Origin of the sequence: Inquilinus sp. YAF38, from assembly GCF_052113205.1 — a bacterium.
Lineage (GTDB): Bacteria > Pseudomonadota > Alphaproteobacteria > DSM-16000 > Inquilinaceae > Inquilinus.
The window spans coordinates 1-40,524 of sequence record NZ_JBFRCU010000073.1; the positions used below are offsets into that span (position 1 = coordinate 1).

At 69.6% G+C, this 40,524-nt stretch carries 39 protein-coding genes; 18 read left to right on the plus strand and 21 right to left on the minus strand.

Annotated features, from left to right (window positions below):
* From AB4Z01_RS26315 to AB4Z01_RS26340, 6 genes are all read left to right on the plus strand, one after another.
* The coding region (locus tag AB4Z01_RS26315; protein WP_441698827.1) for a hypothetical protein at positions 1–801 on the plus strand (801 nt) is incomplete at its 5' end.
* A gap of 135 nt (positions 802–936) precedes the next feature.
* A complete protein-coding gene (locus AB4Z01_RS26320) occupies positions 937–1,485 on the plus strand; it encodes a LysR substrate-binding domain-containing protein (protein WP_441698828.1) in 549 nt (182 codons plus the stop codon).
* A gap of 278 nt (positions 1,486–1,763) precedes the next feature.
* A complete protein-coding gene (locus AB4Z01_RS26325) occupies positions 1,764–2,498 on the plus strand; it encodes a response regulator transcription factor (RefSeq protein ID WP_441698829.1) in 735 nt (244 codons plus the stop codon).
* Entirely contained in the window at positions 2,495–3,811 is a 1,317-nt protein-coding gene (locus AB4Z01_RS26330) for an ATP-binding protein (RefSeq protein ID WP_441698830.1), read from the plus strand. The genes AB4Z01_RS26325 and AB4Z01_RS26330 overlap by 4 nt, the downstream gene beginning before the upstream one ends.
* Before the next feature lie 90 nt (positions 3,812–3,901).
* On the plus strand, positions 3,902–4,576 hold the full coding sequence (locus AB4Z01_RS26335; protein ID WP_441698831.1) for a carbonic anhydrase: 675 nt from the start codon (positions 3,902–3,904) through the stop codon (positions 4,574–4,576).
* 5 nt (positions 4,577–4,581) lie between these two features.
* Positions 4,582–6,105 (plus strand): SulP family inorganic anion transporter, encoded by a 1,524-nt coding sequence (locus tag AB4Z01_RS26340; protein WP_441698832.1) that lies wholly within the window; start codon positions 4,582–4,584, stop codon positions 6,103–6,105.
* Positions 6,106–6,110: 5 nt separating this feature from the next.
* Here the strand turns inward: AB4Z01_RS26340 and AB4Z01_RS26345 are convergent, their stop codons facing one another.
* The 3 genes from AB4Z01_RS26345 to AB4Z01_RS26355 form a co-directional block, all read right to left on the minus strand.
* A complete protein-coding gene (locus tag AB4Z01_RS26345; protein ID WP_429230612.1) occupies positions 6,111–6,479 on the minus strand; it encodes a response regulator in 369 nt (122 codons plus the stop codon).
* Positions 6,480–6,582: 103 nt separating this feature from the next.
* Complete coding sequence (locus AB4Z01_RS26350) at positions 6,583–7,365, minus strand: SDR family oxidoreductase (RefSeq protein ID WP_441698833.1); 783 nt, start codon at positions 7,363–7,365, stop codon at positions 6,583–6,585.
* Positions 7,366–7,392: 27 nt separating this feature from the next.
* Complete coding sequence (locus AB4Z01_RS26355) at positions 7,393–8,367, minus strand: sugar-binding transcriptional regulator (protein WP_441698834.1); 975 nt, start codon at positions 8,365–8,367, stop codon at positions 7,393–7,395.
* 261 nt (positions 8,368–8,628) lie between these two features.
* On the opposite strand from AB4Z01_RS26355, the gene AB4Z01_RS26360 reads away from it, so the two are divergent.
* The 7 genes from AB4Z01_RS26360 to AB4Z01_RS26390 are packed head-to-tail and all read left to right on the plus strand — an operon-like array spanning position 8,629 to position 16,275.
* The gene (locus tag AB4Z01_RS26360; protein WP_441698835.1) at positions 8,629–9,528 is read left to right on the plus strand and encodes a transketolase; all 900 of its coding nucleotides are present in this window, start codon (positions 8,629–8,631) and stop codon (positions 9,526–9,528) included.
* Positions 9,525–10,475 (plus strand): transketolase family protein, encoded by a 951-nt coding sequence (locus AB4Z01_RS26365; RefSeq protein WP_441698836.1) that lies wholly within the window; start codon positions 9,525–9,527, stop codon positions 10,473–10,475. Before AB4Z01_RS26360 ends, AB4Z01_RS26365 begins: the two co-directional genes overlap by 4 nt.
* Positions 10,476–10,477: 2 nt before the next feature.
* Positions 10,478–11,950: an FGGY-family carbohydrate kinase gene (locus tag AB4Z01_RS26370; RefSeq protein WP_441698837.1), complete on the plus strand. Its 1,473-nt coding sequence runs from the start codon at positions 10,478–10,480 to the stop codon at positions 11,948–11,950.
* Positions 11,951–11,987: 37 nt separating this feature from the next.
* Positions 11,988–12,968 carry an ABC transporter permease gene (locus tag AB4Z01_RS26375; protein WP_441698838.1) on the plus strand — a complete coding sequence of 327 codons (981 nt, stop codon included), beginning with the start codon at positions 11,988–11,990 and terminating at the stop codon, positions 12,966–12,968.
* A 49-nt stretch (positions 12,969–13,017) separates the two neighbouring features.
* Positions 13,018–13,947, plus strand: a complete 930-nt coding sequence (locus tag AB4Z01_RS26380; RefSeq protein ID WP_441698839.1) for a sugar ABC transporter substrate-binding protein — start codon at positions 13,018–13,020, stop codon at positions 13,945–13,947.
* A complete protein-coding gene (locus tag AB4Z01_RS26385) occupies positions 13,947–15,464 on the plus strand; it encodes a sugar ABC transporter ATP-binding protein (RefSeq protein ID WP_441698840.1) in 1,518 nt (505 codons plus the stop codon). Before AB4Z01_RS26380 ends, AB4Z01_RS26385 begins: the two co-directional genes overlap by 1 nt.
* A gap of 43 nt (positions 15,465–15,507) precedes the next feature.
* Positions 15,508–16,275: an SDR family oxidoreductase gene (locus tag AB4Z01_RS26390; protein WP_441698841.1), complete on the plus strand. Its 768-nt coding sequence runs from the start codon at positions 15,508–15,510 to the stop codon at positions 16,273–16,275.
* Between the two features lie 239 nt (positions 16,276–16,514).
* Here the strand turns inward: AB4Z01_RS26390 and AB4Z01_RS26395 are convergent, their stop codons facing one another.
* From AB4Z01_RS26395 to AB4Z01_RS26405, 3 genes are all read right to left on the minus strand, one after another.
* Entirely contained in the window at positions 16,515–17,408 is an 894-nt protein-coding gene (locus tag AB4Z01_RS26395; protein ID WP_441698842.1) for a carbohydrate ABC transporter permease, read from the minus strand.
* Positions 17,405–18,529 carry a carbohydrate ABC transporter permease gene (locus AB4Z01_RS26400; protein ID WP_441698843.1) on the minus strand — a complete coding sequence of 375 codons (1,125 nt, stop codon included), beginning with the start codon at positions 18,527–18,529 and terminating at the stop codon, positions 17,405–17,407. Before AB4Z01_RS26400 ends, AB4Z01_RS26395 begins: the two co-directional genes overlap by 4 nt.
* A gap of 295 nt (positions 18,530–18,824) precedes the next feature.
* A complete protein-coding gene (locus AB4Z01_RS26405) occupies positions 18,825–20,486 on the minus strand; it encodes a hypothetical protein (protein WP_441698844.1) in 1,662 nt (553 codons plus the stop codon).
* Positions 20,487–20,723: 237 nt separating this feature from the next.
* Here AB4Z01_RS26405 and AB4Z01_RS26410 point away from each other — a divergent pair, with 237 nt between their 5' ends.
* From AB4Z01_RS26410 to AB4Z01_RS26420, 3 genes are read left to right on the plus strand one after another with little or no spacing between them, the layout of a single operon-like run.
* On the plus strand, positions 20,724–21,539 hold the full coding sequence (locus tag AB4Z01_RS26410; RefSeq protein ID WP_441698845.1) for a BtpA/SgcQ family protein: 816 nt from the start codon (positions 20,724–20,726) through the stop codon (positions 21,537–21,539).
* Between the two features lie 5 nt (positions 21,540–21,544).
* Positions 21,545–22,678 (plus strand): M42 family metallopeptidase, encoded by a 1,134-nt coding sequence (locus AB4Z01_RS26415; RefSeq protein WP_441698846.1) that lies wholly within the window; start codon positions 21,545–21,547, stop codon positions 22,676–22,678.
* On the plus strand, positions 22,675–24,171 hold the full coding sequence (locus AB4Z01_RS26420; protein ID WP_441698847.1) for an FGGY-family carbohydrate kinase: 1,497 nt from the start codon (positions 22,675–22,677) through the stop codon (positions 24,169–24,171). The genes AB4Z01_RS26415 and AB4Z01_RS26420 overlap by 4 nt, the downstream gene beginning before the upstream one ends.
* 387 nt (positions 24,172–24,558) lie before the next feature.
* On the opposite strand, the gene AB4Z01_RS26425 is transcribed toward AB4Z01_RS26420, so the two are convergent.
* Together AB4Z01_RS26425 and AB4Z01_RS26430 are read right to left on the minus strand one after the other, a co-directional pair.
* The gene (locus tag AB4Z01_RS26425; RefSeq protein ID WP_441698848.1) at positions 24,559–25,752 is read right to left on the minus strand and encodes an efflux RND transporter periplasmic adaptor subunit; all 1,194 of its coding nucleotides are present in this window, start codon (positions 25,750–25,752) and stop codon (positions 24,559–24,561) included.
* Positions 25,753–25,768: 16 nt separating this feature from the next.
* Positions 25,769–28,933 carry an efflux RND transporter permease subunit gene (locus AB4Z01_RS26430; RefSeq protein WP_441698849.1) on the minus strand — a complete coding sequence of 1,055 codons (3,165 nt, stop codon included), beginning with the start codon at positions 28,931–28,933 and terminating at the stop codon, positions 25,769–25,771.
* A gap of 234 nt (positions 28,934–29,167) precedes the next feature.
* Here AB4Z01_RS26430 and AB4Z01_RS26435 point away from each other — a divergent pair, with 234 nt between their 5' ends.
* Positions 29,168–29,833: a TetR/AcrR family transcriptional regulator gene (locus tag AB4Z01_RS26435; protein ID WP_441698850.1), complete on the plus strand. Its 666-nt coding sequence runs from the start codon at positions 29,168–29,170 to the stop codon at positions 29,831–29,833.
* A gap of 12 nt (positions 29,834–29,845) precedes the next feature.
* Here AB4Z01_RS26435 and AB4Z01_RS26440 read toward each other — a convergent pair whose 3' ends face one another.
* From AB4Z01_RS26440 to AB4Z01_RS26500, 13 genes are all read right to left on the minus strand, one after another.
* Positions 29,846–30,262 (minus strand): DOPA 4,5-dioxygenase family protein, encoded by a 417-nt coding sequence (locus AB4Z01_RS26440; protein ID WP_441698851.1) that lies wholly within the window; start codon positions 30,260–30,262, stop codon positions 29,846–29,848.
* Positions 30,263–30,319: 57 nt separating this feature from the next.
* Positions 30,320–31,330 (minus strand): EscU/YscU/HrcU family type III secretion system export apparatus switch protein, encoded by a 1,011-nt coding sequence (locus AB4Z01_RS26445; RefSeq protein ID WP_441698852.1) that lies wholly within the window; start codon positions 31,328–31,330, stop codon positions 30,320–30,322.
* Positions 31,327–32,130 carry a type III secretion system export apparatus subunit SctT gene (gene sctT, locus AB4Z01_RS26450; RefSeq protein WP_441698853.1) on the minus strand — a complete coding sequence of 268 codons (804 nt, stop codon included), beginning with the start codon at positions 32,128–32,130 and terminating at the stop codon, positions 31,327–31,329. The genes AB4Z01_RS26445 and sctT overlap by 4 nt, the downstream gene beginning before the upstream one ends.
* Positions 32,127–32,429, minus strand: a complete 303-nt coding sequence (gene sctS / locus AB4Z01_RS26455) for a type III secretion system export apparatus subunit SctS (RefSeq protein ID WP_441698854.1) — start codon at positions 32,427–32,429, stop codon at positions 32,127–32,129. The genes sctT and sctS overlap by 4 nt, the downstream gene beginning before the upstream one ends.
* A 168-nt stretch (positions 32,430–32,597) precedes the next feature.
* Positions 32,598–33,254 carry a type III secretion system export apparatus subunit SctR gene (gene sctR, locus AB4Z01_RS26460; protein ID WP_441698855.1) on the minus strand — a complete coding sequence of 219 codons (657 nt, stop codon included), beginning with the start codon at positions 33,252–33,254 and terminating at the stop codon, positions 32,598–32,600.
* A complete protein-coding gene (sctQ, locus tag AB4Z01_RS26465; protein WP_441698856.1) occupies positions 33,247–34,302 on the minus strand; it encodes a type III secretion system cytoplasmic ring protein SctQ in 1,056 nt (351 codons plus the stop codon). Before sctQ ends, sctR begins: the two co-directional genes overlap by 8 nt.
* Entirely contained in the window at positions 34,299–34,796 is a 498-nt protein-coding gene (gene sctO / locus AB4Z01_RS26470; protein WP_441698857.1) for a type III secretion system stalk subunit SctO, read from the minus strand. The genes sctQ and sctO overlap by 4 nt, the downstream gene beginning before the upstream one ends.
* Positions 34,793–36,154, minus strand: a complete 1,362-nt coding sequence (locus tag AB4Z01_RS26475; RefSeq protein WP_441698858.1) for a FliI/YscN family ATPase — start codon at positions 36,152–36,154, stop codon at positions 34,793–34,795. Before AB4Z01_RS26475 ends, sctO begins: the two co-directional genes overlap by 4 nt.
* Positions 36,151–36,756, minus strand: a complete 606-nt coding sequence (sctL, locus tag AB4Z01_RS26480; RefSeq protein ID WP_441698859.1) for a type III secretion system stator protein SctL — start codon at positions 36,754–36,756, stop codon at positions 36,151–36,153. Before sctL ends, AB4Z01_RS26475 begins: the two co-directional genes overlap by 4 nt.
* Positions 36,749–37,372, minus strand: coding sequence for a SctK family type III secretion system sorting platform protein (locus AB4Z01_RS26485; protein ID WP_441698860.1), 624 nt, complete (start codon positions 37,370–37,372; stop codon positions 36,749–36,751). Before AB4Z01_RS26485 ends, sctL begins: the two co-directional genes overlap by 8 nt.
* Complete coding sequence (gene sctJ, locus AB4Z01_RS26490; protein WP_441698861.1) at positions 37,369–38,118, minus strand: type III secretion system inner membrane ring lipoprotein SctJ; 750 nt, start codon at positions 38,116–38,118, stop codon at positions 37,369–37,371. The genes AB4Z01_RS26485 and sctJ overlap by 4 nt, the downstream gene beginning before the upstream one ends.
* A 51-nt stretch (positions 38,119–38,169) precedes the next feature.
* A complete protein-coding gene (locus tag AB4Z01_RS26495; protein WP_441698862.1) occupies positions 38,170–38,688 on the minus strand; it encodes a hypothetical protein in 519 nt (172 codons plus the stop codon).
* Between the two features lie 57 nt (positions 38,689–38,745).
* Positions 38,746–39,303 (minus strand): secretin N-terminal domain-containing protein, encoded by a 558-nt coding sequence (locus tag AB4Z01_RS26500; RefSeq protein WP_441698863.1) that lies wholly within the window; start codon positions 39,301–39,303, stop codon positions 38,746–38,748.
* An 899-nt stretch (positions 39,304–40,202) separates the two neighbouring features.
* Between AB4Z01_RS26500 and AB4Z01_RS26505 the strand changes: the two genes are divergently transcribed.
* Positions 40,203–40,524 (plus strand): FHA domain-containing protein (locus AB4Z01_RS26505; RefSeq protein ID WP_441698864.1); only part of this gene is annotated, 322 nt, incomplete at its 3' end.

A 40,524-nucleotide genomic window follows, 5' to 3' on the forward strand; every position in this document is an offset into this window, starting at 1 on the left:
GCCGGCAAGGCCGAAGCCCGCTTCAGCACCCTCTTCCTCGCCATCCGCCGCGCCGTCGCGCTCAAGCTGCGCCGGCGGCGGGAGGATGCCGTAGCGTGGCCGGGCGCGATCGAGGCCGACGCCGCGATGCTGTCCGAGCTGATGGAGCTCGCGGAGGCGCTGGCCCGCGGCTTTCACGCCCAAGCCCTCGCCGCCCTTGCGGTCGGCGATCTCGGCCGCGCCGGGGATGCGGAGACCCGCTTCAGCAGCCTGTTCCTAGGCATCCGCCGTGCCATCGCGCTCAAGGCCAGGTTGCGGCAGCAGCGGGAGCAGGCACAGCGCGACGCCGAGATCCGGCGCAAGGCCCGGCAGGACGAGAAGGACGGCCGGCGCCAGGCCGTGGCCCAGGGCGTCGCCGCCGCCATCGCCGCGGTTCCCGATGCCGAGGCCCAGGAGCGGCTGACCGCCGAGCTCCGGGAAAAGCTGACCGAGGACGAGCGCATCGACGTCGACCTCGCCGACACCGCCTTGCCGATCGAGGCCCTGATCGCCAGCCTGTGCCGGGCCCTCGGCCTGCCGCCCCCCGGCACTCCTCCGGCCGGCGGGCCTGCTGCCGGCGGCCCCACCGGCACGGTGAGATCCGGGGCCGATGATCCAGGCGCCGGCTCGAAGGGCGAGCGCCGCATGCACAACCTCGCCACCGGCGAGTCTTCAACCGGAACCGGGAGCCTGTCTCGGCGCCGCCCGGAGACGACCGGCCGGCGTGTGCCACCGGGCCGACAGCCGCGCCCGATCCCGCTCCGCCCCCGCGGCCCGCCCTGACCGGCCGACGCGGACGGGCCGAACACCGCCGCCAGGACAACGAGCGCAACGCCTGGTAGACCACCTGCAGATGCTCGCCCACATCCACCGGCACGGCCGACCGGAAGACCGGTCGCCGTGGCCGGAGCCATGCGCGTGGTGTTCCCCGCGTGCCAGATCGCGGTCGACGACGCCACGGTCGACCTCACCGCCCGCGGCTACGACGCCGGCATCCGCATCGGCGAGTACGTGGAACTCGACATGGCGGCGGTGCGGCTGACCCGCGACATCGCCTGGTCGGTGGTCGGCAGCCCGGCTTATCTCGATGCTTGGGGCCGGCCCGAGCACCCGGAGGACCTGACCCGGCACGAGGCGATCCGCTACCGCTTCCCGGCCTCCGGCGCGATCTATCGCTGGGAGTTCGAGCGCGACGGGCGTGCGCTGACGGTCGACCCGCCCGGCAGCCTGATCGTCAACGATGGCGGGCTGCTGTCCTCCTTCGCCCTGGCCGGTCTCGGGCTCTCCTACATCGCCGACATCGCCGTCGCGGCGGAACTCGCCTCCGGGGAGTTGGAACAGGTGCTGCAGCCGTTCCTGCCGCGGACTCCCGGTCTGTTCCTGTATTTCCCGCGGCGGGCCCAGGACCAGCCGAAGCTGCGCGCCTTCATCGACGTGGCGCGCGCGGTGCTGAAGCCGGGGCGCTGATACGAAGCGGGCCGCACCGCTTCGTTTCGTCGTCATCGTTTCGTCTCCGGCTCGACTGATCGTGAATAGTTTAAATTGCTCTTTGTTTCTACGATGGATGCGACCTTATTGCAGTTGAGATCTATGAATAAATCCTCTATCGCCGATCGGACTATGCTTGCTGTCTCTTCTGGGTCTTTGTCGAATATTTTAACGAAAATAGCGCCGATCGCTGGTGTTCGCGGTCGACAGGGAGGAGGCGTTCCGGTTTCCACTGTCAAAGGACCCTTGGATCCGCGATGAACGAGTCCAGCCCCCTGCGTTCCGACCATGTGCTGGTGGTCGAGGACGATCCCGGCACCCGATCCCTGATCGTGCGCATCCTGCGCGAGAACGGGCTGCGCGCCACCGGCGTCGGCGACGGCCGCGAGATGTGGGATTCGATCGAGGCGGCGCCGGTCGACCTGCTGATCCTTGATGTCATGCTGCCGGGCGCTGACGGACTCGACCTCTGTCGGGCCTTCCGGGCCCAAAGCCCGGTGCCGATCATCATGGTCAGCGCCCGTGGCGAGGAGATGGACCGGGTGGTCGGCCTCGAGGTCGGGGCCGACGACTATATCAGCAAGCCCTTCGGCCGGCGCGAGCTGCTGGCCCGGGTGCGCGCGGCGCTGCGCCGAGGCGCGGCGCTGGAGCCGTTCCCCGGCCGCTCCGCCCGCGAGGTGCTGCGCTTCGCCGGATGGGTCCTCGACCGGCGCCGCCACCGGCTGGTCGACCCCGGCGGAGCGGAGGTCGAGCTGTCCGGCGCCGAGCATGACCTGCTGGTCAGCTTCCTGGAGCATTCGCAGCGCGTGATCGGGCGCGAGCGGCTGCTGGAGCTGTCGCGCTCGCGCTTCGGCAGCCCGTCGGACCGCAGCGTCGACGTGCTGGTCAGCCGGCTACGCCGCAAGCTCGGCTCCGGCGGCACGGAGGGCGCCCTGATCCGCACCATCCGCGGCGTCGGCTACATGTTCACGGCGGATGTGGAGCACCGGTGATCGGGGTCTGGCCGCGCGGCCTGCTGGGCCGCCTCACCTTGCTCGTCCTGTCTGCCGTGTTGCTGCAGTTCCTCGGCGCCGCGGTGCTGCAGGAACTGGCCGAGCGGTACAAGGCCGGCAACATCCAGGCCGACCATCTGGCCGATCGGCTCGCCATCGGCGAGCGGGCGCTGTCCAGCGTGCCGCCCGGGCAGCGGCCGCGGCTGGCCGAGGCGCTGTCCACCGCCGACCTCGCCCTCAGCTGGTCGGAGCGTCCGGCCGGAGGCGAGGAAGGCGTCGCATCACCCTGGCTGCGCGACCTGGAGATGCGGCTGCAGAAGCGCGATTCCGGCCTTGCCGGGCGGGGCCTGATCCTGGATCGGGGAAGCGGGGAGGGGGAGCCGCACCGGGTCCGGGGCGAGCTCCGCCTCGTCGACGGCTCCGTCCTCGGCTTCGACGTGACCCGGCTGCAGCACGGCCTGCCCGACCTGCTGCGCAGCCTGCTCTCCACCGCGCTGCTGGCCAGCTGCCTGCTGATCGCGGCGCCGCTGCTGGTCCGCGCGCTCGGGGCGCCGCTGCGCCAGCTGGTGCGGGCGGCGGATGCGATCGGCCGCGGCCGGCCGGTCCCGGTCGCGGTCGAAGGGCCGCTGGAGGTGCGGCGCCTGGCACGCGCCCTCAACGCCATGCAGGACCGGCTGGCCCGGCTGATCGCCGACCAGACCCAGGCCCTGGCCGCCGTGTCGCACGACCTGCGCACGCCGATCGGCCGGCTGCGCCTGCGCACCGACCTGCTGGAGGGCCGGCCGGTCCAGGCCGAGATGCAGGCCGATCTCGACGAGATGGAGCAGATGGTCGGCTCGGTGCTGGCCTATCTCAAGGGCGACGCCGACCCGGAGCCGCCGCGCGCGGTCGACCTTGTGGCATTGCTGACCACGCTGGTCGACGCCGCCGCGGATGCCGGGCAGGACGTCATCTATCAAGGGCCGGATCGCGCCGTGCTGCACGCCCGGCCGGTGGGGCTGAAGCGCGCCTTCGCCAACCTGATCGACAATGCGGTCACCTATGGTGGCTCGGCGCGAGTCGCTTTGCATTGCAGCGAAACCGGCATGGCAATCGCCGTCTCGGATGACGGGCCGGGCATTCCAGAGGCCGAGCTGGGACGGGTGCTGGAGCCGTTCCAGCGCATCGAAGGATCGCGCAGCCGCGCGACCGGCGGTGTCGGACTCGGCCTGGCCATTGCCGTTCAGGCGGTGGAGCGCGAGGGCGGGCGGCTGGCGCTGATCAACCGGCCGGGGGGCGGGCTGACCGCGGAGGTCACCCTGCCGAGGCGCTGAAACACTTTGTCACGAACCGTTCGCACATGCGAAAAACAGGAATCCCATCCTCTCAGTGCACGACCCTCGCTCATGCATCGGAGGCCAAGGATGGACGACCTCTTCCTCGGGATGGCGCGGTTCCGCGCCGAGATCTTCCCGCAGCAGCAGCCGCTCTACCAAAAGCTCGCGACCGACGGCCAGCAGCCCCAGGCGCTGGTGATCTCCTGCGCCGATTCCCGGGTGGTGCCGGAGCTGATCACCCAGAGCGGCCCGGGCCAGATCTTCTGCTGCCGCAATRCCGGCAACATCGTGCCGCCCTTCTCCCAGGCCAATGGCGGCGTGTCCTCGGCGATCGAATACGCGGTGGTGGCGCTCGGCGTCCGTGACATCGTCGTCTGCGGCCATTCCGACTGCGGTGCGATGAAGGCCCTGCTGCACCCCGAGGTGCTGCAGGACATGCCGAACGTCGCCGCCTGGCTGCGCCACAGCCACGCCGCCCACCGGGTGGTGTGCGAGGCCTATCCGCCGGATCGCGGCGAGCCGGAGACGCTGCGCGCGCTGGCGCTGGAGAACGTGGTGGCGCAGCTGAACCACCTGCGCACCCACCCCGCGGTCGCGGCCAGGATCGCCCAGGGGCGGCTGCGCCTGCACGGCTGGTTCTTCGAGCTCGAAACCGGCGAAACCCTGGCCTATGACGGCGCCGCCGGCCGCTTCGGCCGTCTCGACGATGTCGGCGGCCTGCCGGTCGCGCTGCCGCCGATGCCGCGCCTGGCGGCGGAGTAGGCGGCATGGCGCGTTTCCTTCCATCCTCGCTGGCGCGCGACCTGCCGGCCTCGATCGTCGTCGTCCTGGTCGCCCTGCCGCTGTGCATGGGCATCGCCGTCGCCTCCGGGGTGCCGGCGGAGAAAGGCCTGGTGACCGGCATCATCGGCGGCCTCGTCGTCGGCCTGCTGGCCGGCTCGCCGCTGCAGGTCAGCGGCCCGGCCGCCGGCCTCGCCGTGATCGTGTTCCAGCTGGTGCAGGATTTCGGCCTCGCGATGCTGGGCCCGATCCTGGTGCTGGCCGGGCTGCTGCAGCTCGGCGCCGGCGTGCTGCGCCTGGGCAAGTGGTTCCGCGCCATCTCGCCCGCCGTGGTGCATGGCATGCTGGCCGGCATCGGCGTGCTGATCGTGGCGGCGCAGCTGCAGGTGCTGTTCGGCCGGACGCCGCTGCCGGACGGGCTGCAGAACCTGGCGGCGATCCCGGCGGCCCTTCTCGGCCTGCTGCCGCTGCAATGGTCGTTCGCAACCGCGGCGGTTCTGGCCGGCGGCGCCACCATCCTGGCAATGGTGCTGTGGGAGAGGCTGCGGCCACAATCRCTCCGTCTCATCCCCGGTGCCCTGGTCGGCGTCGTCGCCGGGACCGCCCTCACCGTGGCTCTGTCACTGCCGGTCCAGCGGGTGGACGTGCCCGATGCGATCCTGTCCGCCGTCTCGGTCCCGACCATGGCCGATCTGTCGCGGCTGGGCGAAAGCGGCATCCTGGCTGCGGCGCTGGTCATCGCCGTGATCGCGAGTGCCGAGACGCTGCTCTCCGCCGCCGCGGTCGACCGGATGCATGACGGCGTGCGCACGAACTACGACCGCGAGCTGTCGGCCCAGGGCGTCGGCAACCTGCTGTGCGGACTGGCCGGTGCCCTGCCGATGACCGGCGTGATCGTGCGCAGCTCGGCCAATGTCCAGGCCGGCGCCGCCACGCGGCTGTCGACGATCCTGCATGGCGCCTGGATCCTGGCCGCCGTCGCCCTGCTGCCCTGGCTGTTGCGCGAGGTGCCGATGGCGTCGCTGGCCGGCGTGCTGGTGGTCACCGGCTGGCGGCTGGTCAGCCTGAAGCATGTGCGTGAGCTGCTGCATCGGCACGGCGTGCTACCGGCGGCGATCTGGGCGGCCACTGTGGTCATGGTGGTGGCGACCGACCTCCTGACCGGCGTCCTGGTCGGGCTGGCGCTGTCGTTCCTAGAGGTGCTGCCGCATCTTCGCCGCATGCCGCTGCGCATCAAGCGCCAGGACCTGCCCTCGGGTGGCGTGGAGCTGCGGCTGGAGGGGGCGGCCACCTTCCTGCAACTGCCGGCACTGCTGCGCGCCCTGGAAGCGCTGCCGCCGGGCGCAACCGTGCAGCTCGATGCCGGCGGTCTGGCCCAGATCGACCACACCAGCATGGAGATGCTCGCCGATTGGGCGGAACGCCGGGCTGCCTCCGGCTCTCCGGTCGAGCTGCACCGGCCTCCGGCCTTGCCGCATGGCGAGCGCCTGGCGGCGGCGCTCGGAGCCTGAGGCTCTTACCGTCGCGCGATGAGGTCCTTCAGCCCGTTGGCGATCTGCTGCTGCAGGAACGGCTTGGTCCATACCGGTCGGCCGCGATGCAGCAGCTCGATCTCCGACTCCGACCGGCCGGTGACGAAGGCGAAGGGGATGCCGCGCTCATCGAGGACGTCGGCGGCGGCATAGACTTCCGTGCGGCCGAGGCCGATGTCGAGGATCGCTGCATCCAGCCGCTCCGAACTGGCGATCCGGACCGCCTCGCGCAGCGTGCTGACCGGCCCGACGACCTCGAGTCCGGCGGACAGTGCGATGTCCTCGAGCATCGCTGCGATCCAGGTGTCGTCCTCGACGATCAGCACCCGGGGCGGGGGCTCACGGCTCTCCATGTCACCTCCACTGGCCTGTGGTTTTCATCTCATCAACAGCAGATGATGAGAAACATATCCACAGGATGGACGTCAGACGAGCCCGAGGCCGGTTTTCCGCCGGTCACGACATGATCAGGCCGCCATCGACATTGATGGTCTGTCCGGTGATGTAGGCGGCGTCGTCGCTGGCCAGGAAGGCGACCAGGCCGGCCACGTCCTCGCCGCTGCCGGCCCGGCCCATCGGGATGCCGCGGACCCATTCGGCCATCAGCTCGCCCGGCTTGTAGTTGCCCAGCAGCTTGCCCCAGGCGGCGTCATTGTAGGCCCACATATCGGTGTCGATGATGCCGGGGCAGAAGGCGTTCACGGTGATGCCCTCCTTCGCCACCTCCTTGGCCAGGCTCTGGGTCACGCCGACCACGCCGAACTTCGAGGCGGCGTAGTGTGGCGTGAAGACGAAGCCCTGGCGCGCCTGGCCGGAGGCGGTGTTGATCAGCCGGCCGCCGCTCCCGTGCTTGCGGATCCGGCGGATCGCCTCCTGACAGCACAGGAAGACGCCCTTGGTGTTGACCGCCAGCACCTTGTCCCACTCCGCCTCGGTCATGTCCTCGATCCGGGCGATGGTGATGACGCCGGCGTTCTGGATCGAGATGTCGACCTTGCCGAACTGCCGCTCCGCCTCGTCATAGAGGGCGGCGACCTGGGCTGGGTCGGTGACGTCGGCGACGAAGGACGCGGTGCGGCCGCCCTCGGCCGCGATCCGGGCCGCGGCGTCGGCGACGCTCGGCTCGTTGGCCACCAGCAGCACGGCGGCGCCCTCGGCGGCGAAGCGGCGGGCGATGGCGGCGCCGATGCCGCGGCTGGCGCCGGTGATGACAACGGTCTTGTCGGTGAAGCGGGGCATGGGTCTCTCCCGGATGTGTCTTTTGCGTCAGCGGGCGAAGTCGCTGTCGGACTGGGCCAGCAGCTTCTCCGCCGTGAAGCGGTCGGTGATCAGGGTGTTGATGTGGCGGCCCAGCAGGGCGCCGCGGATCGCCGCCACCTTGCGGGCCCCGCCGGCGACGCCGACGATGCGGGGAATGGTGCCGATCTCGTCGAGCGACATCGAGATCACCCGATCGTCCAGCGGCGTCTGGACCGGGGCGCCATAGGCGCCGAAGAAGCGCAGGCAGATGTCGCCGACGCCGCCGGCCTGGGCCACCGCCTCCAGCTCCTCGCCGGTGAAGACGTTGCCGCTGTTGGCCAGCATCTTCGACGGCTCGACCGCGCCGATGCCGACCAGCGCCAGGGTGAGGCGCCGCCACTGCTCGATCGTCGCCCGGACATAGGGGTCGGCCAGCAGGGCGCGCTTGGCCGAGGCCGATCCGGCGACGCCGGGGGCGGGGAGGAGCTGGGGCTGCGACCCGGTCAGCTGGGCCAGGCGGGTGGTCAGGTGGGTGGCGTGGCCCTGCACCGCGGGGTTGCCCATGCCGCCCAGCATCTGCACCACCCGCTCGGCCGCCACCCGCTTCAGCGGGTTGATCGCGTCGACCATGCGCAGCAGCGACGCGCTCCAGGACGAGATGCCGATCACCTCGCCCGGGTCCAGCGTCGTCTCCAGGAAATGCGCCGCGGCGTCGCCGATGCCGGCCAGGATCGATTCCTCGCGGTCCTCGCCGCATTCGGCGACGATCGCCTCGGTCAGGCCGAAGCGCTCGCGCAAGGCCGTCTCCAGGTCGACATAGGTGCCGCGCGGCGCGTTGATGGTGATGCGGACGATGGATTCATCCTCGGCCCGCTTCAGCAGGCGCGAGATCGTGGCCTGCGAGATGTGCAGCCGCTGCGAGATGTCGGACTGCTTCAGCCGGTCGACATAGTACATCTGCGCCACCCGGGTGATCAGGCGAAGCTCGTTGACGCGGCTCATCGGAAGGCAGCCTCGACGGTAAGGTGCCCGGTCGGCGGGTTCGAAAGTTTATGCATCACAGCCTGATTATTCAGACGCGCGCCGCGTGTCGGTCAAGCAGAAGCTGCGCATGCTCGTCGCCCATTCCCGCGAATTTTCTCCTAATTGTCCTCCCATCGTTCTTTGGACGAAGGCGAGGACCGAGTGGCTTGACGCAGTTTCGACTCGCAGATAGCATGAATTTAAATCTGATGATGAATAATTATTCAATCCGGAGGAGCGGTGCTCGACCCCAAGCCCCCATTCGTTTTCGACACGGTCTTCGACGTGGCCCGCATCGCCGCGGCGGACGGGGCCGGGCGGGCGAGCCTCCTGGCCGGAGCGGCGGCGGAGATCCGCGGCTCCGTGCTGCGCATGATCGGGCAAGCTGGCCTCGGCCATGTCGGCGGCGACCTGTCGGTGACCGACATCCTGGCGACGCTGTTCTTCGGCGTGCTCGACCTCGATCCCGCTAACCCGGCCCGGCCCGACCGCGACCGCTTCATCCTCAGCAAGGGCCATTGCGCCGCCGCGCTGTACAGCACTTTGGCGCTGCGCGGCTTCATCCCGGCGGATCTGCTCGGCAGCTTCATGGCGCCGCTCTCGGTGCTGAACGGCCACCCGAACCGGCGCAAGGTGCCGGGGGTGGAGGCGAACACCGGCCCACTTGGCCATGGCCTGCCGATCGGCGTCGGCAGCGCCATCGCGGCGCGGCTGAGCGATACTCCGTGGCGCACCTTCGTCGTGCTCGGCGACGGCGAGCTGCAGGAGGGCAGCAACTGGGAGGCGGCGATGTCCGCCGGCCATCGCGGGCTGGACAACCTCACTGCCATCGTCGATCGCAACCGGCTGCAGCAGGGCGCCCGCACCGAGGACACCAACCGGCTGGAGCCGCTGGCCGACAAGTGGCGCGCCTTCGGCTGGGAGACGGTCGAGCTGGACGGCCACGACCACGCGGCGCTGTGGGCCGCCTTCACCGCCGCGCCGGCCGGCAGGCCGCGCTGCGTCATCGCCCGCACGATCAAGGGGAAGGGCGTGTCCTTCATGGAAGACCGGGTGGAGTGGCACCACAAGGTGCCGTCGCCGGCGCAGATCGAGCAGGCCCTGGCGGAGGTTGCACCTCTGGCCGAGGTGGCCCGATGAGCGCCGATGTCGTCGCCAAGGCCGGCACCTTCGACTGCCGCAAGGCCTTCGCCGAGACCCTGACCGAGCTGGCGCGGACCGACCGGCGCATCGTCGCCGTGTGCAACGACTCCGTCGGCTCCAGCAACCTGACCGCCTTCGCGGCCGAGTTTCCCGACCGGCTGGTCAATGTCGGCATCGCCGAGCAGGCCATGGTCGGGGTCGCCGCCGGCCTGGCCAATGGCGGCTTCGTCCCCTTCGTCTGCGCCGCCTCGCCCTTCCTGACCGGCCGGGCGCTGGAGCAGATCAAGGCCGACGCGGCCTACAGCTACCACCCTATCGTGCTGTGCGGCATGAGCCCGGGCATGGCCTATGGCGAGCTGGGGCCGACCCATCATTCGATCGAGGACCTGGCCTGGACCCGGGCGATCCCGGACCTGACCGTGATGGTGCCGGCCGACCCGACCCAGACCCGCGCGGCGGTGCGCTGGGCCGCGGATGCCGGCCGCCCGGTGTTCCTGCGCATCGGCCGCTTCCCGGTGCCGGAAGTGACGCCGGCCGGGTCCAGCTTCGACGGCGGCGCGACGCAGCAGCTGCGCGACGGCGACGACGTCACGCTGGTGGCGACCGGGACCATGGTGTCGCGGGCGCTGGAGGCGGCGGAGCTTCTGGCCGGCGAAGGGGTTCAAGCCCGTGTGCTGAACGTCGCCACCCTCAAGCCGCTCGACCCCGAGCCGCTGCTGCGCGCCGCGGCCGAGACCGGCCGCATAGTCACCGTCGAGGAGGCGGTGGTGCAGGGCGGGCTGGGCGGCGCCGTGGCCGAGATCGTGGTGCAGGGCCGGCCGGTGCCGATGCGCATCCTCGGCGTCACCGGCTTCGCCCCGACTGGCAACGCGGCCTTCCTGCTGGACCATTTCGGGCTGAACGCGGCCGGCATCGCCGCCGCCGCCCGCGAGCTGGTGGCCTGACCATGCCGTTCGTCCTCGCCATCGACCAGGGCACCAGCTCCACCAAGGCGCTGCTGGTCGATGCCGCGGGCGCGGTGGTGGCGCGGGGTGCAGCGCCGCTGGGCGAGACACATCCTAAGCCGGGCTGGGTCGAGCAGGACCCGATGGCGATCTGGGACAGCGTGCGCGCCGCCGTGGCCGCTTGCCTGCAGGGGCAAGACCCGCGCTCGGTCGCGGCGGTCGGCTTCAGCACCCAGCGCGAATCCCTGCTGATGTGGGACCGCCGCACTGGTGCGGCGCTGTCGCCGCTGATCAGCTGGCAGGACCAGCGCACCGGTGTGCTGTGCGAGGCACTGCGCTCGCCCGACACCGAACGGCTGGCGCGCGAACGCAGCGGCCTGCCGCTCGACCCGATGTTCTCGGCCGCCAAGGCGAAGTGGCTGCTCGACACGCTCGACCCCGACCGAATCCGGGCGAAATCGGGCGAGATCTGCCTCGGCACGGTCGATGCCTGGCTGCTCAGCCGCTTCGGCGGCGAGGCGGTGACGGAGGCCGGCAATGCCTCGCGCACCCAGCTGCTGGATGTCCGCCGCGCCGCCTGGGATCCCGATCTGATGGACCTGTTCGGCCTGCCGGAGGCGGCGCTGCCGCGCGTGGTGTCGTCGACCGGGCCGTTCCCCGCCATCCGCGGCCTCGACCCGCTGCCGGACGGCGTGCCGGTCGCGGCGGTGCTGGGCGACTCCCATGCGGCACTGTTCGCCCATGGCGCCTTCGCCCCGGGCCAGATCAAGGCGACGATGGGCACCGGCTCCTCTGTCATGGGGCTGATCGACCGGGYCGATGCGCTGGACCCCGGGCTGTGCCTGACCATCGCCTGGTCGGTCGACGGCCCGGCGCTGGCGGCGGAAGGCAACATCCGCTCGGCCGGGTCGACCTTGCGTTGGGTGGCCGAGCTGCTGGGCCTGTCGACCCAGGACCTGGCCGATCTGGCGGCCGACGCCGCCAGCGACGGCGTCTATCTGGTGCCCGGCTTCAACGGGCTCGGCGCGCCGTGGTGGGACCTGAACGCAGTCGGCCTGCTGGCCGGCTTCACCCTCGGCAGCGGCCGGGCCGCGATCGCCCGCGCGGCGCTGGAATCGATCCCGCACCAGATCGCCGATGTGGTCGAGGCGATCGACCGCAGCGTCGGGCAGGTCCGGGCGCTGCATGTCGATGGCGGGCCGACCCGCAATCCGGTGCTGATGCAGGCGCTGGCCGACCTCGCCGGCTGCGAGGTGCTGCGGTCGGACACGGCCGAGCTGTCGGCGCTCGGCGCGGCGCATCTGGCCGGGCTCGGCGCCGGGATCTGGGGCTGGGACAGCCTCGCGGCGCTGCCGCGCGAGCGCCACGGCTTCACCCCGGCGATGCCGGCGGATCGGCGCCGGGGCGAGCGGGACGGCTGGCGGCGGGCGGTGCGGCGCGCCTCAGGTAAGCCGCCGGAGACGGCGGAGCGCTGAGCTGCCCCGCCGGGTGACACGAAAAGGGATGTAGGGAATGGAAGCGCGCATCGACCGACCGGCCACCAGGGCGATCCTGCCGAGGATCAGCCTGACCAGCGGCGCCCAGGGTCCGCTGATCGGCCTGATCCTGCTCTGCGTGATCTTCTCCTTCACCTCCGACCATTTCCTGTCGGTCCGCAACGGCCTCAACGTGCTCGACCAGGTCACCGTGCTCGGCATCCTCGCCATCGGCATGACGGCGGTGATCGTGATCGGCGGCATCGACCTGTCGGTCGGCTCGGTCCTGGCACTGTCGATGATGGTGATGGGCTGGCTGGCGCGCGACATGGAGCTGCCGATGGCGCTGGCCATCCTGCTCGGCATCGGCGCCGGCGCGGTCTGCGGCCTGGCGTCCGGCCTGCTGATCACCATGGCAAGGCTGCCGGCCTTCATCGCCACGCTGACCATGATGTCGGTGGCCCGCGGCCTGGCGAACATCCTGACCGACGGCACCCAGATCGTCGGCTATCCCGACTGGTTCACCGCGCTCGCCACCGTGCGCAACTTCGGCTTCCTGTCGCTGACCGTGGCGCTGTTCCTGGTGCTGGTCGTCATCAGCTGGCTGTACCTGACCTTCCGGCCCAGCGGCCGCAACCTCTACGCCATCGGCGGCAGCCGCGAGGTGGCGCGGCTGGCCGGCATCCATGTCGGCCGGGTGACGATCGCGGTCTATGCCGCGGCCGGGGCGCTGGCCGGAATCGCCGGCATGGCGCTGGCCTCGCGCCTCGACTCCTCGCAGCCCAGCGCCGGGCTCGGCTACGAGCTCGACACCATCGCCGCGGTCGTGATCGGCGGCGCCAGCCTGTCGGGCGGCGTCGGCAGCATCGGCGGCACGGTGGTCGGGGTCCTGATCATCGGCGTGCTGCGCAACGGGCTGAACCTGCTCGGCGTCTCGCCCTTCGTGCAGCAGGTGGTGATCGGCCTCGTGATCGCCGCTGCCGTCACCTTCGACACCCTCGGCCGGCGCAACCGCTGACCGGGACCACAAAGACGGAAAGACCGTCGCAACAGGAGAGGATCGACCCATGAAGACCCGTATCGCCATCGCCGCGCTGGCGCTGTTGGCCGGCACCGCCCTCGGCTCCCCCGTCTGGGCCAAGGACAAGGTGATCGGCCTGGCCGTCGCCAACCTGCAGGCCGACTTCTTCAACCAGATCAAGCAGGCCGTCGAGGCCTCGGCCAAAGAGCAGGGGATCAAGGTCGTCACCGTCGACGCCAAGGGCGATTCCGCCACCCAGGTCAGCCAGATCCAGGATCTGATCACGCAGCAGATCGACGCGCTGATCTACATCCCGGCCGGCGCCACCGCGGCCAGCGTCCCGGTGAAGGCGGCCAAGGCGGCCGGCATCCCGGTGATCGCGGTCGACCGCAACCCGGCCGACGCGCCGGGCGACACCTTCATCGCCACGGACAGCGTCGCCGCGGCCCGCACGCTGGGCGACTATGTCTGCAAGGTCACCGGCGGCAAGGGCAATGTCGCCGTCATCCAGGGCCAGATCGGCACCACGCCGGAGCAGGACCGCGACAAGGGCTTCACCGAGGCGCTGGCGAAATGCCCGGGCCTGACGGTCAGCGCCAAGCAGGCCAGCACCGCCTGGATGCAGGACGAAGGCTTCAACATCGCCCAGGACATGCTGCAGCGCGACCCCACCATCTCGGTGTTCTTCGGCCGGGCCGACGCGCTGGCGCTGGGGGCGGCCCAGGCGGTGAAGGTGGCCAATCTCGACCACAAGACCTGGATCTTCGGCTTCGACGGCGACGTCGCCGGGCTGAAGGCGGTGCAGGCCGGCACGCTGGAGGCGACCATGACCCAGACCACCCAGCAGATGGGCCGGCTGGCGCTGCAATCGGCGCTGGAGCTGGCGGATGGCAAGAAAGTCCCGGCCGAGCAGTTGCAGGCGGCGACGCTGACGACCAAGGACAACGTCGCCGGCTTCATCGAGAAGCATCCGTAATGGCGAACCCGGCGACCGTTCGCGCCGCCGCGGCGGAGGGCCCCCAGGGGCTCTCCATCCGCGGCATCGGCAAGGCCTATGGCGGCATCACTGTGCTGGAGGGCGTCGACCTCGACATCCGTCCGGGCGAGGTGCTGGCGCTGCTGGGCGAGAACGGCGCCGGCAAGTCGACCCTATCCTCGGTCATCTCCGGCCTGGTGCCGCCCAGCACGGGCCACATGACCTGGCAGGGCGAGCCCTACGCTCCGACGCGGCCGGGGGAGGCGATCGCCGCCGGCATCGGCCTGATCCATCAGGAGATGAAGCTGCTGCCGGACCTGACGATCGCGGAGAACGTCTTCGTCGGCCGGCTGCCCACCAAGGGCGGCCGGATCGACCGGGCGGAGATGAACCGCCGCGCCGGTGAGCAGCTGCAGCGCCTGGGCCTTGATATCGCCCCGACCAAGCTGGTGCGCGAGCTGCGGGTGGCGGCGCAGCAGCAGGTCGAGATCGCCAAAGCCCTGACCCTGAACTCGCGCCTCCTGATCCTGGACGAGCCGACCGCGGCGCTGGGCGGCGAGGAGACCGAGCGGCTGTTCCAGCAGATCGACCGGCTGAAGCGCGACGGCGTCTCCTTCATCTATATCAGCCACCGGCTGGACGAGATCGCCCGCATCGCCGACCGGGTCGCGGTGCTGCGCGACGGCCGCCTGGTCGCCACCCATGACACGGCGCAGGTGCCGGTGAAGATTCTGGTCGAGCAGATGGTCGGCCGCAGCGTCGACCGCATGTTCCCGGCCGTCTCGGTGCCGGAGCCGCAGGCGCGGCTCGAGGTCTCCAGCCTCACCGCCGCCGATGGCGCCTTCCGCGACATCAGCTTCACCGTGCGAGCGGGCGAGGTGTTCGGCATCGCTGGCATCGTCGGCGCCGGCCGGACCGAGCTGGTGCGCGGCGTCGTCGGCGCCGATCCGGTGGCGTCCGGCACTGTGACGGTGGATAGAAAGCCGGTTGACCTGCACGGCCCATCCGACGCGATCCGCGCCGGAATCATGCTGGTGCCGGAGGACCGCAAGCTGCAGGGCGTGGTGCTGGATCACTCGATCGCCGACAACATCGCCTATGCCAATTTCGACCGCATCGCCCCCGGCGGCTGGATCAGCCCGGCCCGGGTGCGCGGCTTCGCCGCCGACCTGATCGCCCGGATGGGGGTGAAGGGCACGCCGGGCCAGCGCGCCGGGAATCTCTCGGGCGGCAACCAGCAGAAGGTCGTGATCGCGAAATGGATCGCGCGCGACCCCAAGGTGTTCATCCTGGACGAGCCGACGCGCGGCATCGATGTCGGCGCCCGGGCGGCGATCTACGACGTGATCGCCGGACTTGCCGCCTCCGGCATGGCGGTGGTGGTGGTCAGCTCCGACCTCGACGAGGTGCTGGGCCTGTCGCACCGGATCATGGTGCTGGCCCGTGGCCGCAACCAGGGCATTCTCGACCGCGACCAGGCCAGCCGCGTCGCGGTGATGGAACTCGCAACCCGCTGAGCGGCGGAGCCGCTCGATTTGAACGCTGAACTCAGAGGCTTCCGTGCAGATCTTCCGGCTCGATGATCAGATCGCCTTCGTCACCGGCGCCGGCAGCGGCATCGGTCAGCGCATCGCCGTCGGCCTGGCCGAGGCCGGCGCCGACGTTGCCTGCTTCGACCTGCCGGCATCTGAGGCCGGCCTCGCCGACACGGCCGGCCGCATCCGGGCGCTGGGCCGCCGGGCGCTGACCCTGGCTGGCGACGTGACCAAGGCCGCCGACCTCGCCAAGGCGATGGACGCGGTCGAGGCCCAGCTCGGCGAGCTCACCGTCGCGGTCAACTGCGCCGGCATTGCCAACGCCACGGCGGCGGAGGATCTGCCCGAGGCGCAGTGGCAGCGCACGATCGACGTCAACCTGACCGGGATTTTTCTGTCCGCCCAGGCCGAAGCCCGCGTGATGCTGCCGCGGCAGCGCGGGTCGATCGTCAACATCGCCTCGATGTCGGGGTCGATCGTCAATCGCGGCCTGCTGCAGGCGCACTACAACACCTCCAAGGCCGGGGTGATCCACCTGACCAAGAGTCTGGCGATGGAATGGGCCGATCGCAGCCTGCGGGTGAACGCGATCAGCCCGGGCTACACGCTGACGCCGATGAACCTGCGGCCCGAGGTGGCGGAGCAGCGCAAGATCTTCGAGCGCGACACGCCGATGGGCCGGATGGCGTCGGTGGACGAGCTGGTTGGCCCCGCGGTGTTCCTGGCCAGCGCCGCGTCGTCCTTCTGCACCGGCGTCGATCTGATCGTCGACGGCGGCTTCGTCTGCTGGTGATAGGTGAGGGGATGGTAGTCGCTCTGTTCCGATTGCCTCTCCCGCAGCGAGGCCGTTCATAGCGCTTACCCTCTCGCCGTCATTGCGAGGAGGCGAAGCCGACGAAGCAATCCAGAGGCCGTTGCGTGGAGCCCCTGGATTGCTTCGCTGCGCTCGCAATGACGGTGTTGGGGATTCCGAAAAGGTCCGCAACGGGAAGGCAAAAACGCACCGCTTGGATCGAGAAGGCTCTATCTGGCCTATTTCACCGCGCCCGCGGTCAGGCCGCGGATGATGTAGCGCTCGAGGAAGATGCCGATGACGGCCAGCGGCGCGATCGCCGCGGTCGACAGCGCCGCCATCGACCACCAGTTGATGCCCTGCGACCCGGTCTGGCTGGCCACCATCACCGGCAGGGTCTTGGCGTCGGTGCTGGTCAACAGCGCCGCGAAGAAATACTCGTTCCAGCACAGCACGACCGACAGGATGAAGGCCGCCACCATGCCGGGCAGGGCCAGTGGCAGCACGATGCGCAGGAAGGTTTCCCACACCGTGGCGCCGTCGACCCGCGCCGCCTCCTCCAGCTCGATCGGGATGGTTGAGAACTGGTCGCGCATGATCCAGATCACGATCGGCAGCACCATCAGCGCATAGACCAGGATCAGCCCGATCCGGGTGTCGAGCAGCGCCAGCTCCTTGTAGAGGACCAGGAACGGCATCGCCAAAACCACCGGCGGCAGGATCAACTGCGACAGGAACCAGAACGAGATGTCCTTGTTCCGCCACGGCCCGAACTTGTAGCGGAAGCGGCTGAGGCCGTAGGCGGCGAGCGAGCCGATGATGACCGCCAGCAGCGAGGCGCCGACCGAGGCGACGACGCTGTTCTCGAAGCGCAGCAGGAACTCCTCGCGCACCGTCGAGGTCGCGCCGATGGTGTCCGGCGACAGGCCGAGCGAGCGCCAGCCGCGCCAGTCYGGCTGGTAGTCGATGAAGGGGATCAGGTGCCCCTGGGTGACGTCGACCGCAGTCTTGAACGAGGTCGTCACCGTCCAGTAGATCGGGAACAGCGAGATGAAGGCCCACAGCAGCGCCGCCGTGTACAGCAGCGTGCGGCCGGAGATGCGCTTGGCGCGCCAGGTCGCCGTGCCCGTCATGTCAGCCGCCGCATCCAGCGGCTGACCAGGTTCAAGAGCGCGGTCACGAAGACGATGATCATGATGAAATAGACCTGCGCCAGCATTGTGCCGTAGCCGACATTGGATCGGTCCCGGTATTCGCGATAGATGAAGCTCGACACCGTGTCGGTGGCGCCGCCGGGCCCGCCCGAGGTGACGTTGATGACGATGTCGGCCAGCTTGAGCTCGAAGATGATCCTGAGGATGACCGCGGTGACGCTGACCGGCAGCATCAGCGGGAAGGTGATCTTCCAGAACGACTGCCAGGCCTTGGCGCCGTCGATCCGCGCCGCCTCCAGGATGTCGTTCGGTATGGCCTGCAGCCCGGCCAGCAGCAGGATCATGATGAAGGGGATCGAGACCCAGCCATCCATGGCCATGATGCTGATCCGCGCCATCCAGGGCGAGGCGAAGAAGGCCGGGTTCTCCCAGCCAAGAAACCGGGCCAGCGACGCCGCCGGGCCGAAGCGGTATTCCATGATCGACTTGCCGATCATCCAGCTGACCGCCACCGGGCTCAGCATGAACGGCATCAGGAAGGCGACGCGGAAGAACTTGCGGGCGCGGATCTCGGCGTTCAGCAGCAGGGCCAGGCAAAAGGCGATGGCGTATTGCACCAGCACCGCCAGCACATACCAGACCATGTTGCCGAGCGCGTTCCAGTAGTAGGGATCGGCCCACAGGCTGCGCAGGTTGTCGAGGCCGTTGAGCTGCCGGCCGGCGAAGGAGCTGAGGTTCCAGTCGGTGAAGGCGATGTAGAGGCCGAAGATGGTCGGGAAGATCACCATCGATACGGTGAACAGCACAGCGGGCAGCAGGAACAGCGCCCGGTGGCCGGCCTCGCCGCGGATCATCACCTGCCCGGCGCCGAGCGCCACCGCCCAGGCCAGATAGGTATAGAGCAGGGGACGCCAGGTTTCGAAGCCGAGGTCGATCGTCCCGGCCGAATCCAGCACCTGCAGCAGCAACACCGCCGCGAGCGCGAGCGAGGCGAGCAGGATCAGCCACCGCCCCGCGGCCTTGCGGCCGGCGGGGATACGCGACGAGACGGGCTTGATGCTGTGACCGCCGGGGAGGGCCCCGATCTCCGCTTCGCTCATGCTGGTCCGGACTGCAAGTGGACACCGTTGAAAGTTGGGGCGTTGCCTATCCCGCTCGCGGGACTTTCGATCACTTGAACCGGCCCGTGTTCTCCACACTCCCCCTCCCCCCGCGGGAGGGGGCAGAGGGAGGGGGTGTCGATGACAGGAGCCAGCCTGGAATCAGCCGGGATTTCTGTGGGGCTGGTGGTGACGCCCAACATCGATTCTATCGGCGCCAGACCCCTCCCCCTACCCCCTCCCGCAAGGGGAGGGGGAGGATAGAAGGGATAGGTCGCCCCGATCAATTCGGACGTCACAACCCGAGCGATGCCTTGTACAGGGCGATCTGCTTTTCCCGGCCGATCTGGTCGGTGATCTTCTCCCAGGCCGCGGCGATGGCATCGGCGCCGGACTGGGCGGTGCCCTGGCCGGCGAAGACCTTGGCCAGCTCGTCCTCCGCCACGCTGTAGTACTGGAAGATGCCCGGGATGCGCGGCTCGATCGCCGCATTCGGGTGGTTGTAGGAATCCGCCTCCGACTTCAGGTACGAAGTGATGAAGGCCTCGTCATAGCCGGCGGCGACCCATTCCGGGATGTTGAAATGGCTGTTCCGGTACGGCTGGAAGCCGGAGGGATAGGCCGCGGCCCACAGCGACAGGTCCTTGCCGCCGAGATGGGCCGCGGCGCTCCAGGCCGCCTTGTGTTTCTGCGGATCGCTGTCGACCCGGGCCATGACATAGACGCCCCAGCCCAGATACGCCATGTTCGGCGCGTAGTTCGGGCCGCTCGGCAGCTTGTCCCAGGCGCCGGTCTTGGCGTTGTAGACGTCGTCCGAGCCCGGCAGGATGCTGAAGCCGCAGGTGTCGCCGATGACCGAGGAATCGCTGGTCTTGGCGTTCGACCCGACATCGCCCCACCACGCCAGCATCGACCCGGTCCCGGCCAGGAACTGCTGGAAGGCGGTGGTGTTGGGGTCGGCGCCGAGCTGGTCCGCCGGCTCCGACGGCAGAGCGTCGATCACGTCCTGGATCGCCCGCACCCAGGCCGGGTTGTTGATCCGCGGCTTCATGGTGTCGACGTCGAACAGCCAGGCCTTGTCGTCTGGGTGCTTGGCATAGGCCGTGGCCCGGCTGCCCAGGAAGTAGAAGCCGAAGCCGCCCCAGGCCTTGGGCGCGTCGAGATAGCCATAGGCATCCTGGCCGCCGACCTTCTTGCCCTTCAGGAACTTGGTCGCCGCCTGCACCTGCTGCCAGGTCTTCGGTACGCCCCATTCGCCCTGGCCGCCGCCATCCTTCCAGGCCTTGGCCAGGTCGGGGTCGGAGAAGACGTCGGTGCGGTAGTTGAAGTTGTGGCAGTCGCCGTCGATCGAGATCCGGTAGGTCTTGCCCTCCCAGGTGCCCACCGGAGCCTTCAGATAGGCCACATAGTCGTCCATCTCGATCTGGGCCTTGACCCAGTCCGGCATCTCCGACGCCAGGCCCTTGCCGCAGACGTCGCCCTCGAACGGGGCGCCCATCTCGACGATGTCGAAATCGATCGTGCCGGTGGCGATCGACTGCTGCAGCCGCGGGTTGTAGTCGGCCTGGGCCAAGTCGATCCAGGTGATCTTGGCGCCGGTATAGGCCTCCCACGGCTTCAGGAAGCCGCGGAACAGCAGGTTGTGCAGGTTCTGGTTGTTCAGCCCCATGAAGCTGAGCTGGACGCCCTTGAACTCGCCTTCCTTCACCGCGGCCTTGGTCGGGCCGAGGCACAGCTCGCCGACCTTCTGCCAGTCCGCGTCGGTGGGCGATCCCTTGCCGACCCCCGGGATCTGCAGGATCTGGGCGCGCAGGTCGCCCTGCGCCAGCGCGGTCGAGGAGAGGGGGCCGAACAGGCCCGCCGTGCCCAAAGCGGCGCCGAGCCCTGCCGCACCCTTCAGAACCGTGCGCCGGCTGGCCTGTGCCGCGACGAGGCGGTCGTAATCCCGTAACTTCACCGTGAGTCTCCCTGTGGCATTCTCTTTGTTGTCGCCTTCCAGCGGTCCGAACCGTTGCGGCCCCGCCGCCCGATTGTTTCCGACCGAAAGGGTCGTGAAACGTTTCATGGTAGCGTTGCCAAACCAAGCGATTTCGGCGGGTGCCGAAGGCGAAGCTGAGTATGATGCGGCGACGATGGGGGTGCAAGGGAGCGGCCTTGGAGCCGCACTGGCCCCGAAGCAGGGAAGGACGCGGAGGTGGGTGTGGGCAATTTCCAGCGGGTGTTCGGCGACAGCAAGCCGGTGATCGCCATGGTGCATTTCGGAGCCCTGCCGGGTGCGCCACTCTACGACTCGGCGGCCGGGCTCGACGGGCTGCTCGACGGCGCGCGGCGGGACCTGCAGGCGCTGCAGGCGGCCGGTTTCGACGCCGTGATGTTCGGCAACGAGAACGACCGGCCCTACGAGTTCAAGGTCGATACGGCCTCGACCGCGACCATGGCCTATCTGATCGGCCGGCTGCGGCCGGAGATCACGGTGCCGTTCGGCGTCAATGTGCTGTGGGACCCGGCCGGCTCGGTCGCTCTGGCCGCCGCCACCGGCGCCGCCTTCATCCGCGAGATCATGACCGGGACCTATGCCTCGGACATGGGGCCGTGGAACCCGGACGCCGGCGCGGCGATGCGCTATCGCAACCGGCTCGGCCGTGGCGACCTGGCGATGCTGTACAACATCTCCGCCGAATTCGCCTGGTCGCTGGACCGGCGCGACCTGGCCGACCGGGCGCGCAGCGCGGTGTTCTCCAGCATCCCCGACGCCATCCTGGTTTCCGGCACCATCACCGGCGAGGCGGCGGCGATGTCCGATCTCGAGGCGGTCAAGCGGGTGCTGCCGCACACCCCGGTCCTGGCCAACACCGGGGTCAAGCACGACACCGTCGCCGACGTGCTGCGGGTGGCCGATGGCTGCATCGTCGGCTCCTCGCTCAAGGTCGACGGCCACACCTGGAACGCGGTGGACCCCGACCGGGCGGCGGAGTTCATGCGCCTGGCGCGGGCGGCGCGGAAGGGCTGACGGCGATGGCGACGGACCTGCCGGGCGAAGCCCCGGCCAAGCAGCGCCTGCGCGGGTTGCTGTCGGAACTGATGCTGATCCCGGGCCTCAGCGGCCATGAGGGGCGGGTGCGGCGGCATCTCGCCGGGCTCCTCTCCGGGCTCGGCATCGACTCGCGCTCCGACCGGCTCGGCAATCTGATCGCGACCATCGCGGGCACGGTCGCGGGGCCCAGCGTGATGCTCTTCGCGCATATGGACCAGCTCGGCCTGATCGTCCGCAAGATCGAGCCGGGCGGGCTGGTGCGGGTGGAACGGCTGGGCGGCGTGCCGGAGAAGGCGCTGGCGTCGCAGGCGGTGGTGTTCTGCGTCGGCGCCGGCCGCGACGTGCCGGGGGTGATCGCCAACAAGAGCCACCACGCCACCTCGCAGGAGGAGAAGTACCGGGTCCTGCCGTACCCGGAGATCTACATCGATGCCGGCTTCGACAGCGCCGCCGACGTGCTGGCCGCCGGCATCGACATCGGCACGCCGGTCGTCTATGCGCCGAAGGTGGTCGAGCTGGCGGGCGACCGCATCGCCGGCACCGCGGTCGACGACCGGGCCGGCTGCGCCGTGATCGTCGAGGTCGCCCGGGCGTTGCTGGCGGCGCCGCGGCGGCCGACGGTGCATCTGGTGTTCTCGGTGCAGGAGGAGTTCAACCTGCGCGGCGCGGTGACGGCGGCGCAGGTGCTGGCGCCGGACATCGCCATCCAGCTCGACATCATCCTCGCCACCGACACCCCCGACATGGCGCAGCGCGGCGATGTCCGCCTCGGCGGCGGCCCGGCGATGAGCCTGTACAGCTTCCACGGCCGCGGCACGCTGAACGGTACCATCCCACACCCGGCGCTGGTCGCCCTGTTCGGCGAGACCGCGCGGGGCGAAGGCATCGCCCTGCAGAAGAGCGCGCATGTCGGGCTGCTGACCGACTCATCCTATGTGCAGCTGGTCAATGCCGGCGTGGCCTCGATCGATCTCGGCTACCCGGCCCGCGGCACCCATTCCTCGCTCGAGATCTGCGACCTGTCCGACCTGGCCGGTCTGGCGCGGCTGCTGGCCGCCGGCATCGGCCACATCGACGAAAGCTTCAGCCTGGACCGCGACCGGTACGAGACATGACCCATTACCTCGGCATCGACATCGGGACCTTCGAATCCAAGGGCGTGCTGGTGGCGGCGGATGGCAGCATCGCCGCCATGGCCGCGAAGCCGCACAAGCTGATCGTGCCGCAGCCGGGCTGGGCCGAGCACCGGCCGAAGGAGGATTGGTGGGACGACGTCACCTTCCTCTGCCGCAAGCTGCTGGCCGACAGCGGCGTGCCGGCCGCGTCGATCCGGGCGGTCGGCACCAGCGCCATCGGGCCGTGCATGCTGCCGGTCGATGCGGCGGGCGAGCCGCTGATGAACGGGGTGCTGTACGGCGTCGACACCCGCGCCCATCAGGAGATCGCGGACCTCACGGCGCAGATCGGCGAGGACGTGCTGCTCGAGCGCTGCGGCAACGCCCTGACCTCGCAATCGGTCGGGCCCAAGATCCTGTGGCTCAAGCGCAACCGGCCGGAGATCTTCGCCCGCACGGCGAAGATCCTGACCTCGACCTCGTTCCTGGTGCACAAGCTGACCGGGCGCTTCGTCATCGACCACTACACGGCGGCCAATTCCAGCCCGTTCTACCTGGCCGACGCGCTGGCCTGGAGCGATGCACTGGCGCCCGGCATCGTCGATCTCGGCCAGATGCCGGACCTGGCCTGGAGCACCGACATCGTCGGCAGCGTCACCCGTCAGGCGGCGGCGGAGACCGGGCTGGCCGAGGGCACGCCGGTGATCGCCGGCACTATCGATGCGGCGGCGGAGGCGGTCAGCGTCGGCGTGCTCGACAGCGGCGATATGATGGTGATGTACGGGTCGACCATCTTCACCATCCTGCTCGGCGACACCCGGGTGCGGGATCCGCGGCTGTGGTGGGCGCCCTGGCTGATGCCGGGCCAGCACGCGGCACTGGCCGGCCTCGCCACCAGCGGCACGCTCAGCCACTGGTTCCGCGACCAGTTCGCCCGCGAGCTGGACCCGGCCTCGGCGATCCCGGCGCTGGTGGCGGAGGCGGAGCAGTCGCCGCCCGGGGCGCGGGGGCTGGTGCTGCTGCCGTACTTCTCAGGGGAGCGCACGCCGATCCACGACCCGCAGGCCAAGGGCGTGCTGTTCGGCCTGAACCTGACCCACACCCGCGGCGACATCTGCCGGGCGGTGTTCGAGGGCATCGCCTGCGGCACAGCCGATATCGTCGAGACCTATCGCGAGGCGGGGCTGGTGCCGCGCGCGGTGTATTCGGTCGGCGGCGGCACCAAGAACCGGGTGTGGTCGCAGGCGACCTCCGACATCTCCGGCCATCCGCAGATCCTGCGGCAGAAGACCTTCGGCGCCAGCTACGGCGACGCCTTCCTGGCCGCGCTCGCGGTCGGCGACGTCCAGCCGGGCGACATCCGGGCGTGGAACCCGACCGCCTCGGAGATCACGCCCGACCCGTCCCACGCCGAAGTCTACCGGCGGCAGTTCGGTGTTTTTAAGGACCTGTATCCGGCGACGCGGGATTTGATGCGGCGGTTGGACGGGTGAGGGGAGTCGGGCTCGCGCAGGTTGGGTTCCGTTGCCGAACCCACCAATCCTGTCATCCTCGGGCTTGACCCGAGGATCCAGGGGCTTTCAGAGCAGCTCTCGGTGSCCCCTGGATTGCCGGGWCAAGCCCACGGCTGTCCGGTTAAGGAAAAATCGCAACCACAGCGTGTTTATCCTAGTCCGGTATTCTATTTAATTGTCATCCTCGGGCTTGACCCGAGGATCCAGGGGCTTTCAGAGCAGCTCTCGGTGGCCCCTGGATTGCCGGGTCAAGCCCGGCAATGACAATAAAAGTTTAGTTCAGCACCTAGGTCTGCAACCCGAAAAGCGCAACCGGACAGCCGTGGGTCAAGCCCGGCAATGACAGGAGAGAGGTTCCGTCGGGCCTTACGACCCGGCCTTGGCCTGCTGCTGCTGTTCCGGCAGCGGCTGCACCGGCATGCCGGGGTAGAAGATCTTCTGCGTGTTGCCGGTGATGACGCGGTCGCCCTCGGCCAGGCCCTTCTCGATGGCGACCAGCGGGCCGTCCGTCGGGCCCAGCGTCACCAGGCGCTGCTCCGCCTTGTTGTCCTGGCTGACGACATAGACGTAGCGCCCGAACTGGCTGGCGGCGACGGCCACCTGCGGCACCATCAGGGCGTCCGGCTGCGGCTGCAGATGGACGCGCACGCGGACATATTGGCCGGGCAGCAGGCCGAAATCGCCATTGCCGACGGTGGCACGCGCCAGGATCGTCCCGGTCTGGTTGTCGACGGTGTTGTCCAGGAAGGTCAGCTCGCCCTGGTGCTTCGGCTCGGTCTCGCCCGGCAACAGCACGTCGATCTTGACCTTCCCCGCCGCCTGCGCCGTCCGGATCTTGCCCAGCTCGGTCTCGCTGGGGTTGAAGGTGACGTAGATCGGGTCGAGCTGCACCAGGGTGTTGAGGGCGGCGCTGCCGCCGACGCTGACCAGGGTTCCCACCGGCGCCTGGTTGCGGCCGAGCCGCCCGGCGAAGGGGGCCCGGATCTCGGTGTAGCCCAGGTTGATCTCGGCCTGGCGCTGCGCCGCCTGGTCGCTGGCCAGAGTGGCCTGGGCCTGCTTCAGATTGCTCTCGCGCTGGTCGAAGGTGTCCTTGTTCAGCCAGCCATTCTTGCTCAGCTCGGTGCCGCGGTCGTAGTTCGAGCGCAGATAGTCGATATTGGCCTGGTCGCGCTGCAGCTGGGCGTTCGCCTGGTCCAGCGCGGCCTGGAAGTCGCGCGGATCGATCCTGTACAGCAGGTCGCCCGGCTTGACGTCGGTCCCGTCGGTCGCCGGCTGCGCCTGGATATAGCCGGACACCTTGGCCTGCAGGCTGATGGCGGCGATCGACTCGGTGCGCGCGGAGTAGTCGAGATAGATCGGCAGCGATCGCTTCAGCACCGCGGCCACCGGCACCGGCATGGCGGGGGGAGGCCCGGCAGCGGGCGCCGCTTCGGCCTGCGCCGTGTCGCTGCCCAGCGCCAGCGCCAGCAGGGCCGGGGGCAGGCGGCCGGTCTGGTACAGGCCGGCGACGACAGCGGCGGCCACGACGATCGATCCCAGGACGACGGTACGGACGCGCATGGCGCGATTCTCCACTCTATTCGGCCGGGCCGGCCTTCGGCTCCAGCCGATGGCCGTCGGTGGCGTGGGGGCTGTCCGTGCCGCCGCGGCGCTCACGGAAGGACTCGATCACGGCGTAGAACACGGGCACGAAGATCAGGGTCAGGATGGTGGCGGCCAGCATGCCGCCGAACACGGTGGTGCCGATCGACTGGCGGCTGGAGGCACCGGCGCCTGTGGCGATCATCAGCGGCACCACGCCGAGGATGAAGGCGAAGGCCGTCATCAGGATCGGCCGGAGACGCAGCCGCCCGGCTTCCGCCGCCGCCTCGACGATGCTGTGGCCCTCTTCGCGCAGGCGCTTGGCGAACTCCACGATCAGGATAGCGTTCTTGGCGGCCAGGCCGATCAGCATGACCAGGCCGATCTGCGAATAGACGTCGATCTGCATCTGCCGGGCCCACAGCGCCGCGAACGCCCCGAACAGGGCCAGCGGCACCGCCAGCAGCACCATGAACGGCATCGACCAGCTTTCATACTGGGCCGCCAGGATCAGGAACACGAAGACGATGGCGAGCCCGAACACCAGGGCCGCCACAGACCCCGCCTGCAACTCCTGGAAGGTGATACCGGTCCATTCATAGGTGAAGTCGCGGGGCAGCGCCGTGGCGGCCGCCCGTTCCATCGCCGCGATCGCCTGGCCCGAGCTGAAGCCGGCAGCGGGGGCGCCGTTGATCTTGGCCGAGGTGTAGTTGTTGTAATGTGGCACCGTGTCCGGCCCGGCGATCGGCTTCAGATCGCCCAGCGTGCTCAACGGCACCATGCCACCCGCCGAATTGCGGACATACAGACGCGAGATGTCGGTCGCCGATCCTCGGGCATCCTTGTCCGCCTGGATGGTGACGCGGAAGGTGCGGCCGTACAGGTTGAAGTCGTTGACGTAGAGCGATCCCAGATAGATCTGCAGCGTGTTGAACACGTCGGGCAGGGTCAGCCCCAGCATCTTCGCCTTGTTGCGGTCCAGGTCGTAATTGTATTGCGGGGTCGTGGTGCTGAAGCTGCTGAACAACTGATGCGGGTCAAGCTCCGGCTGCTTCCGGGCCTCGGCCAGAACCGCCTGGGTTGCCGCGTTCAAGGCCCCGGCGCCCTGGCCCGACAGGTCCTCGATCTGGAATTCGAAGCCGCCGGTGGTGCTGATGCCCGGGATCGATGGCGGGTCGAAGGCCAGGGCAAAGGCTTCGGGGATCTGCATCAGCTGCCCGCCCACCTTCTGGGCCAGGGCCGACGCGCTCTGGTCCGGCCCACGCTCGGACCAGGGCTTCAGGATGGCGAACTGGGCCGCGGAGTTCGACTGGGCGGCGCTGGTCAGGAAGTTCAGGCCGACGATCTCGCCGACCGTCTCGATTCCCGGCGTCGCTTCCAGGATGGCGCGGGTCTTCTTCGCCACCGCCTCGGTGCGCTCCAGCGATGCGCCGTCCGGCAGCTGGATGACGACGAAGAAATAGCCCTGGTCCTCGACCGGCAGAAAGGTCGATGGCAGGCGCGACGACACCCAATAGGTCAGGCCCAGCCCGGCGACGAACAGGATCATGACCAGCCAGCGGAGACGAATCAGGAAGCGCACCAGGGCTGCATAGCCGTGCGACAGCGCATTGAAGCCGGCGTTGAACCAGCGGAACAGGATGAAGGGAGTGGCCGCCCGATGCCGCAGGAACGCGGCGCTCAGGGCCGGGCTCAGGGTCAGCGAGTTGAAGGCCGACAGGCCGACGGAGATGGCGACGGTCAGCGCGAACTGGTTGTACAGGCGGCCGGACACGCCGGGGATGAAGGCGACCGGGATGAACACCGCCATCAGCACCGCGGTGGTGGCGATGATCGGGCCGGTCACCTCGGTCATCGCCTTGCGCGTCGCCGCCAGGGGCGGCAGCCCGGCCTCCAGCTGCCGCTCGACATTCTCCACCACGACGATGGCATCATCGACCACCAGGCCGATCGCGAGCACCATGCCGAGCAGGCTCAGCATGTTCAGCGAGAAGCCCATGCCCTCCATGACCACCAGCGTCGCGATCAGCGACACCGGGATGGCGATGACGGGAATCAGGGTGGTGCGCCAGTTCTGCAGGAAGATGAAGACCACCAGCACGACCAGCGCCAGCGCTTCAAGCAGCGTCTTCAGCACATCTTCCATCGCCGCCGAGACGAAGCGCGTGGTGTCGTAGCGGATGCCGTATTCGATGCCCTTGGGGAAGCGCTGCTTCAGCTCCTCCATCTTGTTCTGAACGGCTTCCTGCAGCGCCAGCGCGTTCGACCCCGGCTGCTGGAACACGGCCACGACCACGGCCGGCCGGCCGCCGAAATAGCCCGAGGACGAGTATTGCAGGGCGCCCAGCTCGATCCGAGCGACGTCGCGCAGCCGCACCACCGACCCGGTCGCCGGGTCGGCGCGGACGACGATGTCGCCGAACTGGGCCGGGTCGCTCAGGCGGCCGGCGGCGTTGACCTGCAGCTCGAACGCGGTGCCCTCGGGGGCGGGCGACTGGCCGATCTTGCCGGCGGCCACCTGCACGTTCTGCTCGGCCACTGCGTTCTGCACGTCGACCGCGGTGACGCCCAGATTGGCCAGCTTGTCCGGGTCCAGCCAGATGCGCATGGAATAGCGCCGCTCGCCGAAGATCTGGACGTTGCCGACGCCGGGCAGCCGCTTGATCGGGTCGACGATCTGCAGATAGGCGTAGTTGCTCAGCTCCACCGGGTCGACCGACCCGTCCGGCGACGTCAGGTCGACGATCAGCACGAAGTTCGGGTTCTGCTTCTGGATCGTGATGCCGCCCTGGTTCACGATCGCCGGCAGCGACGAGGCCGCCTGCGACACCCGGTTCTGCACGTCGACCGCGGCGATGCTCAGCGGATAGCCGACCTGGAAGGTGACGGTGATGTTCGAGGTGCCGTCGTTCGACGAGGTCGACGACATGTACATCATGCCCTCGACGCCGTTGATCTGCTGCTCCAGCGGCGTTGTCACGGTGTCGGCCACGACCTGGGCGCTGGCGCCCGGATAGGCGGCACTGACCACGACCTGCGGCGGCGTGATGTCGGGGAACTGTGAAACCGGCAGCAGGAAGTAGGAGATGCCGCCGGCCAGCACCATGATCACCGCGATCGCCGAGGCGAAGATCGGGCGCTGGATGAAGAAGCCGATCATGACCGGGTCGTGCCCCCGAACAGGCGGCCCTGCGCCGCGCCGCAATCGCGCGCACCGCAGGAATATGCCGAGGCCAACCCACGGGCCATGGTAAACCTCTTGGTTAAGTTAACTTGGTTGATTATCGTTCCGGCGGGCCGTCGTCAAGGGAAGCTTCGGCCCGGGCACCCGCCGGCTGAGTCGGACCTTGACCCGACCTGACCGGGGTGTTACCGGTAAGTAACAGAATACTTGATGCAGCGCAACAATACCGTCAAGGGCAATTCAGGTGCTATGACGACCATCACACCCCCGCGGCTGGGAGGGCCATCAGGGCCGAATGCCGAACTCCGGCCGCGCGACCGCATCCTCGGCACCGCCCGAGACCTGTTCCACAAGCATGGTTATCGCGGCGTCGGCGTCGATGCCATCGCCGAGGCTGCCGGTACCAACAAGATGACTCTGTACCGGCATTTCGGATCGAAGGACGACCTGATCGTCGAATGCCTGCACGGCCTCGCACAGGAGGCCGACGCCATTTGGGTGGGCTTCGAGGAGAAATACCTCGGCGACCCGGCGGCACAGCTGCATGCCTGGGTCCGGGCCGGCGCGGACTGCGCGATCGCGGATGCGCGCGGCTGCGACATGGTCAATGCCGCGGTCGAGCTGACCGAGCCCGGCCATCCCGCCCGGCGCGTGATCGAGGATTTCAAGACGGCGCAGCGCGACCGGCTGGTGCGGCTGTGCCGGGGGGCCGGGGCCACCCAGGCGGAGCTGCTGGCCGACACGCTGTGGCTGCTGCTGGAAGGCGCCCGGGTGAGCCGGCAGAGCGTCGGCGCCGAAGGGCCCAGCGCCCGCTTCATCCGCATGGCCGAGGCGATCATCGCCGCCTTCCTGCCGCGCGAGACCGCTGCATCCTGATCTCATGGGGCCCTAGGCAGGCCGATTCGGGTCGGTGTTCGGCTCCAGCGGGCCTTCGGCCTCCTCCTCCTCGGGCAGCATGTCGCCATGCACCGGCAGCGGCGTCCCGATCCAGACCGGGTCGACCAGATGGTCCCGGCGCGGGTTGCTGGTGTTGGGGTGGACCAGGATGCTCAGGCCCCCATGGTTCAGCATCAGCCAGGGCACCAGCGTCGCAAACAGCTCGGTGGCGAAGGAGACCTGGAACATCGCCTGGTCATGCGGCCCGACCCTGACCTCGTGCCAGCGGCCGAGGCGGACGCGGAAGCGTTCGCCGATCCAGGCGCGCAGCCGTTCGGCCCGGTCGCGGGTCGCCGCCGGGTCGAAATAGACATGGGCGTGGTAGCTGGCGATCTCCGCCACCGGCCGCGGTGCTTCCTTCGAGTCCATCGCGCGTCTCCCGCTCTCGTCGCCCGACCATAGCGCAGGACGGAAGACGGTGGGGGCTCAGACCGCGCCGAGCCGCAGCAGGATCCGGGCCAGGGCGTCGAAATGCTCGTTCGGGACGGCCTCGCCGATCTTGCCCTCGGCATGCAGTTGCCGCGCCAGCAGCGGCGCCGTTTCCATCGGCACATTGGCCATGCCGCCCTTGAACGACTTGCCGACCAGCATCGGCACCGATGTCTCGCCGGGCACGAAGCGGATGCCGACGGTGATCTCGCCATCGGTGACGAACAGCGTCGGCACGGAGGACCCGCCCTCGCCGCGGGCCAGGCCGCGATGCAGCTGCCGCCGGGTGCTGCGGATGAACGGGTCGCCCTCCTGCTCCTTGCGCTCGCGCTTCATCTCGCTGCGGGTCATCCGCTGGTCGCGCTGGAACAGCCAGCGCTGCAGCAGCATGTCGATCAGGGCGAAGACCAGCAGCACCGCGATGATGCCGATCAGCACCGGCTTCAGCGTCGCCACCAGCACCAGGCCGATGCAGTCGCGGCCGCATTGCGGCGTCACCAGCACCGCCCGCAGCGCCCCGAGAGCGAGCAGCCCGATCACCCCCAGAAGGGTGCAGGCCTTCACCACCGCTTTCACGAACTCCAGCAGGTTGCGCAGGCTGAACAGGCGCTGGAAGCCGCTGACCGGGTTGATCTTGTCGCCGCGGGGCACCAGCGGGTCGAAGGAGAACGGAATGCCGCGCAGGAAGCCGACATTGGCGAGGATGCTGGCGACGACGATCACCAGCACCAGCGGCGCAACGATCCTGGCCGCCAGCGACAGCAGGGTCGGGATGATGGTGTAGCTCTGGTCGAACGGCTTGGCCGTCAGGGCGATCGGCTCGGTCAGGATGGCGCGGAACGCCTCCATGATCGTCGGACCCTCGACCCCGAGATAGAGGAAGCCGGCGACCAGCGCGACCACCGTGATCAGGTCGCGGCTGTGCGCCACCTGGCCCTTGCCCCGGGCGTCGGCCAGCTTCTTGGCGCTGGCGGGAAGGCTCTTGTCCTCGCTGGTCTGCTGGCTCACGGCAGCACCGTGCGGGCGAGGTCGAGCACGCCGCGCATCGAGCCCAGGCTGTCGTTGAAGTAGGGCACCAGGAAGATGGCGTAGATCGGCAGCACCAGCACCAGCGCCGCCGACTTCACCGACAGCGACAGGTCGAAAACATTGAGCTGCGGCGCCATCCGGCCGATCACGGCCAGCGCGATGTCGGCCAGCAGCATCACGATCACCAGCGGCACGGCCAGCAGCAGGCCGAGCCGGACCACATGGTCGAGCAGGCCCAGCAGCAGCGTCGGCGTTTCCCCGGTGAAGGGCGGCAGCAGCTCGGTCACCGGCCACAGGGCGTAGCTGGCGTAGAGCGCCTCCGCCACCACCCCGAGGCCGTTGCCGGCGAAGAACAGGGCCAACAGCACCAGCACGAACAGCGTGCCGACCGGCGAAGCCTGGCCCGAGGCGTTGGGGTCGAGCAGATAGGCGCCGTTGACGCCGCGCTGCATGTCGATCAGCTCGCCCGCCGCCTCCACCGCCCAGAAGGGCAGGCCGAACAGCAGGCCGAGCAGGAGGCCGATCACCGCTTCCTTGGCCACCAGCATCAGCATCTGGCCGGGCTGCAGCGGCGTCAGCACCCCCAGCTCCGACGTCACCTGCGACACCACCGGCAGGGCGATGGCGATGATCACCCCGTTGCGCAGGATGCCGGTGAGGCCGAGCCAGGAGAACATCGGCAGCACGGTGGCCAGGGCGACCGGGCGGGCGATGGCGATCGAGATCGCGGTGACGTAGGGCCCGATCAGCTCGGCCAGCAGCCGGAAGGATTCGATCATCGGGGCGGTCCGGCATCCGCCGGGATCGCGCCGCGGGTGATCGCCGGGAAGTCGGTGAAGATCCGGTCAGTGTAGCGCACCAGCGGGCTGGCCAGCATCGGGCCCAGAAGCACCAGGGCCAGCACCACGGCGATGACCTTGATCGCCATCGGCAGGGTCTGGTCCTGGATCTGCGTCACGGCCTGGAACAGGCCGACCAGCAGGCCGACCGCGGCGGCGATGCCGAGAGCCGGCAGCGACAGCAGCAGCGTCAGGGTCAGCGCCTCCTGCAGCAGATGCGAGATCACCKCCTGGTTCATGGGCGCCTTTCCCCACTGCTTTCAGGCTTCCCGACGCCGTCATTGCGAGGAGGCGAAGCCGACGAAGCAATCCAGGGGCCGGTGCGTGCGGCCCCTGGATTGCTTCGCTGCGCTCGCAATGACGGTGGGGATTTGGCATTCCGGGACGAGGGCGCGTTCATCGCCGCCTCAGCTGCTGTAGCTCAGGATCAGGCCGTGCAGCAGGCGCGACCAGCCGTCGACCATGACGAACAGGAACAACTTGAACGGCACCGAGATCGCCAGCGGCGACACCATCATCATGCCCATCGCCATCAGGATCGCCGAGACGATCAGGTCGATGACGATGAAGGGCAGGTACAGCAGGAACCCGATCTCGAAGGCCCGGGTCAGCTCGGAGATGACGAAGGACGGGATCAGGATGACCATGTCGTTCGGCGTCGCCGCGGCACTGGCCTCCGGCGGCCACACCCGGGCAGTGGCGGAGAGTAGGAAGTCGCGCTCCGCCGGGTCGGTGAAGCGCAGCAGATAAGCGCGCACCGGCTCGATCGCCGACTGGATCACCGCCTGYCAGTCCTGGATGCTGCGCAGCCGCAGCGCCGGGTCGCTGACCCGGGCATAGATCTCGGCGATCACCGGTCCGGTGATGTAGACCGTCAGCATCAGGGCGATGCCGTACAGCACCATGTTCGGCGGCGTCTGCTGGATGCCGAGCGCGTTGCGCAGCAGCAGCATGACCACCGAGATCTTCAGGAAGGCGGTGAGGGTGACGACCAGGAACGGCACCAGGCTGACCAGCGTGACGATGCCGAGAAGCGGCAGGACATCCGGCTGCGCCTCATTCATCGCCGAACAGCCGCACCACGCGCACGCCCAGCTCGTCCTCGATCCGCACGATCTCGCCGCGGCCGATGCGCCGGCCGTTGGCGACGATGTCGACCGCCTCGACGGGGTCGCGGCCGAGCGGGATGACCGCGCCGGGGGCCAGGCCCTGCACCGCGGCCAGCGGCAGCTCGCTGCGCCCCAGCTCGAACACCAGCATCACCGGAAGCTGGTCCAGCCGGTCCGCCGGCGCCGCGGGATCGCTATCCGCCATCCATCCTCCTCCATCCTGCAGAGCCAGGGGCCTCCGTGGCCCCGCAACCGTGACCGTTCCACGGTCGTGCTTGGCCGCATGCGACCAGCCCTCGCCATAGACCACCAGCGCCTCGCCGGGCGGGCAGGCGACATCGGGAAAGACGACGTCGCCGGGCTCGATCCCCTTGAGCTCAGCCAGGCTGAGCCGCACCGCGCCGATGCGGACGGTCAGCGGCACCGGCAGACCGGCGCAGGGTGCGGGCAAGGCCGGGGCGGCGCCGATCAGGCGGTGCAGGGCCTGGCCGGCGGCGGCATCGGCGGCGAGGTGCAGTGTTGTTTCGGCAAAGGCGTGGCGAATGGCGACGTCGCAGCGGAAGGCAGGCGCGAAGGCCGGCGCCGGGCCGATGCTCTCGATCGCGATCGATACCCCGGCCGCCGCTTCCAGCACCGGCAGCAGCTCCGACAGCACCGCCTCGAGCAGCAGTGCCGCCAACTCCGGCTCCAGCTCGGCGACCGGCAGCCCGGCGGCTTCCGCCAGAGCCTGCTCGACCAACAGCGGCGGCACCAGCAACGCCAGGCATCCCGGGCCGAGACGCAGGGTGATCGTTGCGCCGTCGGCGTCGGGCGAGGCGAGGGTCGGGGTGATGGCGAGCGGCGCCTCGATCTCCAGCCCGCCGATCCGGACCGGCACGGGGGCGCAGCGCCGGGCGACGGTATTGGCGTCGCCGGCCTGTTCACGGGTCAGTCGCGGTGGGTGGTAGGGATGGGCGGCGGGATCGAAGGGATCCGCGTGGATCCGCGGCGCGGCGGCGGTCATGACCGGCCTCCGGACGGGCCGGGCGGTGTCAGGCTGGCCTCGTCCTCGGCGGCGACATCGTCGCGGATCTCAGCGGCCTTGCGCCGGGCGAGGCCGCGGCGCTCGCCCAGCCGGTCCAGCCGGTCGGCATCCCGCCGCCGCTGCCGCCAGGCCTCGCGCGCCGCATCGGTGTCGGCCTCGGCCCGGCTGGTCTCGGCCCGGCGGTCCCGCACCGCGGCGTCCTGGCGCCGGGATCCGGCGGCAAGCTCCGACACCCGGTCGCCCAGCCGCTCCAGCGCGTCGACTACGGCCGGTTTCTCCAGCGCCGCGGCATAGAGCCGACTCTCCTGCGCGGTACGATGATCCTCATAGGCGGCACGGTCGGCCTCGGCCTGCTGCTCCCGCGTCTCGGCAGCGGTCAGCGCGGTGCGCTCGCGGCCGAGGCTCTCGATTGCCAGCTTCTCGCGGTCGCGTCGCAGCTTGCGGAGCTTGTCCAAAGCGTCTGGCTTCTTCATCGGCTCAGCCGCTCCAGCTGCTCGCGGGTCTGGGCGAAGGGCGTGGCCTCCTCGAAATCCTGCTGCAGGAAGCGCCGGATATCGCCGATCTTGGCCACCGCCTCGTCGGCTAGCGAGTCGGCACCGGCCCGGTACTCGCCGACCTGGAGCAGCAACTCGATATCGGCGTGCTTGGCCATCAGCCGGCGCATCTGCACCGCGGCGCGGCGATGGCCGGTGTCGATCACCGCATCCATCACCCGGCTGCGGCTGGCCAGCACGTCGATCGCCGGGAAATGCCCGGCGCTGGCCAGGGCCTGCGACAGCACGACGTGGCCGTCCAGCAGGCCGCGGGTCTCGTCTGCGATCGGGTCGGTCTCGGCATCGCCCTCGACCAGCACGGTGTAGAAGCCGGTGATCGACCCCGTCGCCGCCGGCCCGGCCCGTTCCAGCAGGCGCGGCAGCATGGCGAAGAAGGAGGGCGGGAAGCCGCGCCGGGTCGGCGGCTCACCGGCGGCCAGGCCGATCTCGCGCACGGCACGGGCGAAGCGGGTGATGCTGTCCATCAACAGGGCGACGCGCATCCCCTGGTCGCGGAAATACTCGGCGATGGCGGTGGCGACGAAGGCCGCCTTGACGCGCTCGATTGCCGGCCGGTCGGAGGTGGCGGTGACGATCACCGCCCGACGCAGCGCCTGCGGACCGAGATGGCGGTCGATGAACTCGCGCACCTCGCGGCCGCGCTCGCCGATCAGGCCGATGACGATGGCGTCGGCGTCGGCGCCCTTGACGATCTGCGCCAGCAGCGAGGATTTGCCGGTGCCGGGCGACCCGTAGATGCCGATGCGCTGGCCCTCGCCGCAGGTCAGCAGGCCGTCGATGGCGCGGATGCCCAGCGGCATCGGCCGGCTGATCAGCGGGCGCAGCAGCGCCGGCGGCGCTTCGGCGTGCAGCGGGTAGGTGCTGTCGGTGTCGAGCGGCCCGCGCTCGGCGGTGTCGAGCGGCCGGCCCAGGCTGTCCAGCACCCGGCCCAGCAGCGCGGGGCCGACGCCGAGACGCAGGGCGCGGCCGGTCGGGATCGCCTCGGTCCGGGTCGACAGGCCCTGCAGGCTGCCGATCGGGGTCAGCACCGCGGCGCCGTCGACCAGCCCGACCACCTCGGCCAGGATGCTGTGCCCRGTCTGCGGGTCGCGCAGCTCGCAGATCTCGCCCAGCCGCGCGTCGTTGATCTCGGCATGGACCGTGACGCCGATGGCCTTCACCACCCGGCCCTTCACCGGGCGCGGATCGGCCTCCTCCAGCCGCCGGCGCAGCGCCTGCAGCGGGTCGGCCCGCAGCTGCAGGCCGGGAATCGGCCGGGGCAGGGCGTCCGGGCTCATGGCGCCGTCTCGCCCGGGCGAGTCCTCCGCAGCGCATCGCGCAGGGCGCGCAGCTGGGCGTCGATGCCCAGCTCGACATGGCCGTATTTGGTCACCATCACGCAAGTGTCGGCGGCCAGGCCGGGATCGGATTCGACCGTCACCCGGCGGCCGATATCGGCCAGCGCCGGGTCGGCCAGCCGGCCGCGTAGCGCCTCGACCATGTCCGGCGCCACCCGCAGCGTCGCCGCATGGTCCAGCCGGGACTGGCGCAACGCGTGGTCGACCGCCTGCAGCAGCAGCTCGCGCCGGTCGAAGCGGCCGAGGATGCGCTCGATCGTGTCTTGCACCAAGTCGGCCAGGGTCTGGTCCAGCCCGGCGAGATAGCGGTCGATCTGCAGCCCGGTCGCGGCCACCAGCGCCGCAGCCTCTTCGCGGGCGGCGGCCAGCCCTTCGGCATGGCCGCGCTCGCGCTCGGCGGCGAAGGCGGCGTCGGCCTCGGCCCGCAGGCGCCCGGCATGGGTCTCGGCTTCGGCCAGGTAGCGCCGCGCATCCCGCCATTGGTCGAGCGCCTCGGCCTTCAGCACCGGGCCGCCGCGGCGGAAAGCCGGGGCCTCAGCCATGGGGCACCACCGCCCGGGCCGCGGCCGCGAACAGGACAGCGGCGCGGGGCCGCTCGGCCGGCGGCAACCCGCCCTCCGGCCAGCGCTCCGGCACCAGCCGCAGCCGCAACCTCTCGCCGATCGCCGGGCCGGCCTCACCGCACCAGGCCGCGAGACACAGCAGGCCGGCGCGGTCGATCGCGGCCTCGACCGGCAGCGCGTCCAGCCCGGCCAGCGCCGGGACCGATCCTTTGTTGCCGAGGCCGAAGGCGTAGGAATCGGCGCCGATCAGGCCGGTGACGCGGCGGATCTCGGCGCCGAGGACGAGGGTGCGCAGCCGCGCCGCCAGCGCCGCGGCGCCGGCATGCCGGATCGCGCGGTCGAGATCGGCCGGCGCCAGCCCGGCGATCCGGGCGACATCGTCCCGCCAGGAATCGGCGTCCAAGGGCACGAGGTCGAGGCGTCGGCGCAGCAGCTCCGACAGGCGCGGCCGAAGCCGCGGCGTATCGAGCAGCAGCCGGGCCGTCGCCTCCGGCAGGCCCGGGAAGGCGCGGCCGAGCTGCGCTGGATGGGCGTGCAGCGCCACTGCCCGGTCGAAGCGCCGGAGCGCCAGCCGGTTCGCGATTGGGCTATTCATTCGGCCGCCGCTGGAGTGGTGCCGTCGCGGCGGCGCCAGATCCTCCAGCCGACGGTGCCGGCGGTGGCGACCACGGCCAGGGCGACCAGCGCCAGCAACCCCTGCAGCCAGGGCGCGCTGGAGCGGTGCACCCAGAAGCCGGCGACATTGGTCAGCGGGTCGGTGATCGGCGGCGTCGCCGACTCCGGATCGGTCGGCAGGAACACGACCGAGACGTTCTCGTACAGCAGGCCCTTGATGCCGTTCGCCACCAGCATCTTGATCTCGGGCGTCAGCTTCGACAGGTCGACATCGGCGCGATGGCGGATGACCACCGAGGCGGAGGAGGGGCTGGAGGCTGCCTTCAGCCCCTCATTGTCCGGCAGCACCACATGGACGCGGGCGGAATAAACCCCGTCGATCTCCGAGATCGTGCTCGAAAGCTCCTGGCTCAGCGCATAGATCAGCCGCGCCTGCTCCTCCACCGGCGAAGAGACCAGCCCTTCACCCTTGAACAGGTCCGGAATCTTGGCATAGCGCTCACGCGGATAGCCGTTGCGGCGCAGCACGTCGACGGCGTCGGCGAAGCGATCCTCCTCGACCGAGACGATCAGGCCGCGGTCCTTGCTGATCTCGCGCTCGGCCGGGATGCCCTGGTGCAGCAGGATCGCGACCATCTCATTGGCCTCGCGCTCCTGCAGGCCGCTGTACAGTTCGACCTTGCAGGCGGCGAGCAGCAGCAGCGCGGCGAACGCGAAGGGCTTCAACAATTCCGGTCGACCTTTCTAAGTTCGGACCTGCGGCGCGGCAGCCTTAAATCAGCCGCGCAGCAGGGTTTCCGGAACGTTGCCCAGCTGCTTCGAGGCGGTGGTGACCAGCGTGGTCCGCAGGACGCCGTTGTTGAACTCCCGCGTCGCCAGCCGCATCTCGCGCATCTCGGCCCGGAAGTCGACCTCTCCGCTCTGCTGCGCCGGCCGCGCCGCGGCGGGCCCCGGCTGCAGGCCCGGCTTGGTCGTGGCGCCCGGGGCCGTCGCCGATGCCTGCAGCGTCGTGGCGGGCTGCGGTTCGGTCAGCTTGCTGCCGAGCGACAGCGTGTCCTTGTGGAACTGCTGCAGCGAGTTGAGCAACTGGTCGCCCATCGCCGCCGGGTTCGCCAACAAGCGGGCCTTCAGGCTCGGCGCGTAGTCGGCGACCGATTTATGCGCCGGCTGCAGCGGTAGTGCGTAATCGAAGACGTTGGCCGCCTTCTGATCCAGCGGCAGGGCGACGGGCGTGACCGCGGCCTTGGGTTCGATCAGCGCCGGCGCCTGGAGAACGGAGGGCGAGATGACAACCATGGGATCAGCCTCGGCTCATGAAACGGGTCTGGGCTACAGGGCAGTGTCGCGGCCGGGTCATGAACCGGGCTTCCCGGTGCGGCCGCGCACGATCGTGGTCTGGAACTGGAAGGCCTGCTGCAGCGCCTGCATGGTCTCCTTGACCAGGGCGACGTAGCGGGGCGGCCCCGACACCAGCGCGACATTGGCGCTGGCCAGCGGCCGCGGCGGGAAGCGGGGGTCGTCGAGCTGCAGGCTGGCCAGCGACGCCTGCAGCTCCTCGAATCGGATCGCGCCGAGGGGCAGCATCTCCGACACCGCCTCCTCGACCGTGGTCACGTACAGCACCTGGCCGTCATAATACCATTGCAGGCCGAAGCTGGCGGCGAGCTGGTCGAGCAGCTTCTGCGGCGTCAGCTCCGGCAGCCGGCCGCGCACCCGGCCGGAGACCTTGTCGCTGACCTTGACCGGGATATCGAGGTTGCTGCCGAAGGCGCCCAGTACGTCGCGCACATCCTGGTCCAGGACGACATAGGGATAGGGCTTGTCGGGCCAGGGCAGGGCGCGACGGCCCTGGCCCGCGGCGAGATCGGCCGGGGCCGGCGTCACGACGGTCGGGGCAGGAGGGGCGGGCATCGTCACGATGGCCGGGGGGGCGGGCTGCTGCGCCGCTACCGATCCGGCCGAAAGGGGGAGGAGGGCGGCGACCGCGAGCACGACGGAGCACTGCCGACACTTGTCGGACAATACTCCTGTCAGCTCTCTGGTCCTGATCGCCATCCCCACCCGCATCAAGACGTCCCGCCGATATGCCTGTCATGATCAACCCGGCCTAGTCTTATAACGCCGCGCAGCCGGAGGTGCAAAAGCCAATCCAAACACTAGGCCTGCTTGAAACGGCCGGCGGATCGCCCAGACGTCGGGCAGACCTAAACGCTTAGCCCGGCAGCAGGGTTCCCGGCTTTTTGTTAAAGTTCTGTTGAACAGGCCTGGAGTTAAGATCCGAATGCACTGAGACATTGAAGTGCTTGACCTGACGGCAGTTTGTCGCATAGTCGAGTAGTAGTTCGAGGGGTAGGCGGGCTTTGGTGTCGAACCGACATTCTGGTCGTGTTGGCCAAGGCAGCGGGACTAGGATTGTTGGCCCGGAAGCCGGCGAGGGGTCGGCGACTCGGTGTGCCAGATCAGGCCGTTGGGCCCGCACTTCATCCGTGTTTCGGCTGTGTCAATCTTGAGCGTTGCACAAGGAGGAGCGTGTTATGGCGTCGACTTCCGGAAGCGATCCGATCGCTGACATGAAGGCCCAGATGGCCGAGATTCGTAAGCAGAACACCCAGGACTCGATCGACACCGCCTGGGAAACCCAGAAGAACCAGAAGCAGGACAAATGGGCCCAGGCGCTGGCGGATGCGGCCCGCAAGGGTTGAGTCCGGCCGCTCCGGTTCCTGAGCTTCATCGCTGTCAGTCTGGCGAGCGCGGCCGGTCCCGGTCGCGCTCGCTTTCGCCACTGATCGAGGCGCCTCGTGGGGTGGGCCATGCTCTCGAAATTCAAGGCGTTCCTGTCTGACAGCCCCCTCCAGGGGCCGATCCAGAGACTCTTCCCGCAATCCCCTTCGGTCACGCTGTTCGTGCTCGAGGGGCCGAATGCCGGCACCGTCCAGAAGCTGGCGCCCGCCGCCTACCGGGTCGGCAGCGGGCTTGAGTCCGACATCGTCCTGGCCGACGAAGCCCTGGCCCCGGTCCATGCCCTGATCGACATCGGCCGGCATCGGGTGCGAATCGAACCCTTGGCCGGCGCTGTCGTCGTGCCGGGCCGGACCGGGATGACGGAGCCCGGTGGGGTTCTGACCTTGCCGC

Bases quoted from the DNA above. Each gene is read 5' to 3' on its own strand.
- sctO (WP_441698857.1), bottom strand. From the start codon at position 34,796: ATGAAGAAGCCAGACGCTTTGGACAAGCTCCGCAAGCTGCGACGCGAC.
- AB4Z01_RS26440 (WP_441698851.1), bottom strand. From the start codon at position 30,262: ATGGACTCGAAGGAAGCACCGCGGCCGGTGGCGGAGATCGCCAGCTAC.
- sctT (WP_441698853.1), bottom strand. From the start codon at position 32,130: ATGATCGAATCCTTCCGGCTGCTGGCCGAGCTGATCGGGCCCTACGTC.
- AB4Z01_RS26380 (WP_441698839.1), top strand. From the start codon at position 13,018: ATGAAGACCCGTATCGCCATCGCCGCGCTGGCGCTGTTGGCCGGCACC.
- AB4Z01_RS26355 (WP_441698834.1), bottom strand. From the start codon at position 8,367: ATGAGCCGCGTCAACGAGCTTCGCCTGATCACCCGGGTGGCGCAGATG.
- AB4Z01_RS26415 (WP_441698846.1), top strand. From the start codon at position 21,545: ATGGCGACGGACCTGCCGGGCGAAGCCCCGGCCAAGCAGCGCCTGCGC.
- AB4Z01_RS26375 (WP_441698838.1), top strand. From the start codon at position 11,988: ATGGAAGCGCGCATCGACCGACCGGCCACCAGGGCGATCCTGCCGAGG.
- AB4Z01_RS26345 (WP_429230612.1), bottom strand. From the start codon at position 6,479: ATGGAGAGCCGTGAGCCCCCGCCCCGGGTGCTGATCGTCGAGGACGAC.
- AB4Z01_RS26400 (WP_441698843.1), bottom strand. From the start codon at position 18,529: ATGAGCGAAGCGGAGATCGGGGCCCTCCCCGGCGGTCACAGCATCAAG.
- sctL (WP_441698859.1), bottom strand. From the start codon at position 36,756: ATGGCTGAGGCCCCGGCTTTCCGCCGCGGCGGCCCGGTGCTGAAGGCC.
- AB4Z01_RS26430 (WP_441698849.1), bottom strand. From the start codon at position 28,933: ATGATCGGCTTCTTCATCCAGCGCCCGATCTTCGCCTCGGCGATCGCG.
- AB4Z01_RS26495 (WP_441698862.1), bottom strand. From the start codon at position 38,688: ATGGTTGTCATCTCGCCCTCCGTTCTCCAGGCGCCGGCGCTGATCGAA.
- AB4Z01_RS26350 (WP_441698833.1), bottom strand. From the start codon at position 7,365: ATGCCCCGCTTCACCGACAAGACCGTTGTCATCACCGGCGCCAGCCGC.
- AB4Z01_RS26420 (WP_441698847.1), top strand. From the start codon at position 22,675: ATGACCCATTACCTCGGCATCGACATCGGGACCTTCGAATCCAAGGGC.
- sctQ (WP_441698856.1), bottom strand. From the start codon at position 34,302: ATGACCGCCGCCGCGCCGCGGATCCACGCGGATCCCTTCGATCCCGCC.
- AB4Z01_RS26435 (WP_441698850.1), top strand. From the start codon at position 29,168: ATGCAGCGCAACAATACCGTCAAGGGCAATTCAGGTGCTATGACGACC.
- AB4Z01_RS26385 (WP_441698840.1), top strand. From the start codon at position 13,947: ATGGCGAACCCGGCGACCGTTCGCGCCGCCGCGGCGGAGGGCCCCCAG.
- AB4Z01_RS26365 (WP_441698836.1), top strand. From the start codon at position 9,525: ATGAGCGCCGATGTCGTCGCCAAGGCCGGCACCTTCGACTGCCGCAAG.
- AB4Z01_RS26500 (WP_441698863.1), bottom strand. From the start codon at position 39,303: ATGCCCGCCCCTCCTGCCCCGACCGTCGTGACGCCGGCCCCGGCCGAT.
- AB4Z01_RS26485 (WP_441698860.1), bottom strand. From the start codon at position 37,372: ATGAATAGCCCAATCGCGAACCGGCTGGCGCTCCGGCGCTTCGACCGG.
- AB4Z01_RS26425 (WP_441698848.1), bottom strand. From the start codon at position 25,752: ATGCGCGTCCGTACCGTCGTCCTGGGATCGATCGTCGTGGCCGCCGCT.
- AB4Z01_RS26325 (WP_441698829.1), top strand. From the start codon at position 1,764: ATGAACGAGTCCAGCCCCCTGCGTTCCGACCATGTGCTGGTGGTCGAG.